The sequence below is a fragment of the Metabacillus sp. B2-18 genome, assembly GCF_021117275.1.
Lineage (GTDB): Bacteria > Bacillota > Bacilli > Bacillales > Bacillaceae > Metabacillus.
Genome location: NZ_CP088245.1, coordinates 2,921,077 through 2,978,747 on the forward strand (window position 1 = coordinate 2,921,077; position 57,671 = coordinate 2,978,747).

Below are 57,671 nucleotides of genomic sequence, written 5' to 3' on the forward strand. Positions count from 1 at the left end.
TTAAATATTATTTATGAACATAGAAAAACCCAGATTTTCATCTGGGTTTTTTAAGAAAATTTATATATAAAATGTCCGTTCGGTTTTAATTGAATGGTTATCTTACCATGGTCTTCAATCTTTCTCGTTAAAAAGAAGTGCAGGCCATTCCATTCTAATGACCATTCTATAGGAGCACTAGCACGTAGATGCATTAGCTGCATTTTGTAAATATCGTAATTATATGAAAAAGAGAATTCACCTTCAACGATTGAATACCATAAACCTTTTAGATAATTTATCGCTTCAGCTGATTGCTTTGAATTAATAATTTCGTTTACTGATCTATAATGCACTTTCTTCCCCTCGCTCTCTATTACAAGATTAGATGAATTAGAGGAGAAAAACTATGCTAAAATGTTACCAATGTTATTTTTTGATTCATTGATTGGTCTTGATTCACTTATGACGCATGGCTATTTTCGATAGATTCTTCTTGGTCACGATCCATTTCCTTGATAGGAGATTTTTTATAACGTCCAATTATCGTACTCGCGACAAAAATACAAAAGATTGAGAGAATAGCTCTCTCCCAACCAACTAAAGCTAGAGCAAATAAGATAATAATAGAGTCACATACAAAAAGAACTAAGCCTCTATTTATTCCGAATTTTTTATCAATATATAAGCCTAGTATATGAATTCCACCTAGTGAAGATCCGTTATTCAATACAAATGTCACTCCAATGCCAATTAAAAGACCGGCAATAATAGCAGCAATAATTGCATTTATCTCAAAGACAGGAATAATGATGTCAAACCATTCGCGAATTAGAGAAATTCCGGTAATTGATAATAAGCTTGAAATAGTAAACCACTTACCAAGTTCTTGAATAGAGATGATGAAGAAAGGCAGATTCACAACAAAAAACAGTGAACCCCAAGAGAAGGTTGTAAGATATGATAGAATAGTTGCAATTCCAGCAGTTCCTCCAAAGGTTAAATTATTATCTGATAATAATTTAATTCCTAAAGAGGTTAAAACTAGCCCAACTAAAACAAGAATCAGCTTTTTCGTTATATTCATAATTATCCCCCGATCATTGTTATCCAATAATAACTTATCGCAAAGACTTGACAAGGTCAATGGCTTGAAAAGTATTCCGAATCTTACGTTTTTTCCGAACAAAAAAAGATCTTATTTCTCGGGTAAAAGAAATGTACCTCCAAGAAAAAAGATCTCTTAAATCTATTAAACTATTAAAACATTGGAACTGGTGGGTCTATCGCTAGAACTGGTTGTCCATTTATTGTAAACCAAATATAATAATGATCTATTTCAATATCTAGGTGATTTTCTATTTTTTGTATAATCTCTTCTTGAACTTGAAAGCTAATTGAAGCTGTTTTATCACCTAAGGGTATATTTTTCAGCCCTAACAAATCTGCAATATATCTAGCATCCTCATATGAGACTTCAACCTGCTGATCATATTCTGATAAATAAGCAGCTTGAACAGGAGAAAATGTTAAAATTATGGCTAATGAGATCGCTGTAAATAAAGTTATCCAATATTTCATCTTTATCACCTCCTTTTAAGTTTGTAAATGAGCAAACACATCTACAATATCAGGATGATAAAAACTACCTTTGTTTTTCTTTAATTCATGAACAGCCTCTTCCTTTGTTCTAGCTTTTTGATAGGGACGATTACTAGTAATGGCATCATATGCATCAACCACTGATATAATTGAAGCTTTAATATCAATCTCGTCCTTTGATAATCCATATGGATAACCTCTTCCATCGTATCGCTCATGATGCTGTTCAACAATTTTTCCGGCATTTACTAATAACGGCAATTTTGTTTCTTCCAAAACCATACGTCCATAAATAGTATGCTTCTTCATGATATCCCACTCATCGGTAGTTAATTTCCCTGGTTTTTGTAGAATGTTTAATGGAATTATTATTTTTCCAACATCATGAAAAAAAGAAGCCATGTTTAGTTGTAATAAGTCATTTGAATTTAAGCCTATTTCTTCTCCAACCTGCATAGCAAGGTTTGCAATTCTTGCACAATGATCCCCTGTATACCCATCTTTCTCTTCTATAGAAACAGCAAGCTTAACCAATTGTCTTGATACATTACTATAGCGATGAAAAATAGGCTGTGAAGTAACATAGATAAATTCTGTAGGACCAATTGATTGGAAAACATAATGTTCAGTTATTGGTAATCTGTAAAAAGAATCGCCGGTTTTATAAGCCTTAAAACTACCATCTTCCATTTGAAGCTTCAGCTGACCATTTACGATAAATAAATACTCAAGTGCAGACCAGCCCGCTTCAGGCTCAAGTGCCCATCTAGTATCAGGTTCAAGCTGATGGTGAATAATTTCCGTTTGATCACCCGACGCAATAAGAGAAATGGTTAAACCCTTCATCTTTACTGACTCGATAAAATCAGTTTTATTTGCAAAGCAAGTCATAGAATCCTCACCTTATAATTAATTTAACTAAACTATTATAATGAATAATTTTGAAATAAAATAGATGGTTTTTATAAAATGAAGATAGTACCAATTTAGGAAGTAAAAATCCAAAGCTTAAGAAGAATTGTTCGATAACGGTTTCACCAGCAAACGAAAAAGAAGCAAGGAATCTTCTGTCCCCTGCTTCTTATACCTATTCTATTTTCTCCGGCTCAGGATAATCAACGCCAAATGTTTCAAGTGTAATTTGTTTTATTTTTTGATCTTCCACAGGCTTGTCCTGATTATCCCTTTCAACATTTACGATCTTATCGACTGCGTCCATTCCTTCTGTTACTTTACCAAATGCGGCATAATCACCATCTAGATGTGTAGCCTCAGCAACCATAATAAAAAATTGAGATCCTGCAGAATCAGGGTCTTGAGATCTCGCCATTGAAAGCACACCTCTTTCATGGTTTACCTCATTCTCAACTCCATTCGATTCAAACTCTCCTTTAATTCCATACCCAGGTCCACCAGTCCCTCGACCTTCAGGATCTCCTCCTTGAATCATAAAGCCTGGTATCACTCGATGGAAGATAAGGCCATCATAAAAACCTGATTCAGCAAGAGAAATAAAATTATTCACCGTATTTGGAGCGATATTTGGATATAACTCAACTTTAATCGTATCGTTATTCTCCATTGTAATTGTAGCAATCGGATTGTCTTCAATTTTTTGCACTGGTTGTGTAGTTTCTTCCTGTTCAGGTTGACTTTGTTCATTTGTACCACAGCCACCTATAATAAGCATGACTAAGAAAATAATACTTAATAAACTCTTGGATTTCATGACTTACTCCTTTCAAACATATATGTACTTTTCTAACCCTCATGACTTTATATCTAGACTTCATCTATGTTACGGTAAAAGTATACAGTAAAAGAATAGGTGGTGTCTAACTTGGTATATACGGAATTAAAGCATCTTTTGAAAGATTACTACCCATTTACATTGTTAACAGATTTTCAGTTACAAGAAATGACCGATAAAGCAACACAAGCGACTTTTGCTCAAAATGAATTTATTTTTCATGAACATGAAAGAGCAGATCATATTGATATCTTTTTTTTAGTATCTGGATTAGCAAAAAATATTTTACATCAAACAAATGGAAAGCAGTTATCACTTCGATACTATTATCCTGGAGATATTATTGGTTTAATGGTCATGTTCACAAGTGGTGAGTTAGAATTTTCTGTTCAAGCATTGGAAGATTGTACGGTTTTTAAGCTGAACAAGCGTCATTTCTTTGAGATCATGACACGAAATAATGATTTTTCAAAGGTGATTTGGGAAAGTATTGGTGAAAGAACAAAGTCCTTATATGATGAAATGAAAAACAAAGCAACTCATGATGATGATGAAAATGTTCACCTATTAAAAACACGTGTAAAAACACTAATGAATCAACCTATTCTCATCCAACCTCACCTTACAATGGATAGAGCAGCACAGCTTTTAGATGAGAGAAATGTTACTGGATTAATTGTGAATGATGAACAATTAAAAATGAAAGGAATCATTACAAATAAAGAAATATTAAGATATGTATCCCAGCCATCTTCCTCTAATCTCGTTTTAGACTGGATGAACAAGCAGCCTTATTATGTTGAAGCTGATGCGTTTGCTTTTGAAGCTCTTTCTTATATAAAAAATAAAGCAAATGAGTTTATTCCAGTTATTCATAATGGGAGTGCAATCGGAGTATTAACCAGTCGCTCATTCCTTAATCTTGAAAACTCCAGCTACTTAGATCTTACTTATAATGTGAAAAATTCAAGATCAATTGATTCTCTTTTACAGCAAGGATCTTTAGTAAATTCAACGTTGAAATCCTTTGTTCAAGAGCTTGTTGAAAAGGAGAGTTATGCTTATGAAGTATCTGAAGTAATTACAAATCATAATGATAATATCCATAGACAAATTATTAAACTAGCAGAAAATGAGATGAAAGCTGAGGGCTATGGAACTCCGCCAATTAACTATTGTTTTATCATTATGGGAAGTCAAGCACGACATGAACAAGGATTTCGCACAGACCAAGACAATGGTCTTATTTTAACCAATTATGATCACCTACCTAATCGTGCGAATATTGATGAGTATTTCAAAAAATTCACTCATAAGATTAATGAATATTTAAGTTTATCAGGTTTTCCTGAATGCACAGGTGGAATTATGGCAAAAGAGTCTAAATGGAGAAAATCTTTATCAGAATGGAAAAAAGAAATCCAAACATGGAAAGATGAACTTGATGCACAAGAAATTCAAAATTTCACGATGTTTTATGATTTCAGGCCTATTTTTGGTGATTTTTCTCTCGCTGAAGAAATAAGAGATTTTCTGACAAACAAAGCTAAAAAATCAAAAACCTTACAACAATTATTAATGAAGGATGCTCTTCGATTTAAGATTCCTGCACATCCTCTAGGTATTATTAATTTAAAGCAGAAGTATAAGAAAATAAATGTTAAAAAAACCGGTTTAACACAGATTATTTATTCAACAAGAATTAATGCCATTAAATACGGAATCAATGAAGTGAGTACGGTTAAACGACTTAATGAATTAAAGAAGATTCAAGCTATGCATCCGCGAGATGTTGAAAATGCAAAAACAGCACTTCACTATTTGCACTATTTTCGATTGCAACAAAACCTTAATCAGCTTGAGAACAACCAACAAGTTTCGAATGAAGTCAATGTGAATGAGCTTTCAAAAGAGGATCGAATAAAACTTAAGGAAGCACTGCAGGTTGCTCATCGCATGCAGCAAGTAACCAAGATTAGCTTTAATCGAAATCGGGTGGTGTAAAACAGATTGCCAGATGATATAAAAATATTAAAATATATATTTTGGGATCAATTATTTTTTAAACATCGCATGAACAAAATGATCCAGCTTCCAGAATACGATTATGCCGTTACTTCAATTGAACGCTTTGTAGAAAGTCAAAAAGGATTAATGAAAGAAGATTTACGCTCCTGTACATTTACAATTTTTGATTTAGAAACAACTGGTTTTTTCCCAAACATGGGTGATGAAATCATTTCTATCGGTGCGATCAAAGTCAAAAATTTTGAAATCCTGTATGATGAGGCGTTTTATACAATTATGAAACCAATCAACAAAATTCCGAAAACAGTGGAAGAACTAACAGGATTATCAGGAGAAATATTAGCTAAGGCTCAATCTTTTCCAGTTGGGATACGTAAATTTCTCGACTACTGTGAAGGAAGTATTTTGGTTGCCCACCCTGCTACATTTGATATCGAGTTTATGAAAACCGTTCTTAATCAATGGAATTTCCCAAACTTTTCAGTTGATTTTCTGGATTCCCATTTGATTGCAAATGACTTATATACAGGAGAAAGAAATTATTTAGATAATCTTGTAGAACGATTTAAAATATCCGAACGAGAACGTCATCATGCATTAAATGATGCTGTCATGACTGCAAATGTTTTTATCAAACTTCTACAGCAGTATGATCGGTCATTTATAAAAAATCCTAAACAACTATTAGATACAATCGAAGAAAACAGGATAATTAATGATGGTTTATCTTAAAGATGGCAACTAAAAAAGGTGTGACAAATTGTCACACCTTTTTGTTTATATTTTTTTGAAAATAGCAGCTTGAGACGTTATTTCTCCTGCTTGATAATTTGTAATATGAGAGAATTTGTACACGCATCCGAATCCATCAATATCGAATAATGTCATTTCCATAAAATCTTGTGGAAGTTCGTGTAAATGCTTCAAAAGAATTTCATTTTCTGTGTTGAAATGTAAATCCCCCTCCTGTAAGTAATGGACGAAAGGATTTGTTTCTAGACGTTTTTCTAATGGAATGTTATAAAAATTCATTTAAAGCACCTCACCTTTTAGTTTTCTTTGTTTTCTGTATTTTCTGATTATTTATATAATACAACAAAACTTCTCGTTTGAAAACTATTTTTTAAAAATTTTTATTATTTTTCTTGTCATATTATGACTATAGTAAAATCTTTATTTCCTACACTTTTATCTTGATCACATCCAGTTCCCTTTTCTCAAGTATACTAAACAAATGATACCAATTACCAAAGGGAATATTCGTGATAAAATGTGATGGAGGATGTGATGATTTTGAAGAAATTTAGAGGATTTTTTATTATATTACTATTATCATTGCCTATTCTTGCTAGTTTTACTACAGGCAGTACGGTTGGAGCCTATTCATCCTTTTTATCTCCAGAAGGTATTCATTTTGTTAGTTATTCCCGAGAATGGGACGAACATAAATTAGTAGAATTATATGAAGAACTTAAACAGAATAAGTACGGAGAAGAAATAAATAGGCTTCAAGAAATCAGGGTCGAAGCAGGAAGGCATTCCTCAGGAGATACAAAGGGCAGCTACCATGCGATATTAAAGACGATTATACTTTATCAAGGTGACAAGTATCTTGAACCTGCTGATTATCGCGAAACATTGTCACACGAATATGGCCATCATTTTGCTTATTATTATTTTCCTTCCCATCACCTCCCTTTTTCTAGATGGCAAAAGTTAAGAGGCATAAACGTTGGCCAGCTTCAATGGGATGCGTTTTGGAATTATGAAGAAAAAAATCATTCTTTCTATCCGCAAGAAATTATTGCAGATGATTATGTACTTTTATATGGTGCAACAAATCATGTTAGTCCAAATGATGTTTATAGTAATGAAGCTTTTTATCTGCGTACTCAGCATGAAAACCAACAACTTCCGAACGTGTTAGAAAATAAAGAACTTCTTGCTTACTTAGAAGAAGAAAGCGGAGTAGCTATTGATAAAAACCGTCTTATCCAAACCCCTTCCTTTACAATTATTGAAGATGACAAAATAAGCTTTTCTGTCACTGAAAAGTCTAATATTGCTTATAGATTAAATATTGAGCTTTTTAGTCCTTCTAACGAACAACAAACGCTAGAGCTCTATACAATTACAGATGATGAAGACAACGAGATCAATTTCTCTTTAAATGATGTTGGCTACGGTCACTTTTCAGATTATGAATCTGCCATAATATCAATTGATGTTGTCGATTTAACAACATCGATTGGATTTGAGACAAAGGAAACAACATTGAACTTTTAATATTAAAGAGAAAATGACAGATAATAAAGGGATAATAACGAGTTCCGTCTTTTATCCCAATTAATTAAATATGGTCTTATCACAGGCAGAATGTAGTGTTTTCTAAATTGAATAATGGTCCAGATTCATGAACTGGACCATTATTCTTATGTAAACAAAATTGTAATAAATTCACTTGTGTATCGTTTTCTAGTGAAAATGTGAAATATGCATTCGCAAACCAGAAATGTGTATGCTTTTGCATAGGTAGACAGCTTTAAACCATTCGCATAATCCAATAAATGTATAAAATGATATTAAAAGTGGTCGTAATTGTAATTTTCATCCATTTACGTATCGTTTTCTAGTGAAAATGTACAAAATACATTCACAAACCATAAATGTGTATGCTTTTACATAGGTGGACAGCTTTAAACTATTCTTAAAATCCAATAAATGGTAAATGGGATATCGGCAGTGGCCCTAATTGTTTTTTTCATTGTGTATCGTTTTCTAGTAATAAGCTAAAATGACCATCAAAACAGTGTTCAATTTGATGGTCACCTTGAATAATACTTTTAAAGTTTTTGAAAATTAACCGAACCCTTTAAATACATACACAATCCTTTTCCTATTTCCTCTCATATAAAACAGTTAAGCTAATCAATGTGACAAGTATAGTTGCTCCCATATCTGAAAGGATTGCAATCCATAGTGTTAGTAAGCCAGGAATGGTTAACAATAAGGCAATTAGCTTCAATCCAAGTGCAAGGGTAATATTAAGCTTAATAATGGAATTCACTTTCTTCGCTGATTTAATAGCTGAAGGTAATTTTCCAAGATGGTCCTGCATTAATACAATATCAGCTGTTTCAATCGCACTATCTGTTCCTTTTCCCATTGCAATTCCTAAGTCTGCTGTTGCAAGTGCTGGTGCATCATTAATTCCATCACCAATCATTGCAACCTTCTTGCCTTGAGATAGCTCTTTTACTTTTTCAACTTTCTCATCTGGCAACAAGCCAGCGAAATATGAAGTTAATCCAACTTTGGATGCTACTTTCTTTGCGGTGCTTTCATGATCACCAGTTAACATCACTGTCTTTTGGATTCCTGCTTCATGTAAAGCCTTCATAACGTCCGCACTTTCTTCTCTTATTTCATCTGAGATCCCCATGATTCCAAGTACATTTTCAGAAGTAGCTAATATAACTAATGTCATGCCAGATTGTTTATATTGTTGTATTTGTGCTTTTATTTCTTCCTCTATTTGCACATCTTTCATATGTGCTTCGTTACCGAGAAAGTAAGTCACACCATCAATTTTTGCAACAATGCCACTTCCTGAAACTGTTTTTATTTCTTCTGGTTCAATTAAAGTAAATCCTTCAGCTTTTCTGAGCACTGCTTTTGCAATCGGATGTGATGAGCTTTTTTCAATCGAAGCTGCAATTTGTAAAAACTTCGGATCATATTCTACATAATTCTCAACAAATGGCTGTCCCTTTGTAAGTGTACCTGTTTTATCAAAGGCCACCGTATGGATTTTACCTAATTGCTCTAAGAATACTCCGCCTTTTACAAGTATTCCATTGCGGGCATTTTTTGTAATACCAGACACAATAGCGATTGGTGAAGATAGAACTAAAGCACATGGACAACCTACAATTAATACAGCTAACCCTTGATAAAACCACTCTCCCCAGCTACCGCCAAAAACCAATGGTGGGATTAGCATAACAATGGCAGAAATGATCATAATTAATGGCGTATAATATTTGGCGAACTTATTTATAAACAATTCTGTTGGTGTTTTTGTTTCTTGAGCTTCTTCTACTAAATGAAGAATTTTTGCTAAAGACGATTCTTCATATGCTTTAGTGATTTTTATTTTTAGTACACCTTCATTGTTAATACTTCCACCATAAACCGGTTCATCTTTTTCTTTTTCAACTGGCATGCTCTCACCTGTTATGGCTGCTTCGTTTACAGAGCTTTTTCCTTCCAAAACTAAACCATCCGAAGGAATTTTTTCACCGGAACGAACTAATACAATTTGATTTGTTTTTAAGGATGAAATCTTGACTATTTTTTCTTGACCATTATCAAGTACTGTAGCTTCCTTTGGTGCAATTGCTAGCAGTTTTTCCATTGAATTTCTCGCTTTTTGCATACCCAAGCCCTCTAGGTATTCATTTAATCCAAAAAGGATTGCAACTAAGGCGCCTTCTTTCCATTCTCCAATACCTAATGCACCAATTAAGGCAATGGTCATTAACGTTTCAATATTAAATTTTAATTTAAATAGATTTTTCAATCCCTTGATAAAGGTTTGATATCCACTTAAAACGGTTGCTGCAAGAAAAAGTCCGATTGCAATATATTCATTAAAAAAGATATCGGTTAGAATCCCTGCAATATAGAAAATAGCTGATAAGGATAAAAGGACAATCCAATTTATCCCTGTAGGATGATGATGGTCATGATCATGCTGCTCATGCTCGTCAGCTTCTATATATGCCCCATCTGAAGATAAAATCCTTTTTACTTTTTCAATGTCAACATTACTTTCTAGTTTAAGCTTACCTGTGTTATAGCTTAAAGATGCTGTTTGTCCTGACGGCAATTTATTTATTTCTTCCTGTAATTCTCTAGTACAGTTTGCACATGTTAATCCTTTAACTTTATATTCTTCCATTGTGCTCAACTCCAACATAAATACTTAATGATGCTGTGCATGGTTAATTGTTTGTTGCAAGACATTCATTACGTGATTATCATCAGGCGAATAATATAATGTTGTCCCTTCCCTTCTATACTTAACCAAACGTAGATTCTTCAAAAATCTTAATTGATGTGAAACTGTTGACTGAAGCAAAGATAACTTTTCAGCAATTTCATTCACTGAGTGTTCACTTTGCGAGAGCAAGTGTAAGATTTTAATTCTGGTTGGATCACCTAATGCTTTAAACGTCTGAGAAACGATAAATAATGTTTCTTCATCTAATTGCTCTTGCGGTTCCTTTTTACCTGATTCTTCCATGATCAACACCTCTTACTCTTTAGTATATATTAAAATATGTATATATGTTCATATTATCTAACTAAATAATAAAAAAATAATTGGCTCTTGTCAATCCTAGCCAATTAATAAAAAAACGTTTACTAAGAAAATACCGGTTAATAAACTAAGCCAATGATAAAAACGATTTCCCTTCTCATTTGATGTAAGAAATAATTCAACAATCGAAATATATAACATTGTACTAATAGCTACACCTAATAAGGACCCTAAAATCATGTCATTTTCTATCATCATGAAATTTCCAAGTAATACAAATCCATAAAGACTAAATGTAAGATAAAGAAATGCAGAGACTAAATGATGAGGTTTAAGCTTTAATGCGATTGCTAGCATCATTAATGCCATCCCCTCAGGTAAGTGATGTAAAATAATGAGATGATAAAGATGTCCTTCGTGATCAACATGGTTCCCTAAAGCAAATCCAGAAGGTGCATTATGTAATGTAATGGCAATAAGAAGCAGTAAAAATGTGGACTTTGATTCACCTTTTGATGAACGGTGTACATACTGATCAATTACCACCATACAGAGAAGACCGACTCCTATTCCCATAATAATAGATATTGGTTGGTAATGTAAAAAACTATGTGGAATAAACTCAAGACATAGAATCCCCACTATCATACCGGCACTAAGAGAAAACAAGTAGTCGATCTTCCAATTTACTATTTTACTTATGATAAATGATAACACCCCACCTGTTATCAATGATAAAAACACATAAAGGCAAAATATAAAACCCACTCTATTCCCTCCATTACGTTACAGATAAAGCAATTACTTTAAGTTATGAATAGCTTTTCCTGTTTAGTACAAGAGCGGGTTAAGAGATGATTTGTGAAAGAAAGTAATCAATAACACTTTCAGAATGTAAACGTACTCCAACATATGGAGGTCTCACATAGTTGTTCATCTCATATGGCATACCTAGCCACAAATATTTTTTATCTATTATCATGAAAGGAAATGAAACAGATTTGGCTTTAAGCTGCTCTCCTTTCAAGTTATTCATTTTATCAGGAGAGATTGTTGTTAAACGAACATTGGCTTTTCGACTATTTAATATGTTATTCCACTCTTCGGATAACTCTTTGGTAGGAAGTCCAACAATTATTGAAGAAGTGGCCTTTTTCACATCCTTTATAATGGGTTCAAGTTTTTTTGCATGAATCCATATTAATTTTGAATGCTGATTTTTAATCCAGGTCCCTATTTGCTGTTGTCCTACTTTTTGATTTTTGCTTACCTGATGATCTACAAGCTGACGAATTGTTTTTCCACGAAAAACCTTTGATTGTAGAAATTGCTGATCAGCCAGATGAACGAACTTTCCTCTAGTTCTTGTCATTGCAACATTAATTAGTCGTTCACTATCCTTACCAATTAAAAGCATTCCAGGTCGTTCCTGCGGATAACTGTCGACGGTATCAAATATCATAACATCTCTTTCACTTCCTTGAAATCTGTGAACTGTTGCAGAAATAATATCCGACTCTATTCGTTCCACTGAATATACATCATTTAGCAACATGTCCATTAAAGCTGCCTGGGCACGGTACGGTGTAACATATCCAATTGACCTTGCGCCTGCTAAGAATGACTCATGGATTACTTGAAATGATAAAAGTAAATGCCAAAGGTTATATCGTGAATTTGATGTTTTTTCACGCATAGTGTACATTCCACTAAAACTACTATCCAACAATATGGAGGAACGATTTGAAAATGGTTCTCTTTCTACTATTGAATTTCTAGCCGATTTCACACTTTCGTGATCACCAACAAGATCATGATAAATGTACTTGTTGGTGAATGAAGAAATGTCCGGATGCATTCTTCTTTGTTCTTTTAAAAGAAAAAGATGAGGATGTAATGTACTACTTGGATCATTAAGCCAATCAACTACACCTGCTTTATGAAAAATATCGTTCCTTAGCCATTCATCAACAAGAGCATGTTTTGCAGAAGCGATTGGAGGGAGCTGTTTAAAATCTCCACAAATAATGACTCTGCGACCTAGAGTTGCCGCAAAAGCAATTTGAGGAATATAGGCCATACTTGCTTCATCAATTATGACAAGATCATAGTCTTTTTCATAAATACTCGGATCGTTCGCAGCCTTTGATAATGTTGTTCCTACAATATTGGCATCCTTAACAAGCTCAATTTCCTTTTGTCTTATTTTTTCTAAGACTGTCGCTAATTTACGTTCAATTTCAAGCAATTGTTCAGAATCTCTTTGACTATAGGATTGTGAAAGAGTTTGTTTCATTCCTCTTCTATGTTCATGCAAATCATTTCTTTGTTTTGCTAATTCAGGGTGCCTTTTATGAATCAGCTCCAATGTTGTTAGGTTATCGTTTGAAGTAATCGATGTTTGCGATCCATAACGAAGCAAATCACCTTCTCGAAAATGGCCCTTTTTATTAATAAAACGAGAAATTTCCATCATAAGCACATCAACTGCTTGATTACTTTGAGACAGAACTAATACTCGATCGCCTTTTACATATTTATTTCCTGCTGCCCTGCTCAATGTATAGGTTTTTCCTGTACCAGGGGGCCCCCAAACAAATGTAACAGGATTATATTTGCTCCGTAAAACAAGTTCATGAACAGCTGATTTTATTTTTTCGGTAGGGTGCTTAGGATCATTAGATGGATTCATCAATCTTTTCATTCGTGCTTTCTTCCGCTTACTTTCTTTTATTTCATCAAATCTTTCATGTAGTTGATCTAACAACTCCCATGGATCATGAAGTAAAAAGAGCTCGGAAGGTTCATGTCCAAGGGATTCCTCCAAGGATATGATTACACTTTTCCCCTCTGATGAAAGAATTTTACCGTTCACTGTTCTTTTTCCAAATTCGACTTTAATTGAAGAGCCTATTGGTACTCGAATGGGTACAGTGGTTTCAAAAAAATAAGTAAATGATCCCTCGTTTGACATCAGTTGACCATCTTTTAATGCGTATCTCGTACTTCCATATTTCTTTAGATGCATGATTTCCACACGGATTGCCTTTTGCCATGTTTTTATATAATAATTGGTAGATTTCATGTTTATAACGTCCTTATCGTTTTTCTGACAGTTTTCACCGAAACAAACTATACCATGATGGAGTTTGAAAAGCGAATATCTTTAAAATAAAAAAAGGACCAAAATTGGCCCCTTAAACACGAGTCTTATCTTATACCAACATATCCTTTGAATGGTTGGTACATGTGCATTCAGTTAAGCTGTAACCTGTAACTTGAAATCCATTTTTTTGTAAGAAGCGAACACCCATGTTCTTTTCAAGTTGGTTTCCAGCAATAAGATGTACTCTTTTATTAGGAATTTCATGGAAATATCTTCTTAAATATGCAATAGGTATAACAATTGAATCGAAGTTTTTCATCGTTGATAAATTATTATAATCTCTTACATCCACTACTTGACTAGATTGATCATGATGATCTATATCTACACAAGGTACATTCTTAATAGAAATTGACCTTTTAAAAAAACTTCCGATTAACACGATAAAAATAATACCAGCTATGAGATAAAGCATCTCCCTTCCCCCTCTAAGAAGTAAATGACAATGTTATTAACTTATATTAATATAGATGCTTTTAGATGGTTTTATCAAGTAATTGGATTTGAAATTTGATCATTTTTTTGCTAACTAGCTGTCGCTAACTGTTGCATGCATTCGCCTTACTTGTTAAGTTGATCTAAAATTGGATACAGCTCTTCAAGATGAGTGATTTCAAAGTCTGGTTGTACTTCGTTTCGTTCTTTGTTATGACGGTTAATCCAAACAGATTTCATTCCAACTCTTGATGCACCTAAAATATCTGTCATAAGATTATCTCCTACCATTATTGCGTCATCTTTTGAAAGATTCATCTTTTCTAATGCATGTTCAAAAATAGTTGGATCAGGTTTGCCTCTTCCAAAGGCACCGGAAATAATAATTTGCTCAAAGTAAGGAACTAGCTCTGGAGTAATTTCTAATTTAGTATTTTGTAAGTCTGGAGAACCGTTTGTTAACAAAAGAAGACGATAAGATTCCTTTAACTTGTCCAACACTTGAAAAGACTCATCGTAAACAAAAGGTTTTTTTCTTCTTTGTGCTGGAAATTCTTCAGCTAGCGTTGCTCCATAGTCAGGATCATCAATCCCACAAGCTTTTAAGCCTCTTGTCCATGCTTCTTTCCGATATGTGGGAACGATTTCTTTCATCTTTCGAAAATTCTCTTCATCGTCTAAAAAGTTACCCCAAAGACCCTCAAACGGATTGATCCCGATCATTTGCGTAAAATCATATGTTTCGTATGAGGAGTAAAGCTCCCTCGCTTCGTTTCGGACAGCTTCTTCAAGCTTTTCAGAATGTATTCCATATTTTTGTTCGGCTAATTGACATGTCGCAACAAATGCTTCCTTTACACTTTTTTGATCCCATAATAACGTATCATCTAAATCAAAGAAAATAGCTTTAATCATAATGTCCCCCTAGAATCTATGTATTTTCATATTTAAAAACTCTTACTATTCAAACAATAGCTTACAGAGATTTAATTAATATGTAAATAGTACCTGAGAAAATCCTTTTATGAAATATTCAAAACAGCAAAAAAACCGCTCTCACTAGTGAGCAGTTTTTCAGTTACAATTAAATTTATACGGATTGTTTCTTCATTTCATCTCGATCTTCATTAGAAATAATTTCCCTTAAAATATAAAAATAAATGCGGAACATTTCTTCAATTGCTGCTTCTATTTCTTCATTTTCACTGTTTTTTAATCTCTTTTTTAATGCATCATAAACAGATTGTTTATTGTGTCCACGCATTGCGATAATAAAGGGAAAACCGAATTTCTTTATATATTTATTATGATAAGCGATGAATTTTTTATATTCTCTAGATGTTAAAGATTTAAATCCCGATTGCTTGCTTACATGATTGTAAGGGTTTTGACCTAGAATTGTTTCAATAAAATCCGGAAGAGTTTGAAGTAGTGCAACTCTTTCTTCAATTGTATATTTTTTTACACGTTTTTTCATTGCATGATGAAGAAATTGATAAGAGGGAAAAGGTCTTAATTCGGATACCTGTTCGGCAATTGAATGCTCAAAAATCCAACGAAAAGTTGAAACAAATTCCTCACGTGTAAGCACATTCGCATCATGAATTGTCATCACTGGATATCACTCTCCATTAAAGATTTTTATCTTACTGAATTTCTTCTTTTTTGTTTACCATCTCTCTGTAACGTTGAACAGCTCTAATGATTCCTGTGTAACCAGTACACCGACAAAGGTTGCCTGATAAATGTTCAAAAACATCCTCATCTGTTGGCTGTTGATTTTGCTCTAACAAATCCTTTAGCGCTATAATCATTCCTGGAGTACAATATCCACATTGAAGTCCACCTTCTTCAAGAAATGCCTGCTGAATTGGATGAAGTGATTGATGTGATACATGTTCAATTGTTTCTATTGTTGAAAGATGTATCTGATAGGCCATGACTAAGCAAGAATTTACAACTTTTCCATTCAGTAATACGGAGCATGCTCCGCACCTTCCGATTTCACAAGATATTTTGGTGCCTGTTAATTGTAAATCTGTTCTTAAAATATCGACTAACCGATAAGTTGGCGGTACGGTTAAATGATACGGTTGACCATTTAATTCAAAAGATAGATCTATTTTATTTTCCACTTTTGCCTTTTTCATTGACGCACCTCCTACTACTTTTCGACAAAGGTTTTAATCGTTAATGCATTTAAAACTTCCTCAGAAGAAACTGGGAGATTCTTCACCCATAATCCACATGCATCATGAATAGCAGCAGTTACAGCAGGTGCAATTGCAACAGTACCAATTTCACCAACACCTCTTGGGCCAAATACATCTCCCTCCATTAAAGACTCGTCAACAAACACCTTCATTTCTTTTGGAATATCTTTAATGGTTGGAATGAGATACGAATCAAGATTTTGTGTATGATAGCGGCCATTTTCCATCACTGAATCTTCATTTATTGTAAAACCAAGACCCATAACTGCCCCGCCTTCAATCTGTCCTAAATAACCTAGTGGATTCACTACTGGCCCTGCAGCCACACAATGGTCCATTTTTGTTACCTTTACCCTACCTGTCAGTTGGTCGATTTCCACCTCAGCTGCAACTGCGGCAAAGGAGTATAAATAATGTCCCCCTATTACTGCATCTGGGGTGGTTGGAAAATGAAATTGCGTATGAAAAATGGGAAGTTTATCAGATAAATAGTTTGCTAAATCGTAATAACTGATAATAAGTTGATCAATTTTTCCTTTCCGCCAAATTCCTTTTCCCCCTAAATACAGAAGATCACGCGTCGTATCTGTGTAAGAGGCTGCCTCATCTAATATTTTATTTAAAAACGGTTCTTTTAGCTTTTGGATGCCATTCCAAATCATATTTGTTGAACGAGATGCTGTTGAGGAACCTGAAGAAGGAACGAGATCTGTGTCACCTATCACAATCTTTAAATCTTCTTTTCTACACCCTAAAGCTTCCATCATCATAATTTCGATTGAAGCCAATAATCCTTGGCCAAATTCTTCAAATCCGAAAGCAATTTCAATTTTCCCATCCTTGGTTAAAGAAATGCGAGAACCTGAAGGATCAGGTCGACCAAAGCCAAGACCCCCTCCATGCATAGTGATTGCCACGCCTCTACCTTTCACATTTAGAGGCTCTGTTTTTAAAGGCTGCGTTAATATTGGAGATTTTTTAATCATATTTAAAACACTTCTGGCTCCATCATTCTTTATATTCGTTGTCCTAGCGGCCCGGGATCATCTGCTTTTCTAAGATTTTGTTCTCTAAATACTAATGGATCAATTTGTAACAACTCAGCTAGTCTATCGATTTGTGACTCTAATGCAAAGGTAACTTGGTTCCCTCCGAATCCACGATATTCACCTGAAACTCCATTATTTGTAAACACAGAGATCCCTTCAATATCAACATATGGAATGATATAAGGACCGGTTGAATGCTCAACTGCGAAGTCTAAAACAGCTGGTCCAAGTGTTGCATATGCCCCTGTGTCTGCAACAATTCGAACAATGTGTCCTACTAGTTTTCCTTCTTCGTTCGCCCCTGTTGTCATGGTCATCTTCATAGGATGTCGTTTAATACCCGCTCTTACTGATTCCGTTCTCTTATTATGGAGCTTTACAGGTTTTTTTGTTTTAATAGCTAACAAAGCCGCATATGGTTGGATATTTAACTCATCTTTCCCACCGAATGAACCACCAATTGGACTTGATATCACTCGGATAGAACTTTCAGGTATAGATAAGATTCTAGCTAGCTGCATCCGGTCCTTAAAACCGTGTTGTGTTGCTGCATAAACCGTTAATTTACCATCATTCTCTGGAACAACAACTCCTCCCTCTGTTTCCATATATGCATGCATTTGTCTTGGTGTTTCATAGGTTTCCTCAACAATGTAAGGACATTTTTTGAGTTCATCTAAAACATATTCACTGTTCTTGTACCCTGCACGATGTAAGATATTTCCAGAAGGGTGTAATTTCATTTGTGAACTTAAAGCTTTGTCAGGACTATCAATTACCTCAAGTGGTTCATATTCAACAAGAATGAGTGAAAGTGCCTTTATAGCAATTTCCTCATTAACCGCTGCAACTGCAGCAACTGCATCACCTACGTAGCGGACAGTGTCTTCGCACAAAACTGGCTGATCAGGAAATATTAATCCAAAACGGTTCATCCCTGGAACATCTTTATATGTGATGATCGCTTCAACTCCCTCAAGTTGTTCTGCTTCAGTTGTGTTAATGGAGTGAATTTTTGCATGTGGAAATGAACTTCTTAACACTTTCCCAATTAACATATTTGGGAAGCAATAATCAGTTAAATATTTTAGCGAGCCTGTTACTTTATCATGGCCATCAGGACGGATTCTCCACTTACATTTGTACTCGTTTTTATTTAACTCCTTCATCCCTTATTCCTCCCTTAGGATGGTTTCTAATTTTTCTGAAAGAATGTTTGCTGTAACCTTCTTCCGATACGACTCTGTTACAAAGGCATCCGAATATGAGTGAAATTCTTCTAAAATTGTTTTGTATATGATTTCTCTTGTTATGTGAGATCCACTGCCGGTTAAGAGCTGTTCAAGTTTTTGGAATCTAATAGGAAAATGTGTTCCTCCTCCGACAGCTATGCGAACAAATGAAAATTCATTATGATCACACTTGCTAAAACAACAACTTACCGTTACTAAAGATGCTGTAAAGGCTTCTCTTCTTCCAACCTTTCGATAAAAGCTTTTTGTTTTATTAGCTTGAAGAGGAATTAAAATTTCAAGAAGCAAAAAAGGGTATGATTCTTTTTCTTTTAACCAGGTTGCTAAATCAATCATATATATCTGGTCTTTTAGCACTATTTTCACCTTTGCATCTAACACAAGAAGGGCTGGAATGCTGTCACCAATTCCACTTGCTACATTTCCTCCTATTGTTGCACGATTCCGAACAGCAGGTGCAGCTATGTTTCTACAAGCTTCAGTTAATAATGGACAGTGTTCTACTATCTCAGGATGCTTGATACACTCTGCAATCGTGGTAAGTGCACCGATTGCTAAAATATTCTCGTCATTTATTTTTTCATATCTAACTTTTTTTAATTGTTCAATACAGGAAAGATTAATTAGTCTTGAAGGAAAGGGAACACCTGATTCCCACTGAATTTGATGAAGCGTCCCCCCAGCTACGTACTCACCTTCAAAAAGTACTTTCAGTTTTATAGCATCTTCAACTGATATTGGATGTTCAACGACGATTTCTGATTTCAATGGAGTTGAGTGTTGTTCTACATTCATTCCATCACCTAATTTCATTAAAAATTTTTGTGAACAAAACAGATGAGAATAGCAAACGGAGGTAAAGTAGTTTGAGGTTGATTTAAAACCTAGTGCTTTCTTTGATTAGCTAAGTTGGGGACTTACTATTTGTTTATATGTCTCATACTGTTCAAGTGTATCAATATCTATTAATTGGTTATAATCTATATTTATTTTTAAACCTCTTAACATTCCCGTTTTCAGAAAGCTTCTTGCCCCTTGATCACCGTTTATTTTTAATAAAGAATCAAATCCATTCTTTTGAAATAAGATTGGTGGTTTTATGGAAACCCCATCGAAAGAGGCGATAAAATCATGTTCATTTGATGTTCGACTTATTAATTTGTCTATCAATTGTGAAGTAATAAACGGTTGGTCCGCTAAAAAAATGATAACGGCATCTGCTCCTACTTGCTTTGCTCTTTGAATACCTGTTCGAAGTGAATATGATTGACCGAGATGTGCTTGCAAGCTGATAATTTGTTCCCAATGAATAGAATTAGTAAGATAGGGTTCAATCGTTCGAAGCCAGGTTGGTTGAAAGTCTTTTGTGACAATAACTAAATGATTAAGCTTTGATTTAACAATTTCCTTTAATGCCATCGTTCCAAGGGGACCTCCCGCTAAAGGCAATGATAATTTACAAGTACCCATACGTGAGCTGTGACCTGCTGCCAAGTAAATGCCCACGATGTTTTCGTTATACATTTACACACCTCCTTGTTTTCTGTTTTATTAATTCAGCAACAATGCTAACAGCAATTTCATGTGGTCCTTCAGCCCCTATTGATAAACCAGCAGGTGAATGTACCCAATCTTGAACCTTTTTTCCTTGTAGCAACCTTTGCGCTCGATCTTTCGAGCCTAAAATTCCTAAGTATGATAGTTGTTTTTTTAGTAAGTCCTTCACTAACTCGAGATCTTTTTGAAAGTGATGTGTCATTAACACAATTGAGTCTAAGGTTGTAAACGTATAGCTAGACAAAAATTCTTCAGGAGATAAAACAACGGTTTCGGTTGCTTGAGGAAAATAATCTTTGTGACAATAGGCTGGTCTCCAATCTGCAACAATGACTCCATAGCCTGATTGTTGAGCAAGTTGTGCAAGAGGTCTAGCATCAGCTCCTGCTCCATAGATAAATAGTCTAGGTCTTGCTTGAATTTCTTGTTTAAAATGGAGATAGTCATCCTCCATTCTCATTGTTTTTGAATGCCATTTCTCTTTTTTTGGAAAAACTCCTTTCCATTGTCCAAAATACTCAGCATTTTCTGTATAAAAGAGATAGCCGCAAACATCACCTTCAAGAGATAGTTGTTTAATGTATGTGACGGATATACCGTGATTAACAAGCTCTCTTACTTTTTTTAAGTGCGACAACAATTGTGGGGTTATTGATTCTATTAACACTTCTATTGTCCCGTTACATCCAACCCCCTGTCCCCAAGACAAGTCATCTTCTGCTGTTAAATCATACGTAATCAATTCAGAGCTCTTCTTATGAAAATAATCTTTACATCTTTCTTGTAAATCTTCTTCCAAGCACCCTCCACTTAACAATCCTGTTTGAACTCCATCTTCATGAAAAAGCATAGTGGATCCAGCCTTTTTATACGAAGAGCCATCCACATTAACAATCGTTGCTAAAACCATTTCCTGTGAGGATTCTGAAATGGTGTCGAGGATTTCATAAATGTCGGTACCCATCCTGCTCCTCCCTCTCTATTAAATCATCGTATCCACTCTTGATATTCTTCGTACTAATCGCTGAATAGAAGAATTTGCTTCTTTTAGTACAGTAGATTTATCAATTGTTAGTAAACGTTGATCTTCCATCACAATTTTCCCATTAATGATCGTTGTTTCTACATCTGCTCTTGTTGCAGAGTAGACAATTCTTGAAATAGGATCAACCTCTGTTGAAGGATACGTATGAAAATCATTTAAGTCTAATATCACAACATCAGCTTTTTTGCCGACTTCTAAGCTACCAATCTCCTTTTCCATTCCCATTGCAGCTGCTCCACCCATCGTTGCCATTTTGAACACTTTTTTTGGCATCCATTGCCGTCGGACCATGGTCTGGCTTTTGAATAAGTGCAGTTAGCCTCATTTCATTGAACATATCAAGATTATTGTTACAAGGTGCACCATCAGCACCAATACTAAGAAATACTCCTTGATCATGCATCTCCGGAGTATTTGCCACTCCAGAAGCAAGCTTTAAGTTTGAGCCAGGACAATGACTTACCTTTACTCCTCTATCACGAATAATTCTTTTCTCTTGTTCATCAAGCCATATACAATGAGCTAACAATAGCCTAGAATTTGCTAAGCCAATATGATCCAAATAAACAACATTTCTCATTCCTCGCTCACGTTCAACAAGTTCTATTTCAGTTTGATTTTCTGATGCATGTGTGTGTACCAGTACTTGATACTGTTGAGAGAGATCCCGTACTTGCACTAACATCTTTTCTGAACATGAGATAACAAACCGTGGTGAAAATGCGTAATGAATACGACCATTATCAAAGAGATGCCATTTTTCTAACAAATCAACACTTTCTTGTATGGAAGAACTAGTATTCTCTAATAAAATCGATGGAACATTTGCTCCTTGATCCATCATAACTTTACCAGCTATAGCCCTAATTCCACTTTCAGCTATAGCTTGAAAAGCATAATCTGTATGCCTAACTGTTTCCATATCGATTATCGATGTTGTTCCGCTTCTAATTAATTCTCCTAAACCGAGCATTGCTGAATAGTAAATGGATTCCTCGTCATGCGCAGCTTCAAGAGGCCAGATCTTTTTGGACAGCCAGTCTAATAGCTCTAGATCATCACCTTGCCCGCGAAACAGTGTTTGACAAAGATGAATATGACTTTGAATTAATCCAGGAATAACCGTCTTCCCAGTTGCATCAATAATCTTATCCGGAGTCACATTCTCAATTTGATCCTTTATTGCAACAATTCGATCATCTCTTATTAAAAGATCACCGTGTAAAATTTCACTTTTTTCATTCATCGTTATGATTTCAGCGTTTTTAATTAAAATTTCCACTAAGTTCCGCCTCCTATGCTACCCGACAAACCCAATATCTCGTTACTAAATCTGACAATCATTAAAGTAATAACCTGGTTTTCTAGAGAAACATTCATTCTCTTCTGCTGAATTAGCTAAATTATATCCTCAATTGTAAATTATTGTTACATTTATGTGAGAAATTCTCACAGAGAGTTTTAAATAAGAGTATTTTTATTTTTCAGCTGAAATAAAAAAAGAGTTGCCTACATGATTGTAAGCAACCCTTATATTTAAACAGTAACATTTAAAATAAATTCATCTACTACCTTTGCGACTCCATCATTCATATTCGTATCTGCAACAAAATTTGCCAGATCTTTTATTTCTTGAGGAGCATTTCCCATGGCAACTCCAAGGCCTGCAAACTCAATCATGGATATATCATTATAACTGTCACCAATAGCAATAACTTCTTCCTGTTTAATGCCACATCTTTGAATTAGTTGATTTAAGCTCGTTCCCTTTGTAACACCTTTTTCAGTAAACTCCAGGAAATACGGCTTTGAGCGCATAATTGAAAAATGTTCGTCTAACTCTTCTTGTAACTTCTTTTCAACAACCTTAAGTACATCCGGCTCCGCTACCATTAATGTTTTTACTACTGGCACAGTTACTGACTGTACAAAGTCTGATACCATCTTAATAGGTAATCCGGTTAAAGTAGATTCTTTTTTCGTGAAAGGATTTTCATCCATCGTAATAATTTCATCACCTATATATGTATGAATAAATACATTTTCACGACGGCTTATATCAAACAATTGATGAACAGACTCTGCACTTAATGTACTGCTGAACATTTCTTCATTTGATGAGCAATTTATGATTTTCCCACCATTAAAAGATAGAATATAGCTTCCAAACTTATGTAGCAGCAATTCATTTGCATAGTCTCTCATTCCAAAAGTAGGACGACCTGATGCTAAAACCACCTTTACACCTTGTTCTTGCGCTTTCATTAATGCCTCTTTTGTACGAGATGATATTGTATGATCGTCACATAACAACGTATCATCCAAATCTAATACAATCATTTTATATGTCATGTTTTAAGTCCTTTCTATAGATAGATCACTATATTCATATCCTACTATAAATAGAAGCTTAAAGGAAAGAAACATTCCGGAATTCAAAATATTGCTTTATTAATTATTTAAAATTTCTATCATTCTGATCGACAAATAAAAAACTGGTTTGTGAAACGAGGCCACTGAAAAAGTCCAAGTAAAAGGTAGAAAGATTCACTTAGGTGAACTTTTCTACCTTTTTTACTTTATAATTAAAATTATAAATATAAGTGGGTGGTTTCCAATGATACAACAACAACAAACAATGATGTTTAGTCCATATGTGGCTCTATATGATATCGTCGTTCCTCAGGATAATATGTTACGAAGAATTAAGGATCTAATTGACTTTTCTTTTATTTACGAAGAATTAAAGGATAAATATTGTCTAGATAATGGGCGGAATGCGATAGATCCTATTCGCATGTTTAAATATTTGTTTTTGAAAACCATTCATGATGTTTCAGATGTTGATATTATCGAGCGTTCAAAATATGATATGTCCTTCAAATATTTTTTGGATATGGCTCCGGAGGAAGCCGTTATTGATTCAAGTTCTTTGACAAAGTTTCGTAAGCTTAGGTTAAAAGACATGAACTTATTAGACATGCTTATCAATAAGACAGTGGAGATTGCCATTGAGAAAGAGATTATTAAAAGCAAGTCCATTATTGTAGATGCCACCCATACAAAGGCGAGATATAATCAAATGACTCCAAAAGAAATACTAATGGAGCGCTCCAAAAACCTCAGAAAAGCAATTTATAAAATTAACGAGAGTATGAAGAAGAAATTCCCCGTAAAGCCAAACAATGATCTACTTGAAGATGAGATTACTTATTCCCAAGAGCTCATTGAAGTGATTGAAAAGGAAGAAAGCCTTTTAGAGTATCCAAAAGTCAAGGAACATCTTAATCTCCTGAAAGAAGCCGTTGCAGATGATATCGAACAGCTACAGTCCATGAATGATCTAGATGCCAAAGTCGGACACAAAGCAGCTGACTCATCATTCTTTGGCTATAAAACTCATCTGGCGATGAGTGAAGAGCGAATTATTACAGCCGCAACGATTACAACCGGAGAAAAAAATGATGGAAAAGAGCTACAGACACTTGTTGAGAAAAGTATAGATGCAGGAATGGAAATTGAAACGGTTATTGGGGATACTGCGTATTCTGAGAAAGACAACATTCAATATAGTAAGGAAAATGGAATTAAACTGGTCTCAAAATTAAATCCTTCCATAACTCAGGGTACCCGAAAAAAAGAGGATGAATTTGAATTCAATAAGGATGCGGGCATGTATGTCTGCAAGGCAGGGCATATGGCTGTACGGAAAGCTAGGCAAGGTAAAAAAGGAGTAGGCAAAAACCAAGTTGATACCTACTATTTTAATGTTGAAAAATGCAAGAGATGTCCTTTCAGAGAAGGGTGCTACAAAGAGGGAGCCAAAAGTAAAACATATTCTGTTTCCCTTAAGTCTGATCAACATTCATCCCAAGCACAATTCCAGAAAAGTGTATATTTTAAGGAAAAGTCTAAAGAGCGTTATAAAATTGAAGCGAAAAATAGTGAATTAAAACACAGACACGGGTATAATGTGGCAAAATCCTCGGGTCTAATTAGCATGGAGTTGCAAGGCGCCATGGCTATATTTACGGTAAACATTAAAAGAATTCTAAAGCTACTAGGGGAAAATTAGAGAAAATATGTGGCTAATGCAAAGAAAGAGCCGACTTTAATTCCTAAAAAAGGAAAAAAAGTCGGCTCTTTTTAAACTCACATGAATAATCTTTAAAATCGTCAGATTTTCAGTGGCCTCTGTGAAACAAACCAGTTTTTGTTAAGCGATTAAACCTTCGATGCATCATCCTTTGAAGCAACTACTTGAACCTCTATTGTTCCAGACTGTTTATTCACAAATGTTTTAATCATAACTGGGAAGTCTTTGTTATTCATAAATTTAAAATCTGGACCTCCCCAGGACACTGTTGCATCCTTCCCGGTAGGAACATACCCAACAGATCTTGAGTGTGAGTTAACTTCTAAAACTTCCAATCCTGCATTTGCAACTGCATTATATAAAGTAGAGGAAGTTTGACAAATTCCCCCACCGATTCCTTCAACAAATTCTTTATCTACAATTTCTTTTGCTTTTTGATAACCTTTTGCTGCAGTACGTTCACCAACAACTAAATTAAAATAAAAGCGATCGCCTGGACCCAATACAATTTGATTAATCTCATTTGCTGATAAAAATATATTTTGTGAGCGACCTGTTACGTTAGGATTAAAAGATGTTTTATAATGGCCAATAACTACTTCGTCAATATTTTTTACAGTTTCTGCTGATACATTCGGCGACATCACTTCTATAGGTAGATCTAATGTTTTATCAAGCGCATGAACATTCAATAACATATCAACTAATTTTTCTTCATCTAATAGAACACGACTTGTTCCTTCTGTTAAACCACCGTTGCTCGTATACTTCACTGGTATCATCGGTTGATCAAGACTCTCAGCTAAATCATTCGCAATAAGCCTTACTTCTTCCTCATAAGCTTCCGACTTTTGATTTAGTGAAGGTGAAAAGGAATATAATATTTTTTGTGTTTCAGGATGTAGCAATTGAACTTGAAATTCCACTTGTTTCTCTGCTAATTGAAAACTATTCATTGCCAAGCTCTTCACTGGTAAAGGTTCATCTTTTTCATTGCCATTAACTACATTCGAACTACAACCCGTCATCATGAACAAGAAAATCAACGTTGAAACATATTTCTTACGCATAACTCTCCCACATTTCCCATTAAATTTTCTTTACCACTTATTTTATTCACTCATATATATTTTGTATTTAATGAAAATATCCTAATTTTTGTTAAAAATTTCCTGAACATTATATATGAAGTGAATTAATATTCTTCTCATTAGTAAGACGTTTAATTAAGGGAAAATGTTTCATATTTTTTCCAAATTCTTTCTTGTTTAATACAGAAAAGGCCAATTCAACAATAGTTCCCGTTTTGCAAAGTGAGTGGCTACATAAAAAAAGCGGGATAGTTTGTTGAATTAACCTTTTGAATGATTTATATAATTTCAGTAACCCAATTAAATGGATCCTGCTTCGTACCTTTTTGTATGCCAGTTAATGTATCATAAAGTTTTTTAGATAATTCACCAGTTTCTCCGTTATTAATTACAATTTTATTATCGTCATATAAGAATTCACCAATTGGAGAAATAACAGCTGCAGTACCAGTACCAAAAGCCTCTTCTAATTGTCCATCTTTATATGCCTGATACACTTCTTCCATTGATATTTTTCGCTCAGAAACAGGGGTTTCCCATGATTTTAGTAATTCTAGGATTGATTTTCTTGTTACTCCCTCTAAAATACTGCCATTCACTTCAGGTGTAACAACTTCCCCATTAATTTTAAAGAAAATATTCATACTTCCTACTTCTTCTATATATTTCTTCTCAACTCCATCTAACCATAAAACTTGTGAGTAGCCCTTTTGCGCAGCCTCTTCTTGGGCTCTTAGGCTTGAAGCGTAGTTACCGCCGGTTTTAGCTTTCCCTGTTCCACCTTCAACAGCACGAACGTAATGGTTCTCAACGTATATTTTTACCGGATGAATTCCTTCTTTATAATACGAACCTACAGGAGAAAGAATAATCATAAATCGGTAAAACTTCGATGGAGCTACCCCTAAGTAATACTCTGTTGGGATAATAAATGGTCTAATATAAAGAGAAGTTCCTTCTGCAGTAGGAATCCAATCCTTTTCAATCGAAACAAGCTGTTTTAGGGCCTCAATGACAAACTCGCCATCAATTCGAGGAATACAAAGTCGATCATTTGATAAATTAAGTCTTTCCATATTTTTCTCAGGTCTGAACAATAATACTTTATCTTCTTTCGTACGATATGCCTTTAACCCTTCAAATACTGTTTGCCCGTAGTGGAAGACCATCGAAGCTGGGCTAAGTGTAATTGGTTCATACGGAACAATTTTAGGGTCATGCCATCCTTTTGCCGGGCTATAATCCATTACAAACATATGATCAGTAAAAACGCGGCCAAACTCCAACTGATCTGATTTGGGCTTTTCTTTTCGTGTTGCACTAAGTGTTACATCAATTTTTGTTTTTGTCATCATTTTAAACTCTCCCAATCAACAAAATTTAAAGAAGTTATCTTTTCCTAGAAATAACCTCTGATCATATTAGAAAAGGTATCTAATCAAACTTTCTATATTTCACTATTTTATAACTTTCATGGAGCAGTTAACAACTGTTTTTCGACAAAAGATTCAAAATAATCAATAAAAATATTATTTCAGCCCAATATTAAAGTTATTTTTCTATAGAAAAATTTTTATTCGAGGCATATGATCTATGAAAAAAGAGCGGGAAGCCCCCCACTCTTTTCTATAAAATATCCTATTCCACATCTTCTATTGTTATTAAAGTTCTTTTATTGTTGTTAAAAAACTTGGGTCCTTCACAATTTGTATTTTTGAGAATCTACAAAATATTCGCATTCTTTATTGAGGTAATAACCTTTTTTAACTTTTCTACATCCTGAACAAGAGCAATCCTTACATAACCTTCACCAGTTGGTCCAAATGCATGTCCAGGTGTTACAACAACATGTGCTTTGTCAATTAGTTCATAAGTAAACTCCGTCGAACTGAACCCCTTAGGAACTTCAGCCCAAATAAACATACCTGCATCAGGCTTTGTTATGGTCCAACCTAACTCATTTAAACCTTCAATCAAAGTATCACGGCGTTCTTGGTACACCTTTCTACTTTCTTCACAAAAGTGAGCACCCTCTTCCAGAGCACGGATTGCAGCCTTTTGAATAGGTAAAAACACACCATAATCCAAATTGCTTTTTAATTGATTCATAGCTTGTACCACATCTTTATTACCGGCGAGAAAGCCAATTCGAGTACCTGCCATATTATAGTTTTTAGAGAATGAAGACATTTCAACTCCAATGTCTTTTGCTCCTTCGATCGAAAGAAAACTTACTGGCTTCTTTCCTTCAAAATAAAGCTCAGAGTAAGCAAAATCATGTAGAACTAGTATATTGAATTTTTTAGCAAATGCAACAGCTTTTTCAAAAAATTCTATATCAGCTAATGCGGGAACCGGATTACCAGGAAAATTCAAGATCATCAATTTCGCTTTTTCAGCCACCTCAGAAGGAATAATTGATAAATCTGGTAAAAAATTCTTTTCCTTTTTCAACGGCATAAAATAAGGAGTTGCCCCTGCCATCGCAATTCCAGCAGCGTATGCAGTATAACCTGGATCCGGTACTAAAATCACATCTCCTGGATTTGCAAAAACCATCGGAAAATGAACAAGTCCGTCCTGAGATCCCATTAATAATAGTATCTCTTCAATTGAATCCAACTCCACTTTATAGTTTCTATTATAAAAAGAAGAAACTGCTCTATTAAACTCATTAGTTCCAGATAAAGAATAGCCATATTGATCTGCTTTCAACACTTCTTCAGATAAAGAATTGGTAATAAAAGATGGTGGAGCCAAATCCGGGCTACCAATACTTAAATCAATAATCGGTGCACCTTCACTTATTTTTCTCTGTTTATATTGAGCAAGCTCACTAAAAATAGAAGGCTTAAAAAAGCTCATTTTATTTGATAATGTAATTGTCATTTTATCCCCCACTTATTTCGCAAGTTCTCATTTTTCTGAAAATAAGTGTATCATAACTAAACGTTATACGGGAATAATGAAGTTTTAGATTTTTGGAAATAGTTGAATTTTAATAGTTTTTCTAAAAATGGACAGTTAAGCTTAAAATGAATCATTCGAGTTTTTTCCTGTTGTTTATACTTTCATCATACATTTGTATATCCCCATAGAAAAAAGAATGCTGTTTGTTGAGCATCCTAAATTAAATGATTACATTTTTTCTTACTTAAAGCCACTTCTTTGAAAATGTGAGTTTAATTGACCGCGAATCATTTTTTTCTTTAGATCGGCATCAGTTTCTTTCTTTTTGTAGTCTCTACGGATTTCATCGGTTTGAACGCCTTCCTCCACTTTTTCAGCAATGTCCATTAATTTCTCAATATCAGAAAAAGAATATTTACGAAATCCAGTTGATGTACGATCTGGAAAAATTAATTTTCTTTCCTCATAATAACGGATTCTTCTTTCTGATAACCCGGTCAATTCACACACAGTACCCATTGATATCACTTTTTTATCACGATATGATTTCGTCTTATCCAAAGAAACGCCCCCGGTTTTGTATGTTATTTTCCGATCTCTTCATTACTTTACCAATAGAAAGCGTTTTCCAACAAGAATAATTTACAGAATTTTATAAAAAATCACACAGAAAAAGACATCACAAATCTAGATGTCTTTTTCGATAGATCGGGAATTAGAATTAACATTTATAGTAATATCTGCTTTTTCACAGTAACTTTTGTTACACCAGCATTCCCAATCTTCCATCTTGTCGTTTTCTAAAAACACTTCACACTGAAAGCAATATAAGCCACTTTTTCAGTGTTTTTTGTATTATTCAGGCTCCCCGATTTCAAAGCTGCTATTAATAAGGTCCTTTGCCTGTTCGAGCGATATATTAAAATCTTCCGCTACTTTTTTAATAATATTTTCTCTTAATTCTATTACTGTCATATGATCAACCTTCTTCCGAATAATCTCTTTAAATCAATATTATCAGAAAATTCATGCATTAAAAGGTATTTGTGAGAAAATCTTACACATTATTTAAGACAACCCTTTACCCACCAATAGGATGGTAGGTTTTCCAACATACTAGCTTTTTGTCTTTTTGACAAGAAGTACAATATATAAAATAATTGAGACACTAACTGAAATAGCTGATGTTTGGTAAATTGTATGATAACCATAAACATGACCAATTTGCCCAAACAAGAGTGCACCAATTCCAACACCAAGATCAAAGGATGAAAAAAAAGTTGCATTTGCCATCCCTCTCCTATTTTTAGGTGCTTTTTCAATTGACCATGCTTGAAGTGCCGGTTGAACAGAACCAAATCCAATTCCATACAATACTGCAGCTGTTAATAAAATGGTTGTGCTTGGGAGCCATGACAACAAGATCATTGCGATCATAATGAATATAGCTCCAGGAATAAAAACAGCCTGATGACCTTTACGATCATATATTTTTCCTGCGAACGTTCTTGATGCCATTAGTGCAATAGCAAATACAAGGAAATACCATTGAATCCCTAATATCCCCTTTTGTTCAGCATATAAAGGTAAGAAAGATGCAATTCCTCCAAATGTTACAGTAATAAAAAACAAAAGCATAGCTGGCTGAAGTGCACTTTTTTCATAAAAATCCCATTTATCTTTCTTTGTTGTTTGCTGTGACTTTTCCACCTGTTTATACTGTATTCGTGAAGACAGAATTAATGCTACAATCCCTAAGAAAGCACAAATAAGAAATAATTGTTTAAATGTTATCATTCCTGCCAAACTGAGGCCTAGAGAAGGACCAAAAGCCAAAGCGATATTACCTGATAAACCATAATAACCCATACCTTCTCCACGTCGCTTAGGAGGGATAATATCACTAGCAATTGTGCCAGATGCTGTAGTTGAAAAACCCCAGCCAATACCTTGAATAACTCTCATAAAAAATAAAAAAGCAATAGTAGGCAGAAATCCGAACGAGCCTGCAGAAATGATAAAAATAATTAAACCGGTTAAATAAACAAACTTTCTTCCTTTTGATTCCAAAGTGTGACCAGCATATGATCTTACAAGTAATGCAGAAAATGTAAAAATTCCAACAACAACTCCTATTAACTGATCATTTCCGCCAAGCTCCTTAACAAAAAGAGGAATAGTTGGTAAAGTCATCTGAAACCCGAGAAAGATGAAAAAGTTTGATAAACAAATCAATACAAAATCCCGTGTCCAAATCTTTTCTTTATGTAATGCAATTCCGTTTGTATTAAATTGTTGATCCAAAAAAGCCCTCCTTTTCTCATTTCTCAAATGAAATTTTAACTAAGTTAACTTATATCCTACTCTTCAAGGTTATTCTTAACTAACTTTTATTTCAACTCATACGATTCTCTCCTCAAACGTTGCTTCAAGGAATGCATACCGTTCTTACTATTCTATTTGAGAATAAAGTTAATTATTTTAAAAATAATAAAAAGATACTTTTGTATAGATTTATAACGATTACTGCTTTAAGCTTTTCCTTATGAATTAAGCCTTGAGGAAAATAAAAACTTTTTAAAAGATAGGAGCTTATATGAAATTTGGCAGCCATGTTAGTATTCGGAATGGGTATTTTGCTGCAGCTAAATATATGGATAGCATTGGTGGCAAAGCATTTCAATATTTCCCTAAAAATCCAAGAAGTTTAACTGTGAAGGAATTTAATCGGCAAGACGCAAACCTCTGTCATGAATTTTGTGTTGAAAACAATCTTGTCTCAATTGCTCACACCCCTTATCCAACAAGCTTAACACCTTCAATAGATAAAAAAGACCTAACAATTGATTCTCTTCTTAATGACTTAGAAATTGCTGATTGTTGTGGCTCAATTGGAGTCGTTGTTCATTTTGGAAGTCAAATTAGTAAAACTGACCCACTCGCCAGTTATCAATTAATGATTGAGATGCTTAATCTTATTCTAAGGAAGTGGAACGGACAAACTCTTATTTTACTCGAGAATAACGCAGGGAAATCAGGAGCACTAGGCACAACATTAGAGGAACTTGTCCAGGTTCGGAATTTAACCGATTATCCTGAAAAAATTGGATTTTGTTTAGATACCTGTCATGCTTATGCAAGTGGACTTTGGTCCGGAAAGAATCAAGAAGAATTGTGGGGCAAAGCATCAGAATTGGGCTATATAAATTCCCTAAAAGCAGTCCATCTAAATAATTCTAAGTATGAACTTGGCTCCGGTAAAGATCGCCATGCGAATATATTTAAAAATGGATACATTGAAAAAGAGTGCTTTAAAAATCTATTTCAGTTACCTAATCTTTCAGATATTCCCTTTGTTCTAGAGACCCCTTCAGATGAAGGAATTACTCATCAAGAAGAAATATCAATGTTATATCAATTCATTCAGACTTAAATAGCTAGACCTTTTTATTATTTGAGCAAACTATTTTTCAATTCTCGTCCTATCATCTATACTTTTTTACGTGAAATACATAAAAGGAGCATTCCTGTTAGAAGGATTTTCGGGGACTTGAACAAAAAAGAGCCCTCTTGGTATGATACGGGGTGTCAAAATCTGCAGAAATTGACCCCTAATTTGTTAACCAAGGAGGACTCCATAATGGATTTTAAACAAAACCATAAAATAAATCAAGTCACTGAAAAAACACTCGTTGTCGGAATCGACATTGCGAAGCGAAAACATTTCGCCTGCTTTGTAGATGATCGTGGGAGAGTGCTCCAAAAATCATTTTCTGTATTACAGTCTAATGATGGTTTCCAGCATTTTTATCATCGTATTCTAACTGCGATGAAAGAACACGAAAAAACAGAAGTCATCGTAGGGATTGAACCTACTGGCCATTACTGGCTTAATTTAGCCTATTTCCTTGATGAACGAGGCATTCCCCTCGCAATGGCTAATCCTTTGCACGTCAAGCGTTCAAAAGAGTTGGACGACAATTTACCAACCAAACATGACCGCAAGGATGCACTGGTGATCGCTCGTCTCATAAAAGATGGACGCTTTAGTTATCCACGTATTTTGAAAGACATTGAGGCGGAACTTCGTGTTGGGTCAACATTTAGAGGTAAGTTGACAGAGGAATTTGGTGCTGTCAAAAATATGATGATTCGCTGGTTAGATCGATATTTTCCAGAATTCACTCAGGTGTTTCCGTCATTCGGGAAAATGGCTCTGGCAGTACTTGAATGTACTCCATTTCCAAGTGATCTATTTCAAAAGCAGCCAGATGAAGTCTTATCGCTTTACCGACAGGTTGAGGGGCTAAAATCTCCCCAACGACCAAAAGCAATACAACTTATTGAAGTCAGTTCTAACTCCATCGGAGTAACAGAAGGACGTGAGATGGCCCGTATTGAAATTGCCACGCTCGTTCGCCGTTACAACCAGTTGGAACAAGAAATTGAAAGCATTACACAGCAATTAGTTACGCTTGTACAAACGTCTGTAGAGTACGAATGGCTCTCAACGGTTCAAGGACTCGGCGATACCACAATCGTTGATTTGTTGGCCGAAATCGGTAGCTTTTCACACTATGAAGATCCACGCCAAATCATTAAACTTGCGGGATTAACTTTACGTGAAAACTCTTCCGGCCAGCACAAAGGGCAAAAACATATCTCCAAACGGGGAAGAAGAAAGCTTCGTGCCCTCCTTTTCCGAGTGATGATGCCAATGGTTCGCCATAATGAAGCCTTTCGAAAGCTGCATGAATATTACACTAACCGTAAGGTTAACCCGTTACGGAAGAAGCAATCTATTGTGGTTCTATGCGGAAAACTAATAAAAGTCTTACATGGAATAAGTACAAAGCACAAAGCTTTTGACGCACAGCGAATGATGAAGGATATTCCTAGTCTCGCAGAGGCTATGTAAAGTTCTACATCCCCTAATAGACCTAGACAACAGGATGACACGGAGAAGCTGGCACTATTTTTCCCATCCGACCTCGAGTCCCTAAAGGAGCTTCGCTAGCCTCTGCCTTATGACTAGACCGAACGAAGGAATGTAGGCACATAGATGCCCAGAGACATGGGAGGGTACGTCATCATAAGCTACGCAGAGATCCATTGTGCATCGCATAATTCCAGAGCACTACTTACCATCATTATCCAGTAGTGACCGCGTAGCGTACCCATACATTGGAATAGTTTCACAAAATATGAAAAATTTATTAGGATGCGTGTCGATAAATATTTTTTTGACACTCCGCCAACGGGTCAAACCGTTGATAAATCAACATTTATAGAGGGAGGATATTTAATCATGACAGAAAAAACTATGACAAAAGAAACTATTCTTGAAGCATTTCGCTCACGTCATGCAACAAAAGAATTTGATCCAAATAAAACAATATCAGAAGATGATTTTCGCTATATACTGGAAACTGCGAGGCTATCCCCAAGCTCAGTTGGATATGAACCTTGGAAATTTCTTGTTGTACAAAACCCAGAGTTAAGAGAGAAGTTAAGAGAAGTTTCATGGGGGGCACAAGGACAGCTCCCAACTGCGAGCCATTTTGTAATTATCCTTGCAAGAACAATAAAAGATACAAAATACGATTCAGATTATGTGAAAAATCAGATGCTAAACGTAAAAAAATTCCCACTAGAATTGTTTGATCAAATTAAAGAGCGCTATAAAAACTTTCAGGAACATGATCTCAAGCTACTAGAAAATGATCGAACAATGTTTGACTGGGCAAGTAAACAAACGTATATTGCATTGGCAAATATGATGACGGCAGCAGCTTTAATAGGGATTGATTCATGCCCAATCGAAGGATTTGATTTTGATAAAGTCCAAAAAATATTAGAAGAGGAAGAGTTATTAGAAGATGGTCATCTAGCTGTTTCCGTAATGGTTTCGTTCGGATATCGCGCAAAAGATCCTCGACCAAAAACAAGAAAAGCGATGGAAGATATTGTTCAATTTATTGATTAATTTGTAAAGTAGAACATCTTGTTTATTAGGTACTTTTAATAAATAGACAAATTAATCTAGTAATTAGCCCTATCAAAAAAGATATGTCTTCATACACTATAGCATTCCATTAAAAGGAGTGCTAATGATGTCAAACATCAATGAAATGAAAAAGCAATATGAAGGTAAGATGGTACGTTTTAAAAATAAAGAAAATCAATGGGTTGTTGGAAGAGTAGCAAATATTGATGACAACGGGATTGAAATAGAAGAATATCATTCCCCTGAAAATCAAAGTGAATATGGATATGGATTTTTTGCTCCAAGACCTTTTTACGGTCCACGTCCATTCAGAAGAAGGCCTTTTGTAAGATATCCTTATGGCGGATTTACTGCTCTTACTTTACTTCCTTTCTTATTGTGGTAATTAAGTAACCAAGAAAAAAGGATCATTCCATTTAGAGATTGGTCCTTTTCTTGGTTCTTTTTAGGAGTAAGTTTTAACTAGCAAATTCTTCCTCTATATTCCGACACTCATGTATTAAAATGTCAAGTTATGCGCTTTCCCAAGAAATAATCAACCCTATAAGCTTGCATTTCTTAAAATATTTATCATCATCTCAGCATTAGGATATCCTGAATCTTGATATTGTTTTATAACCATTTCAACATCATAATCAACCCGCTCAATCGATGTACTAATTCCACTTTCATTTACCTTAAGCAAGCCATAGGAAGCTTTTGTTAAACCATCAAATGGAAGACCAGTACTGCCTATATTCATAACTACTCTACCGTTTATGTATCGTATATATGGTTTATGAATGTGACCATAAACATAAATATGTGAATCAACTTTAGACATTAGTTTTTCTTTTATGTATTCTTCTTCCGCCTCAGGTGATACAATATCAAATAAACTGCTTGGTGTTGCATGAAATGCATGTATTTTAACCCCATTTTCTTCTATTGCAAGAGAATGTGGGAGTGTATTTAAATAGTCAATATCTGCTGATTGCAATCGTTCAAAAGTCCAGTCTCTCTCTCTATTCATCATCTCAAGAGCTTGAGCAGCTACTTCTCCTTCATTAACTCCCCGAACAACCCATTCATCTGCATTTCCCTTTATGACCTTTGTATGTAAATTACGTACTAAAGATAATGATTTCTCCGGTTCAGGTCCACGATAACAAATGTCCCCTAATACATATACTTTATCAATTTCCTTCTTTTTTATATCCCGTAAGACAGCTTCAAGAGCAACCGCATTTCCGTGAATATCTGAAATAAATGCTATTTTCATATATAGAACCTCTCTTATAACATTGTTATGTAAATCATATCATGTTCACATCGATCATGTATATGCTCCTGATTTACTCTATACAGGTTAATCTAGTTTATTCTAAGTATGAATGTGTTGAAAAGGATTATCTTACTCAACATGATTGAAAATGTTAAAATTTACTAATTTATTTTATCAATGTCAAGGAGGAAAGTTAATACATTTTACAGAATTGTCACTTAAAAGATTTTTTTATGAATATGAATCAATTTGTTACCGTTTAATTTTTAGGGATGTGGGAGGGGGATTTATGATAGATCAATGTTCAACTATTAAGAATTCAATGTTAGATGGAATTTTTCCATATAATGATAAGTTAGCTCCATTATATATACGAAACTCTTTATTTACTCTTATTCCAAAAGGTACAGAGCATATATATGTTATTGGAATTGGCTCAAATCAAATTAGCGGTGATAGTCTAGGTCCCTTTGTTGGAACTCTTTTGAATGAAAAATTCCCAGACCATTTAACAGTCTTAGGAAACCTGCAATTCCCATTGGATGCATTAACGTTAGAAAAAGAGTACGGAAGCATCTCTCTGCCTAATAATAGCTTTATAATTGCTATTGACAGTGTACTTGGTTCGAGAAAAATCGTAAATTCCATTGTTATTCGAAAAGGGGCATTACGACCAGGAGAGGGACTAGGGAAAATACTCCCTTCTATTGGAGATTGCAGTATTATGGGTGTTATTCAAGAAAAAGATTCCTCCCTGCATTCTTCGTTGTTTCATACAAACTTACACCTTATCTATACGATGACAACAACAATTGCTAAAGGAATTTCTCTTGCGGTCAGACAATATTTCAAATATCCTTCAAATTATCCTATAATATTCTAATTTTATTATGTAAGACCAAAAACAGAGACAAACATCTTGCTTCTGTTTTTGGTTTTAGCATTTCAATATTAACGAAGAACATTTTCCTTTTTTTCAATTTTTTCTACAATAGCTTCTGTTAATTCTTGTGTAATTTCCGATAAACTTTTCTTCAATTTAGAATTTATCATTTTTGCCATTTTTCCTTCAGGTGTGATATCAAGATACCCCAACATCATTGTTTTATTTGCTGAGATTTCCTCCGCTTCAAAGTAACCATTTCCAATGATCTTCTCATTTATACCCGTTAAGTTAAACATGACTTTTTTGGGCTCATTCCAGCCGGTAATATCGACTTTTAAATGAATTTTTTTCTTTATTACACCTAAATCTGTTTTGAATTTCCAAGTTGATTCTGAATCGTTTATTATTTCATGTTCAATATAACCCGGTACTAGTGGTGCCCAATGGTCCATCACACTAACAAACTCCCAAATGGCATTAATAGGCTGATCTACTTCTACCTTATATAAATCACTTGGCATCTCTTTTTTCTCCCTTCTTTTTAAAAAACTAACTTGTTAACTTCTTTTATCATTTACTTATTCAATAAGGGCTGTACATTATGCAAAACAAAAAAAGAGACATCCATTGTCTCTTCTTAAGGCTTTAAAATAATTTTCAAACATTTCTCTTTATGACTATTAAAAATCCTGTAAGCATGCTCTGCCTTATCTAAAGGTAAAGTGTGTGTAATAACATCATTGATAGAAATCTGCTTACTTTGAACAAGTTCATACAAAAACGGCATGATATGTATAACAGAGGCTAACCCCATTTTCAGGGTAATATTTCTTGCAAATAAGTCTCCTAAAGGAAATTGATTATATCTTAATCCGTATATTCCAATTAATTGAATGACACCTCCAGTACGAACGAGCTGGCTCGCAAGTTCGATCGCACCAAGAGCACCACCCTGTAAACGAAGAGCTGTTTCCACCATCTCTGCTGGAGTCATTTTACCACTCATTCCAACGCAGTCAATTACAACATCAGCACCACCCTTTGTTATTTCTTTTATATGCTGCTCAATGTCTTTATGTTGCTGAAAATTAAACACTTCTGTATGATTCCATTTTTTTGAATGTTCAAGTCGATATGGAACATAGTCTAATGCAATAACACGTTTAGCTCCTCTAAACCATGCAAGCTTTTGAGCGAGAAGACCAATAGGACCACAACCTAATATAATGACTGTATCTCCTTTTTTTACACCTGCTTGATTAATACCCCAATAAGCAGATGAAAGAGCATCTGTTAACAACAATAGTTCTTCATCTGAAACAGAGTTATTTTTCGGCACTTTAAAGGTACCGAAATTAGCAAAAGGAACACGTACATATTCCGCCTGACTCCCACTATAATCTCCATACAATCTTGAACAGCCATAACACCCACCGATCTCTCCTTCAGGGTTTGATTTTAAACATTGACTTTCCAGTTGATTTTGACAGTTGATACATTCACCACATGCTATATTATAAGGAATTGCTACCTTGTCACCTTTTTTAACCTTATGAACCGCTGAGCCGATTTCTTCAACAATTCCAACAGCTTCATGTCCAATAATATAATCTTTCCCCATACTTGGGATCATTCCATGATAAAAGTGTCGATCAGAGCCACAGATGGAGGTATGTGTGACTCTCACGATAATGTCATCTTTTTGTTTAATCACTGGATTTGGCATTTCTTTTACTTTAACATCCATAAATCCTTGGTAAGTGACTGCCTTCATTCTTTGTCCTCCATCAGTTTTAATCAGACACCTTCAATAAATAATCGATTAGTGCTTGTTGCTGCTCTTTTGTAAATCCTGTTGAGGAATCAACCCAGAACTCATGGCCTTTTCCACTTATATGAGCAGTTTTTAAATTGTGATTTTCATTATTTGTCTTAATGACCTTTTTCCTTAACGAGGAATCAATCATTGCTAACAAACTATTGCGAGGATCAGGTTTTTTATTACTCAAAATAGTACCAGGTACACCAACTTCATTCACAAGGTCTTTACCAACTGCAACTCCACCATCATGCAGATAAGGTGCACTCCAGTTTAAACCAATTAAGCTAGTTGTTTTATAAGCACCATTTGTTCCACCTTGCGCCCACCCAAGTCTTAGTTGCTCATTTTGTTCTTTTGTCAACGGGATTTCCATCACAACTGGATTTTCAGGTAATGGCACTGGAGTACTAGGATCATATATGGAAGGTAAGCTAAAATAATTCTCCGCTGCTTGAAATCCTTTAGCTCTAGAAGTATCTGTTTTGATCTCTTCAACTGGTATTAATTTATTATTTGTTAAATAATTACCTCCGTGGCATGTTATACATCCTGCTTTTACAAAAACCCTTCTTCCCTCTTCTACTTTTTTTTCATCAGATTTTATATTTGTTTTAGGAGGATGCAAAGAATTCATAAAAGCAGACATTGCATTTTGTTGCTCCCAGGCTTTATAACCATCAGAACTGGAAAATAAGCCAACACTTGTTACAAAAGAAGGTCTTGGATAAGTGGGTGCTGGTATTAAAGTGTTTACTCCATCAGCTCCGGTGTTGGATCAACTTTTGCAAAAAACTCTGAAGGTTTTTCCCCTGACTCGGGGTCATATCGATACTTTTTCCTAGCTGCGTTTTGTAAAATAGTACCCAAGTAAAGCTCTTTATCTATATTTAAGATTTCGTTACTTATTGTTGTTTGAGAGAGTGTATCCATGTTTTGAGCATGTGCATTGTTTATAGCTGCGCTTAATCCTTTAAACGGACCAATTTGACCTTGTCCACTCCAGCCATATGGATGATCACCTTTAGTATAAACATCTAGAATTTGTACTGGGTTATTTTTAAAGTCAATGGTTGTATCATTACTTCCTTTTGGCCACTTCATGACTTCTCTATCAACAAATTCTTCCAGTTCTTTCATATCAGGAAGTCCTACCATTTCCCCCTTTGTATTTTCGACAGTCCGATCGTCCGTTAAAACAAATTTTTTTATACTTTCCATCTCTGTATGTGAAAAATACGATGCTGAATTAGTTGCCATGGCTACGAGTAAACCTATATCTAAATCACTATTTGTCATTCCATGTACAACTTCTTTTTCTTCGTTTAAAGTTGCATGACAAACTGCACAACTAATCCCCGCTCTAATATTTCCTTTTTCATATACGAATTTAACACCAAGAGGAGTGAAAGCTCCTTTTGGTACATCAAGTCCTGTTTCAATTAACTCTCCCTTTTCAATCGTACGATCACCTATTTTTACTGTTTCAGCAGCCTCCACTAATAAATTATCAGTGCCTTTTCCATTTAACTTTACTATCGCCTTTCCTACATTTATTAGAGTAAATGTTCCATCAAACATCCCCATAATATCTGAAAAAAATACTTCATTACCAAATGTTTCTTCATAAAACAGCTTTTTCCCTAGTTCAATAAGCTCTTCAGAACTCTCATCCTGTATGTAAGAAACATTTTTCACATCGATAAGTTTATCTGATTCTTTATTGTGAACAATTTCATCAGGAGGGAGATAGGCATATTGGAATCCTACTATCGAAAAATATGTAACAACACCTATTAATCCAATGATAAATACAGATAATATGAGGAAAGCTTTTCGCAAAATAATTCTCCTTTTCTTCATATGTTTGTACTTAATATTTATCTAAATAGGTTTGTTATTCATTGTAAAAATCGATAGATGTGTTAAAAAATGGAAGTTAATAATGTAGCTAAGGAGCAATGCTTTATTAGTGCTATAGCCATTAAAGATTATATTTAGAGGATATAAAAAGGATAGAGGAATTTTTGCTCCTTACTCAAGAGAGATTAAAGCCACCTAAGTGCAATTGTTAAGTGACAGCATTCAGCTCCCCCAACTGCAGAGGAAAGTTTCATATTAATTCCATCTGGATTAAAAGTAGTATTAACTTTTGATTTAATGCCAGTTGATTGAATTAATTTATCCACTTCTTGTTTATTCGATTGTTGAGCTGCAGACATCACTTTTGTAGCAAAATCTTTTGAATCAGCCAACTTGTTTAAAACTAAACTAGCTTCTTTCATTAACTTTTGCATAGACTTTGCTGATTGCTCTAACAATGTCGGGTCTACTTCTGGGTATTGTCTTATTGAAGAAGGATAAATAGCAAAGGAAGGAATTGTATGAATCTGTCTTGCAGCCTTTGAGTAAGGCGGACAATAACACATTGGATAACAGTATAATTGTGTCATTACTAACAGCTCCTTTTAATAAAATCGCACATAAATAATATACGGTATTTACAATATTGCGTGATTATAATTCTAAATATTGTAGTAATGCTAGAATGCAAAATGCAACAAAAACTGGTAAAAATGACATCAGAAAACGAGAAATCCTTTTTTGAACAAACAACCTGTCATATATCTCTAAACGACGAGATTTTTCCATTTACACAACCTCCCTTTCTTTATAAATTAAATCGTTCATTTATGATCTAAATCTTGTATTTCACTAAAAAAATTAGACTAATACAACTTTTATTATATATTATCCCTACCCCCAAAAAATGTGTGGATTTTGTTATTTCTGTTTTTAAATGAAACAATTATTTAAAAAACATAAAAAACCCTAAAAAATTAGGGTTTTGTTGTAGGAAGTAATACGTTCACCTCAGTGCCTTCATTAACGACACTCTTAAATGAAATCTTCCCTTTATGAAACTCAACAATTCTATAACTAACTGTCAGACCAAGACCAGTCCCTTTTTCTTTCATAGAATAAAATGGTTCACCAAGATGCTGCAACCGATCTTCATCAATGCCACAGCCATTATCTTTAAAGGTAACATCAATATTCTGATTGTTAACCTTTCCAACTTTAACTGTAACATAATTTGCTGATGCTTCAATTGAATTTTTTATTATATTTATAAAGAGTTGTTTTAATTGATTTGGCTCACAATCAATTAAAGGAATGGAAGTATTAACCTCAACATCCAATGTAACACCATATAAATTTGCTTCAGATTTTAGTAATTGCTGAACATCTTCTAAGAGATGATTTATATTCACCTTTTGAAACTGTATTTTTTGAGGTTTAGCAAGTACTAATAATTCGCTTGATATGACGTTAATCCGTTCTAGTTCATCAAGCATTATATTATAATAATGTTTATTTTCATTAGAATCTGCCTGAAGCATTTGAACGAAGCCTTTTAAAGATGTTAAAGGATTACGTATCTCATGAGCAACACTCGCCGCTAACTCTCCTACTACAGATAACTTTTCTGATTTTAGAAGCAATAATTCTGTTTCTTTTTGTTTTGTAATGTCAACTGCATAGCCGATAACCCCTACAGTTTTTTCATTTATAATCATTGGCACAGAGGTACATCTTAAAACTTTAACTGAACGATCTTTTTGGATCATTTCAATTTCCTCGTTAATCCATGGTGTATTGTGATAAATAACGCTTTTAAATGCCTCTCTAACTCTAGAATGGTCTTTATTTGCTATTAGAGTCAAAACGGATTTATTGATAAATTTCCCTTTATCAAAACCAGTAAAACGAACAAAATGTTCATTTACATCAGTAAGCTTGCCATCTAGGTTGATCATATAAACAAGTTCAGGGTTAAATTCAAACAGTGATTTATATCGTTGTTCACTTTCAGCAAGCTTCTTTTCAGCCTCTACCTTTTCTGTTACATCTCTTCCCATAACAACTAATTCTTTTCGTGCACCATTTTCATAAAAACTAGGAATCTTTATCGTATCAAAGGTTTTTGTCGAGCCATCAGGCATTGGTATTATTTCAATACATCTACTTGGTTTTCCTTCTAGCCAAGCCTGTTCATCTGAAGTTTCACAATACCTAAGTGCATCAGCATAAAATTCCGTATACTCTGCAAGCTCGGAATCTTTTTTCCCAATATAATCTATGTTTTCAATCTGAAAAAGCCTTAAAGCAAAATCATTTGCCCGTGTCCACCGGCCTTCTCCATCCTTAAAATTAACAAAGTCAACCATCGAATTAATTAACAATGATAGCTTTGTCTTTTCTTGTTTTTCCGTTATATAGGCTTCTCTTTTTAAAACCAAATAGTATATGAAAATACTTGTTATTAAAACAAAAATAAAGCCCTTGATATTTTGAAATACTAATAAAGCTTCTTTTGATATATTTATAGTAACCAAAACATTGTCAGTAACTAAAATCCATATAAAACTAAACAAAACATAACCAATAAGAATTTTGTATTTTTTCAAGATTTACTTCTCCTTATTTGAAGGATACATAAATTTTATTGTACTAAAGATTAAAAGAGCAGTCCAATAGGAATAAATGCCAAAAGACCTAAAGTACGAGACTTTAGGTCTTAAAAATAAGAATCTATTTGAAAATTAAGCTAATACTGTACTACCCATTAAATACAGATCTACTTCACGTGCTGCTTCACGACCTTCGTTAATAGCCCAAACAATTAAGCTTTGACCACGACGAGCATCACCAGCGGCAAATACACCATCAATATTTGTACGGAAATCACCATATTTAGCAGCAACCACATTTCTAGCTGTTTGATCAACACCAAACTGCTTTAGAACTGGTTGTTCAGCTCCTTCAAAACCAATCGCAATGAACACTAATTGAGCAGGCCATACTTTTTCTGATCCTGGTACTTCTTCAAAGTAATAACGACCTTCTTCATCTTTTAGTTTTTCCATTTGAATAGTATGAAGTTCTTTAAGATTTCCATTTTCATCTGAAACAAGCTTTGTAGTTTGGATGCAATACTGACGAGGATCTTCACCAAACTTAGCTTCTGCTTCTTCATAAGCATATTCCATTGTGAAAACATGAGGAGCTTCTGGCCACATATTTTCTTTTGTACGTGACATTGGTAATTTCGGATGCTTACCAAACTGAACTACGCTATTACAATTTTGACGGATAGCTGAGGCAACACAGTCAGCACCTGTGTCTCCTCCACCAATTACGATGACATCTTTGCCTTCAGCATTGATAAACTGGCCATCTTCAAAGTTTGTGTTAAGATAGCTTTTTGTTACATCAGTAAGATAATCCATTGCAAAGTGGACACCGTTTGCTTCACGACCCTCAATCTTCAAATCACGCTGCTTCTGAGCACCAACACAAAGAATAACTGCATCATGCTGCTCACGTAACTGTTCAGACGTGATATCTTTTCCAACTTCAGTATTCGTGACAAAAGTAATACCTTCTTGAGTTAATAAGTTCACACGTCGTTCAACAATACCCTTATCAAGTTTCATGTTAGGAATACCATATGTTAGCAATCCACCTGGGCGATCTGCACGTTCATAAACAGTCACTGTATGACCAGCTTGGTTTAATTGATCTGCAGCTGCTAAACCAGCAGGACCTGAACCAACAATTGCAATCTTTTTACCTGTACATTTTTCTGGAACACGCGGAGTGATCCAACCATTTTCAAAGCCTTTATCAATAATCGCTTTTTCAATGTTCTTAATTGTAACGGCAGGATCTGAGATTGCTACGTTACATGACCCTTCACAAGGTGCAGGACATACTCTTCCTGTAAATTCAGGGAAGTTATTTGTTTTCAATAAACGTTCTAATGCTTCCTTCCATCTTCCACGATAGACTAAGTCATTCCACTCAGGAATTAAGTTATGAATTGGACATCCTGAAGTGAAACCATTAATCTCAGTACCAATATGACAGAAAGGAGTAGCGCAATCCATGCAGCGCGCCCCTTGTCTGCTTAACTTTTCCTCAGAGAAAGGAGCTGAATACTCTTTCCAGTCATTTAAACGTGTGAGAGGGTCGCGCTCAGCTGCCTCTTCACGTTTAAACTCTAAAAATCCTGTTGCTTTCCCCATCTTCCTCTCCCCTTTCTACTGTACTACTGCTTTGGAACGTGACGCTTTTGTCGCCGAACCTTTTTTCTCAGATTTTGCATTTGCTTCAAACGCACTCATAATTGCTTCTTCATTTGTTAGTCCAGCAGCCATTTGCTCAGCAATACGATTCATCATACGCTTGTAATCTTTTGGAATAACTTTCACAAATTTCGCTACTGTTTCAGTCCAATGATCTAGAACAAATTTCGCTTTCGGACTTCCTGTATAGTCATAATGATTTTGAATCATTTCTTTTAAGAAGTTTATTTCTTGGTCATCTACTAAACTCTCAAATTCAATCATTTCATCATTGCAAGTTGCTTTGAACTCATTCTTATTATCAGCAAGTACGTATGCAATACCACCAGACATACCTGCACCAAAGTTTTTACCAACTTCACCAAGAATCACAACACGGCCACCAGTCATATATTCACAGCCATGGTCTCCTACACCTTCAACAACAACATTTACTCCACTGTTACGAACACCGAAGCGTTCACCAGCGTGACCGTTAATATATGCTTCACCGCTTGTTGCACCATAGAATGGTACGTTTCCGATGATCACATTATCAGCAGCAACAATGCTTGAATCCTCTGAAGGTTTAACAATAATTTTACCACCAGATAAACCTTTTCCTAGGTAGTCATTGGCATCACCAGTTAAATGCATTGTCACACCTTTAGGAACAAATGCACCAAAGCTTTGACCAGCAGAGCCAGTGAAACGAAGGGTAATTGTATCCTCTGGTAATCCTTCTTCACCATAACGTTTTGAAATCTCACTACCAACAATTGTACCTGTAACACGGTTAATATTTTTAATAGTAAATGAAGCATCAATTGGCGTACCAGATTCGATTGCTTTTTCTACTTTAGGTAAAATTTCAACCATATCCAGTGATTGTTCAATTTTATGGTTTTGTTTAATCTTTGCAGTACGAGTACCTTCAGGTTGGAATAATAGTGTTGAAAGATCTAGATGTTTTGCTTTCCAGTGAGCTTTTGCACGATCACTTACTTCTAAAACATCCGTGCTTCCAACCATTTCATCCATTGTTCTGAAGCCAAGCTCAGCCATAATTTCACGTACTTCTTGAGCCACAAAACGCATGTAGTTCACAATATGATCTGGATCTCCAGTGAATTTATCACGAAGCTCAGGATTTTGTGTTGCAACCCCTACTGGACAAGTATCTAAATGACAAACGCGCATCATAATACAACCCATAACAACAAGTGGAGCTGTGGCAAAGCCATACTCTTCTGCACCTAAGATAGCTGCTAGAGCTACATCGCGACCAGTCATTAATTTTCCATCTGTTTCTAATACAACGCGATCACGAAGACCGTTAAGCATTAATGTTTGGTGAGCTTCCGCTAGTCCAAGCTCCCATGGAAGACCTGTATGTTTAATACTTGTTTTTGGAGAAGCACCAGTACCACCATCATAACCACTAATAACAATAACATCAGCAGCACCTTTAGCAACACCTGCTGCAATTGTACCAACACCAGCTTTAGCAACAAGTTTTACACTGATACGTGCATCTCGATTTGAGTTTTTCAAATCATGAATAAGCTGTGCTAGATCCTCAATTGAATAAATATCATGGTGAGGCGGTGGTGAGATTAATCCCACACCAGGTGTTGAACCACGAACATCGGCAACCCATGGGTAAACTTTGTTACCAGGTAATTGTCCACCTTCACCAGGCTTCGCACCTTGTGCCATTTTAATTTGCAGTTCATCAGCATTTACTAAATAGTGACTCTTAACACCAAAACGTCCAGATGCAATTTGTTTCACAGCACTGCGTCGAAGATCACCGTTTGCATCAGCAGTAAAACGGTTTGAATCTTCTCCACCCTCACCACTGTTACTCTTACCGCCAAGACGGTTCATAGCGATCGCAAGTGTTTCATGTGCTTCTTTACTTAATGAACCAAATGACATCGCACCAGTTTTAAAACGTTTAACGATTGAGTCAACTGATTCAACTTCATCAATTGAAATGGATTGTTTCTTGCTGTTAAATGAGAATAGATTACGTAAGAAACCAATTCTCTCTTCATTTGCAGCTTCAGAATATTGTTTAAACAGGCTGTAATCATTTTTACGACAAGCCCACTGTAACGTATGAATTGTCTTAGGATTGAATGCATGGTGCTCCCCATTTTTTCTCCATTGGAAGTCACTACCAGAATCCAATACCTTGTCAACCTTTTCAGAAAAAGCATCTTTATGACGTAATACAGCTTCTTTTGCAATTGTATCTAGATCAATTCCACCAAGTTGTGTCGCTGTACCAGTGAAGAATCGATCAACAACCTCCTGGCTGATTCCAACTGCTTCAAAAATTTGTGCTCCACGGTAACTTTGTACAGTAGAAATCCCCATCTTAGACATTACTTTTACAACACCTTCAGTAACACCTTTGATGTATTTTGCTACAACTTCATCATAGCTGTATGAAAGACTACCATCTAAAACAGCTTCTTTATAAGTTGCAAATGCTAAATAAGGATTAATTGCGTCTACTCCGTAACCAATTAAAGCCGCGAAATGATGAACTTCTCTTGCTTCACCAGACTCAATGACAAGACTCGCCTTTGTACGTGTTCCTTGACGTACTAAATGTTGGTGAATTGCACCTACTGCTAAAAGAGCTGGAATAGCAACCTTCACAGAGTTCATGGCACGATCTGATATAATAATGATATTTACACCATCAGCAATTGCCTGATCTGCTTCTGCACATAACTCATTCACTGCCGCATCAAGATTATCCGTAAACAATGCTTGAAGTGTTTTACTCTTAAAACCAGAGTGTAAGTTTAAACGTAATTGTGCTAATTGATCGTTTGAAAGTACAGGTGAATCTAATTGAATTCTACGTGCGTTTTCTTTCGTAGGATGAAGAATATTTCCTTCAGTACCTAATAACGTCATTGTTGAAGTAACAATTTGTTCCCTAATTGCATCAATTGGCGGGTTCGTTACTTGAGCAAATAATTGCTTAAAGTAGTTAAATAAAGATTGTGGGCGATCTGACAATACCGCAAGTGGAGTGTCATTCCCCATTGAACCTAGTGGGTCTTTTCCTTCTGTAATGATAGGAAGTAAATATTTTTGGATATCTTCGTACGTATAACCAAAAGCTTGTTGACGCTCAGGAATATCTGTTACAACTTCTTCTTCTAGATCTGCCGCTTGGTTTTCAAGCTTAATAAGCTGTTCAGTTAACCACTCTTGATACGGCTCTTCTTGTGCCATCTCTTCTTTAATTTCTTCATCAGAAATGATACGCCCTTGCTCTAAGTCGATTAACAACATTTTCCCTGGGCTTAAGCGGTCTTTGTATAAAACATCTTTTTCATCTACTTCAATAACACCTACTTCAGATGAGAAGATGATGTAGTCGTCTTTTGTTACATAATATCGTGCTGGACGAAGACCATTACGATCTAAAATCGCACCAATTTGTTTACCATTTGTAAACGAGATTGCGGTTGGACCATCCCATGGTTCCATTAAGCAGCTATGATATTCATAGAACGCTCTTTTTTCAGGACTCATATGAGGATTCTCAGTCCAAGGTTCTGGAATCATCATCATCGCAGCATGAGCTGGCTTGCGACCTGCTAAAACAAAGAATTCAAAAGCGTTATCTAAAATAGACGAGTCACTACCGTCTACATCTAGAATTGGTAGTACTTTATTTAAATCTTCACCAAATGCTTCTGACACGAATTGTTGTTCTCTTGCTTTCATCCAATTCATGTTTCCACGAAGTGTATTAATTTCTCCATTATGAATTAGGTAGCGATTTGGATGTGCTCTTTCCCAGCTTGGGAATGTGTTTGTACTAAAGCGTGAGTGAACCAAAGAGAATGCAGAAACGAAATCTTCATCCTGTAGATCAAGATAAAATGCATCAACTTGTTCAGGAGTTAATAGTCCTTTGTAGACAATTGTGCTGCTTGAAAGACTAGTAAAATAGAAACGTAGTTCACGTTCTCTTGCCCAGTTTTCAGCTTGTTTACGAATCACATATAATTTACGTTCAAACGTAATATTATCTTGGATTGATTCATCTGCTCCAATAAACACTTGACGAACAACTGGGCAGCTTAATTTTGCTACTGGTCCAATTTCTTCTGCGTTTACTGGTACATCTCTCCAACCTAATAAAGTTTGACCTTCAGCTTCAATAAATTTGTTTAATTGTTCTTCAATCTGTTGACGTTCTGAATCATCATTTGAGAAAAACATCATTCCGACACCGTAGCGTCCACTTTCAGGAAGGGTCATTTCCTGACAAGCCTTTTTGAAGTATGCATCAGGAATTTGTACCATTAATCCGGCACCATCTCCTGTTAATGGGTCACTGCCTTGTCCACCCCTGTGGTCTAATTGACAAAGCATACTTAGTCCTTTTTTTACAATATCATGTGTAGCATGGCCTTTAATATGAGCGTATAAACCGATACCGCATGCATCATGTTCAAATTCAGGACGGTAGAGACCTTGTGCTTTAGGTATTTGATTGTAAGTCATGTATATCTCCCCCCGTTAGATAATCTTACACCCGAGAATTTTCAGATAATTACATTATATCTTCCATAATTGATATTAACAATATATAATTTAGATTAAAACAATCTCAATTTGATATAAATAGTTTGGAGGCCTATAAATGGAATTACGACAATTACGTTATTTTATGGAAGTAGCTGAGCGTGAGCATGTATCTGAAGCTGCTCAATATTTACATGTTGCTCAATCTGCGATAAGTAGACAAATTGCTAATCTTGAAGCGGAATTAGGTGTTACCTTATTTGAAAGAGAAGGTCGGAATGTCAAGCTTACACCGATCGGAAAGGTGTTTCTTACTCATACAAAAACTGCAATGAAAGCAATTGATTATGCGAAAAAACAAATCGATGAGTACTTAGACCCTGAGAGAGGAACAATTAAGATTGGATTTCCAACAAGTCTCGCAAGTCACTTGTTGCCAACCGTTATATCAGCATTTAAGGATAAACATCCAAATGTTGCCTTTCATTTACGTCAAGGCTCTTATAAATTTTTAATTGATTCTGTTGTAAATCGTGAAATTGATTTAGCATTTTTAGGGCCAGTCCCTCAAAATAATCCTGAAGTTGAAGGAACAATTTTATTTACAGAGAGCATTTCTGCTTTAATACCATCATCACACCATCTAGCATCAAAAAGCAGTATTCTGCTCAATGAGTTAAGAAATGACTCTTTTGTTCTTTTCCCTAGAGGCTTTGTACTACAAGAAATAGTGGTGGAAGCTTGTAAGCAAGCAGGATTTGTTCCAAACATTTCTTCTGTAGGAGAAGATTTGGACGCTATCAAAGGTTTAGTTTCAGCAGGAATGGGTGTTACTTTGTTGCCAGAAAGTACATTTCATGAGTCCATCCCCCGCTTTACAGTAAAAATACCAATTGAACTTCCGATAGTTAGACGTTCAGTTGGTATTATTGTTTCTAAGAAAAGAGATCTTGCCCCTTCCGAAAAAGTGTTTTATAAATTTGTAAAAGACTTTTTCTCGATGCTAGAGCAATATCAATAAATCCATCCTGAGTTGACTCTAGAATTTGCTAGGTCAACTCTTGCTTTATCATAACATTTATTAGTATGTATTGAATTAGAAATTAATGGGATTTCAATCGATTATCTCGTTAGCTTGTTCCTAGTTTCTTCTATTATATATATGAATCAAACGCTTTCATTTTTAGGGTTTTGAGCAAAAGAGGCATTTACTTCTTAGGAATGATATCTATGGTTTAGAGGAACATAAGAAAACAAAATAAAAAAGGAGGATGTTGTTTATGAAAAAAGAACAATACCTATCTAATGCCCCAAAACAAGAGAAATTCACATTACAAACGGATGGTACTTTTCCTAATAAGAAAAATATTGATGGTGATTCGGTTATGGAACATAAAAACCAAGAAGTAGCTAATTCGTTAATTGCTGAAAAAGAAATTGGTCAACAACAGGAAAATCTTTAAACCTTATGCAAAGAGGCTCACAATGTGAACCTCTTTTCTGTTCATTCATCCTTTATGGTTCATAAAAAAATCAGGATAGTCTGTTATGATTCCATCCACTTTTGCATCTAGTAGTGGTTTAATTGTTTTTTTATCTCTAACTGTGTATGGCATAGTCCTCATGTTATAAGAGTGAATTTTTTTTACTAATTTATTCGTAACAAGAGCTTTATTTGGGTTTATAAATTGCACTAATGAAGACCAATCTTTTAATTGTACATTTGACACTCCTTGTACTCGATATTTAACAAGTAAGCCGAGAGGAACATGTGCTATCTTAGTATGAAATTTTTCTAACCATTCAAAATCAAAAGATTGGACAATAACCTCTTCATTTTCAAATTTTCCCTTCCTAAAAATATTAAGTTCTTCAGCCAATTTCACATGAAGATCATCATATAAACCTGGATTTTTCACTTCAATTAACAAACCTATTTTCCCTTTGAATGTTAGCAATACTTCTTCTAAACTTGGAACTTTTTGTCCAGAAAATTTCTTATGATACCAAGAACCAGCATCTAGTTTTCTTAATTCCTCATATGTAAATTCTTTAACTTCACCAGTTCCATTTGTTGTCCTATCAACGGTGGGGTCATGAATAACAACCACTTTACCATCTTTTGTCATCTGCAGATCAAGTTCAATATAATCTGCTTCTAGCTCTACTGCCTTATTAAAAGCTGCCATGGTGTTTTCAGGAGCATGCCCTGAAGCACCTCGATGTGCAACAACTTTGAAGTTACCTTTTATATCATGATGTTTTCTTTTTAAAAATTGAATGCTCTCTCTAAATTTATGTATCATATTCACATTTCCAAGCCCCTTTGCTTGTTCATATTAGAACATCGCTCACAACAAATTCAAATCTTTGAAAGAAAAGGAAAATTCAAGTAAAGTACAATTAAGAATATTGTTAGGAGGTAAAAATTGTGAATGATGTTATTAACACCTTAACAAGTCACCGTTCTTTTCGTCAATATGAAGAAAAACTGGTAGAACAAGAACATCTAAATGCGATTCTTTCCTCTGCTCAAGCAGCTCCAAATTGGATTAATGGGCAGCAGGTTTCTGTAATTGTTATTAAAGATAAAAAGAAAAAGCAAGAGCTTTCTGTTTTATGTGGTAATCAAAAACATATCGATCAGGCACCAGTCTTTTTAGTTTTTTGTGCGGATTTTTACCGAGCGAAAATAGCAAGTGAAATGGAAAATGTTCCTTTTGAAGTAGTAAATGATGCTGATTCTTTATTAGTTGGAGCAACAGATGTTGGGATCGCACTAAGTAATGCAATAACTGCTTCTGAATCATTAGGTTTAGGAACTGTTCCAATAGGTGGGATACGCCGAAGACCACTGGAAGTAATTGAATTATTACAATTACCTGAATACGTTATACCGATATCAGGATTGTGTATTGGTTATCCTTCAGAGGCCCCCGGTTTAAACCCTAGATTACCTAAAGATGCATTTATTCATAATGAGTCCTATAATGAAAACCAACAAAAATATATAGAAGAGTACAACAAGATGTTTAAACAGCATCAACTCAATAAAACAAATGGTCAAAGAGACACTTCGTGGACTGAAAGAATATCGAACTTTTATAAAGGCCCACATTATAATAATAATTACCCTGACGTACCCAAAATGCTTAAAAAGCAGGGATTTACTTGTAAAGATTTATCATAAACCACTTAACTGACAATATTTTCCTTGTCAGTTTTTTATTTATTAATCTAACATGCAATTTAGTTAACATTTCAATAAAAAATGATTTAATGAACGAAAAAAGGTTTTAATCGTACTTAAACCGGGTATAGAGAAATAGTATGTGTTTCTAAGCATCCTTTACTAACTGTGGAGGTGATACATTTTGACTGATGCTATGAAAAATGACAGGAAAAATGAAATTTTAGAATTAACACTTGAGGCAATGAAATCTAATATTAGTAAAGAAGAATTCAAACAATTTTTGAAACAAAAAGCAAAAGAGAAAAACCGTACTTGATTTTCGGTACATATGCTAAAAGGGACAGATTTTTCATTTCTTCTTGAAAAATTTGTCCCTTTTATTTAACAACTTATTTTATCTTCTTAAACTCCTCAATAAACTGCTCAGGATTCGATCGCATTTGAAATGAATACATACCTCTTGTTGTATGTAAGTAAAGAAATCCTATTTCACTAGAAATGATACGATACGAAATATCTAATACATCTTTTAATAAGAAAGTTTCAAAAGAGGTCGAGATCTCACTTGTAGACAATGTGATTTTATGTTGCTCTTCTTTATGACATATACTATTTTCTTCAATATTTCTCGTGACTGTAATATAGGGTAAATTGGCGATTACTTTCACATTGTCCCTCCTTTTGAACTTATTCTTCCTTACTATAAAGATGATCAGAGATATTTTCAACAAATGGAGTCACTTGTCCTGCAGAATAGATAAATAATTCGTGCATCGCTCTTGTGCAGGCTGTATAGAATAGATTTCTTACATCTTCTTCATAATATTGTTCTTTAGAAGCATTGAACAAAATAACAGCATCAAATTCTATTCCTTTTGCAAGATATGCTGGAATGATAATAATCCCTTTTTGGAACTCATTGCTTTTTTTATCGATTAGCTGTACATTCATATGCTGTTTAAGTTCTTGGTAAGCCTGCTGTGACTCCTCTGCAGTTTTGCAAATAATTGCAATCGTTTGATAGTTCTGCAATGTTTTAACTTTATTTTTTATGCTAGCAACAACTTCTGAGAGCTCTGTTTTTTCAATAATAACTGGTTTTGGTCCCTGTCGATTAAAAGGGTCAATTTCATTTTCATTATTAAGAATTTCACGAGTAAATTCAATAATTGGTTTGGTTGAGCGATAACTACGGTTTAAAATAATTTTTTCAATTGACTCTCCCTGAAACAAGTTCATTAATGCTTCAATACCTGATTTGGAATGATGTGAATAGATTGCTTGGTTAGTATCACCTAACACTGTATATCTTGCGTTTGGGAAAAGCTGCTTAATAAATGCAAATTGAAATGCAGAGTAATCCTGTGCCTCATCAATAAACACATATTTCACACTCGTATTCACTTGAAAACCTGTTATTTTTTCCTTTACATATAAATATGGAGTTGCATCTTCATAAGGCAGTCTATCTTGATTAATCTGGGAAATAGTAAAAGAACAAACATCTTTCCACTCTTCTTCTGAGAGGCTTTCATTTTTTCCAACGGTTAAATGGGAAGGCAGTTTAAATAGCTGTCGATATATTTCCTTTATATTTAAAAATAAGTGAGATTTGATTTCTTTTCGGATAGAATGAAAGTGTCGCTTAACAACATATTTACGCCGCATCTTTTCCTCTCGCTCGTAATCATCAAATGTATCTTCAGTAAAATTCCTTTGTTTCGTTAATTTTTCATAGAAAATTTGGTATTCTTCTTTACTTAAAAACTGAATTTCTTCTTCAACCCATGACTTTTCCCTTTCACTTTTTTCCATCTTCTTCAACTGACTTAATAGCCACTCTGAAACAAGCTTCACCCTATTTGAAAGGGAAAGTGCTCCGCTTAACGAATAAAAATACGATGAAATCTCATCAGAACGAAAAATAATGTTTCCTCTAAACGTAATGTTATGAAATAATAACCCTTCTTCACTCAAATAATTCAAATACTGATCAATTACTTTCATAAAATCATAAGATGATTTATAAACAGAAGACATTTTTCTAACTGGATACAATTGTTCATCCTTTGCCGTTAACATGTATTCCATTAAAGTGAAAGGATCTTCCACCTCATACTGATTACGAAGTGAATGTTGTAAATATTGCTGAAATGTTGTTTGCTGCATATTTTCTTCACCAAGTTCAGGTAAAACATTACGAATATAGCTATTAAACATAAAGTTTGGAGAAAACAACAAAATTTCTTCTGCTTGTAAAGTCTCACGATGTTTATATAGTAAGTAAGCCATGCGCTGAAGTGCAGCTGACGTCTTACCACTTCCTGCAGCTCCTTGGACAAATAGTAGCTTCCCTTTTTCATTTCGTATTACCTTATTTTGTTCTTGTTGGATGGTAGCTACAATGCTTTTCATTTGGGTGTTTGATTGATCCCCAAGCACTTCCTGCAATAGTTCATCGCCAATTGTAATTCCAGTATCAAACATACTTTTTATGCTGCCGTTTTTGATAATAAACTGACGTTTTAATTTAAGCTCTCCACTAACAACACCACCCGGAGCAGTGAATTCTGCAGAACCTAAAGAATAGTCATAATATAAACTAGAAATTGGTGCACGCCAATCATAGATAAGAAACTCGTCTGTACTCGGATCAAGGTAAGATGCAATTCCTAAGTAAATACTTTCAACCTCCCGCTCCCCTTCTTCCACAAAGTCAATTCTTGCAAAATATGGTGCTTCGATAAGCCGTTTTAAGTTTTTTTCGTCTTGATCCAGATTTTTATGTCGATGCTCTCGTTCAGCTAAAAATTCAGCTTGTTGTTTTATACTTGTTGCTGTTTCACCTGCTTCTACAGCATCATCAAAGTTCACCGTAACATCTTCCCAGAAACTCTTTCTTATTTCGATAATATCTGTTTTCACCGTTGACGTTTGTTTCTGTAGACCCATTAAATCATTTTTTAATTTATGTAGTACATCATTTATTCTAATTTGTTCATCTTGAAGATTTTTATCAAAAGTATCCATTAAATCCCGCCTTTATAGACTATTCTATTGAAACTAACCACTTTTTTTGTTCTCCTATCTTTACATTCTAGACGTATCGTGAAAATCCTACATATTGGAAAGCTTATGTTACTTTTAATAAATTCATTAAAACTTTACAGAATATTTGCTGTCTGTTCATTTTTCATTGCTAAGCTAATAGTAAGAAAAGAAGGAGGGATCTCTTATGACTAAACATAAAATGATCATTCTTTACTGTGTTATTAGCTTACTACTTGTGTCAACCACAGTTTATTCAGCAACAACCTTAACATCAAGCGATGATACGATTGAAATTCATTTACTTGGGCTGAATGATTTTCACGGTCAATTAAACACTCACCACAATATATTAGGCCAAAAAGTTGGTGGAGCAGAGTATGTATCAGCTTATATCAATAAATTTAGAAAGCAATATGAAAACACATTCCTTGTTCACTCAGGCGATATGGTCGGAGGAAGTCCCCCACTATCTGCACTATTCCATGATGAGCCTACAATAGAGTTTTTAAACTACCTAAATGTTGATATAGGAACTCTTGGAAACCATGAATTTGATGAAGGAGTCCAAGAAATGCTTAGATTAGTTGAAGGAAATAATGATCGATCTTTTCCAGGATCTACTGCTACTTATATTTCTGCCAACGTAATAGATAACAAATCAAATTCACCCCTTCTTCCCCCATACACGATAAAAGAGATTAATGGTGTAAAATTAGGTTTTATAGGTGCAGTGACTACTGAAACAAATAACTTTGTTATTCCAGAAAACCGTCAAGAAATTACGATTTCAGATGAAGTTGCGTCAATAAATCTCGCAACAGAAAACCTCATCGATCAAGGTGTTCATTCTATTATTGTACTAGCACATATTTCTGCTAAATCCAATTTAAAAGGCGGAAACCCTCAGTTAGATATGATCAAAATGGCTCCTCTCCTACATGATGAAGTGGATGTAATATTTGCCGGTCACAGTCATGGATACGCCAACACTGTTGTTGATAACAAGTTAATTGTCCAGGGCTATGCCTATGGAAAAGCCATTTCAGATGTAAAAATTAAGGTCAATCCACAAAACGGTCAGATTGTTAACAAAGAAGCTGACATTCATTTAACCTTCCATTCTCTTATTAACCCAGACCAGACGGTAGTAAACATGTTGACTCATTACGAGAAAAAGCTTTCTAGACAAACAAAAGAAATCATTTCATCTATCCCTCGTGATCTTTCTAGAAAAAAGAATTCAAAAGGACAATC

Annotated in this window: 50 protein-coding genes and 2 pseudogenes (1 of these 52 running past the window's edge); 14 read left to right on the plus strand and 38 right to left on the minus strand. The window is 34.8% G+C overall.

Annotated features, from left to right (window positions below; translation table 11 throughout):
- Nucleotides 1-50: 50 nt before the first annotated feature.
- From LPC09_RS14745 to LPC09_RS14765, 5 genes are all read right to left on the minus strand, one after another.
- On the minus strand, nt 51-335 hold the full coding sequence (locus tag LPC09_RS14745; RefSeq protein WP_098794759.1) for a hypothetical protein: 285 nt from the start codon (nt 333-335) through the stop codon (nt 51-53).
- 107 nt (nt 336-442) lie between these two features.
- Nucleotides 443-1,066 carry a YitT family protein gene (locus tag LPC09_RS14750; protein WP_231307668.1) on the minus strand — a complete coding sequence of 208 codons (624 nt, stop codon included), beginning with the start codon at nt 1,064-1,066 and terminating at the stop codon, nt 443-445.
- A gap of 173 nt (nt 1,067-1,239) precedes the next feature.
- Nucleotides 1,240-1,560: an 8-amino-7-oxononanoate synthase gene (locus LPC09_RS14755; protein WP_098796643.1), complete on the minus strand. Its 321-nt coding sequence runs from the start codon at nt 1,558-1,560 to the stop codon at nt 1,240-1,242.
- A gap of 15 nt (nt 1,561-1,575) precedes the next feature.
- On the minus strand, nt 1,576-2,472 hold the full coding sequence (locus LPC09_RS14760; protein WP_231307669.1) for an HD-GYP domain-containing protein: 897 nt from the start codon (nt 2,470-2,472) through the stop codon (nt 1,576-1,578).
- Nucleotides 2,473-2,668: 196 nt separating this feature from the next.
- Nucleotides 2,669-3,310, minus strand: a complete 642-nt coding sequence (locus LPC09_RS14765) for a peptidylprolyl isomerase (RefSeq protein ID WP_098796646.1) — start codon at nt 3,308-3,310, stop codon at nt 2,669-2,671.
- A gap of 111 nt (nt 3,311-3,421) precedes the next feature.
- Between LPC09_RS14765 and LPC09_RS14770 the strand changes: the two genes are divergently transcribed.
- A complete protein-coding gene (locus LPC09_RS14770) occupies nt 3,422-5,335 on the plus strand; it encodes a DUF294 nucleotidyltransferase-like domain-containing protein (RefSeq protein WP_231307670.1) in 1,914 nt (637 codons plus the stop codon).
- Between the two features lie 6 nt (nt 5,336-5,341).
- Nucleotides 5,342-6,091 carry a 3'-5' exonuclease gene (locus LPC09_RS14775; protein WP_098796649.1) on the plus strand — a complete coding sequence of 250 codons (750 nt, stop codon included), beginning with the start codon at nt 5,342-5,344 and terminating at the stop codon, nt 6,089-6,091.
- A gap of 45 nt (nt 6,092-6,136) precedes the next feature.
- Here LPC09_RS14775 and LPC09_RS14780 read toward each other — a convergent pair whose 3' ends face one another.
- Nucleotides 6,137-6,391, minus strand: coding sequence for a hypothetical protein (locus tag LPC09_RS14780; RefSeq protein WP_098796652.1), 255 nt, complete (start codon nt 6,389-6,391; stop codon nt 6,137-6,139).
- A 261-nt stretch (nt 6,392-6,652) separates the two neighbouring features.
- On the opposite strand from LPC09_RS14780, the gene LPC09_RS14785 reads away from it, so the two are divergent.
- Nucleotides 6,653-7,645 (plus strand): hypothetical protein, encoded by a 993-nt coding sequence (locus LPC09_RS14785; RefSeq protein WP_141549668.1) that lies wholly within the window; start codon nt 6,653-6,655, stop codon nt 7,643-7,645.
- A gap of 610 nt (nt 7,646-8,255) precedes the next feature.
- On the opposite strand, the gene LPC09_RS14790 is transcribed toward LPC09_RS14785, so the two are convergent.
- From LPC09_RS14790 to LPC09_RS14855, 14 genes and pseudogenes are all read right to left on the minus strand, one after another.
- Nucleotides 8,256-10,322, minus strand: coding sequence for a heavy metal translocating P-type ATPase (locus LPC09_RS14790; RefSeq protein ID WP_098796658.1), 2,067 nt, complete (start codon nt 10,320-10,322; stop codon nt 8,256-8,258).
- 24 nt (nt 10,323-10,346) lie between these two features.
- On the minus strand, nt 10,347-10,667 hold the full coding sequence (locus LPC09_RS14795; protein ID WP_098796661.1) for an ArsR/SmtB family transcription factor: 321 nt from the start codon (nt 10,665-10,667) through the stop codon (nt 10,347-10,349).
- A 96-nt stretch (nt 10,668-10,763) separates the two neighbouring features.
- Entirely contained in the window at nt 10,764-11,453 is a 690-nt protein-coding gene (locus LPC09_RS14800) for a ZIP family metal transporter (RefSeq protein ID WP_231307671.1), read from the minus strand.
- A gap of 79 nt (nt 11,454-11,532) precedes the next feature.
- Complete coding sequence (locus LPC09_RS14805) at nt 11,533-13,770, minus strand: AAA domain-containing protein (protein ID WP_231307672.1); 2,238 nt, start codon at nt 13,768-13,770, stop codon at nt 11,533-11,535.
- Nucleotides 13,771-13,900: 130 nt separating this feature from the next.
- Nucleotides 13,901-14,266: a hypothetical protein gene (locus tag LPC09_RS14810; protein ID WP_098796671.1), complete on the minus strand. Its 366-nt coding sequence runs from the start codon at nt 14,264-14,266 to the stop codon at nt 13,901-13,903.
- A 146-nt stretch (nt 14,267-14,412) separates the two neighbouring features.
- A complete protein-coding gene (locus tag LPC09_RS14815; RefSeq protein WP_231307673.1) occupies nt 14,413-15,201 on the minus strand; it encodes an HAD family hydrolase in 789 nt (262 codons plus the stop codon).
- A gap of 175 nt (nt 15,202-15,376) precedes the next feature.
- Complete coding sequence (gene uraD, locus LPC09_RS14820; RefSeq protein WP_231309764.1) at nt 15,377-15,898, minus strand: 2-oxo-4-hydroxy-4-carboxy-5-ureidoimidazoline decarboxylase; 522 nt, start codon at nt 15,896-15,898, stop codon at nt 15,377-15,379.
- Between the two features lie 34 nt (nt 15,899-15,932).
- Nucleotides 15,933-16,436, minus strand: a complete 504-nt coding sequence (locus LPC09_RS14825) for a (2Fe-2S)-binding protein (protein ID WP_098796677.1) — start codon at nt 16,434-16,436, stop codon at nt 15,933-15,935.
- Between the two features lie 14 nt (nt 16,437-16,450).
- Nucleotides 16,451-18,717: pseudogene (pucD, locus tag LPC09_RS14830) on the minus strand (xanthine dehydrogenase subunit D).
- Between the two features lie 3 nt (nt 18,718-18,720).
- On the minus strand, nt 18,721-19,596 hold the full coding sequence (locus LPC09_RS14835; RefSeq protein ID WP_176551037.1) for an FAD binding domain-containing protein: 876 nt from the start codon (nt 19,594-19,596) through the stop codon (nt 18,721-18,723).
- Nucleotides 19,597-19,701: 105 nt separating this feature from the next.
- Entirely contained in the window at nt 19,702-20,325 is a 624-nt protein-coding gene (locus tag LPC09_RS14840; protein ID WP_098796683.1) for a nucleotidyltransferase family protein, read from the minus strand.
- Nucleotides 20,318-21,322 (minus strand): XdhC family protein, encoded by a 1,005-nt coding sequence (locus LPC09_RS14845; RefSeq protein WP_098796684.1) that lies wholly within the window; start codon nt 21,320-21,322, stop codon nt 20,318-20,320. The genes LPC09_RS14840 and LPC09_RS14845 overlap by 8 nt, the downstream gene beginning before the upstream one ends.
- Before the next feature lie 18 nt (nt 21,323-21,340).
- Nucleotides 21,341-22,649, minus strand: a pseudogene (locus LPC09_RS14850) (5'-deoxyadenosine deaminase).
- Between the two features lie 290 nt (nt 22,650-22,939).
- Nucleotides 22,940-23,755, minus strand: a complete 816-nt coding sequence (locus LPC09_RS14855) for a Cof-type HAD-IIB family hydrolase (protein WP_098796685.1) — start codon at nt 23,753-23,755, stop codon at nt 22,940-22,942.
- Nucleotides 23,756-24,020: 265 nt separating this feature from the next.
- Between LPC09_RS14855 and LPC09_RS14860 the strand changes: the two genes are divergently transcribed.
- Entirely contained in the window at nt 24,021-25,478 is a 1,458-nt protein-coding gene (locus tag LPC09_RS14860; protein WP_231307674.1) for an IS1182 family transposase, read from the plus strand.
- A gap of 149 nt (nt 25,479-25,627) precedes the next feature.
- Here LPC09_RS14860 and LPC09_RS14865 read toward each other — a convergent pair whose 3' ends face one another.
- From LPC09_RS14865 to LPC09_RS14885, 5 genes are all read right to left on the minus strand, one after another.
- Complete coding sequence (locus tag LPC09_RS14865) at nt 25,628-26,569, minus strand: VanW family protein (RefSeq protein ID WP_098798985.1); 942 nt, start codon at nt 26,567-26,569, stop codon at nt 25,628-25,630.
- 299 nt (nt 26,570-26,868) lie between these two features.
- On the minus strand, nt 26,869-27,942 hold the full coding sequence (locus LPC09_RS14870) for a branched-chain amino acid aminotransferase (RefSeq protein ID WP_231309765.1): 1,074 nt from the start codon (nt 27,940-27,942) through the stop codon (nt 26,869-26,871).
- Nucleotides 27,943-28,312: 370 nt separating this feature from the next.
- Nucleotides 28,313-29,479, minus strand: coding sequence for an LL-diaminopimelate aminotransferase (locus LPC09_RS14875; RefSeq protein WP_098798986.1), 1,167 nt, complete (start codon nt 29,477-29,479; stop codon nt 28,313-28,315).
- A gap of 261 nt (nt 29,480-29,740) precedes the next feature.
- Nucleotides 29,741-30,019, minus strand: a complete 279-nt coding sequence (locus LPC09_RS14880) for a MerR family transcriptional regulator (RefSeq protein WP_098799007.1) — start codon at nt 30,017-30,019, stop codon at nt 29,741-29,743.
- Nucleotides 30,020-30,616: 597 nt separating this feature from the next.
- On the minus strand, nt 30,617-31,804 hold the full coding sequence (locus LPC09_RS14885) for an MFS transporter (protein WP_231307675.1): 1,188 nt from the start codon (nt 31,802-31,804) through the stop codon (nt 30,617-30,619).
- A 292-nt stretch (nt 31,805-32,096) separates the two neighbouring features.
- Between LPC09_RS14885 and LPC09_RS14890 the strand changes: the two genes are divergently transcribed.
- The 4 genes from LPC09_RS14890 to LPC09_RS14905 all read left to right on the plus strand — a co-directional run bounded on the left by LPC09_RS14890 (nt 32,097) and on the right by LPC09_RS14905 (nt 35,892).
- Entirely contained in the window at nt 32,097-32,933 is an 837-nt protein-coding gene (locus LPC09_RS14890; protein WP_098798987.1) for a deoxyribonuclease IV, read from the plus strand.
- 207 nt (nt 32,934-33,140) lie between these two features.
- Nucleotides 33,141-34,418, plus strand: a complete 1,278-nt coding sequence (locus tag LPC09_RS14895; RefSeq protein ID WP_098799709.1) for an IS110 family RNA-guided transposase — start codon at nt 33,141-33,143, stop codon at nt 34,416-34,418.
- Between the two features lie 390 nt (nt 34,419-34,808).
- Entirely contained in the window at nt 34,809-35,486 is a 678-nt protein-coding gene (locus LPC09_RS14900) for an NAD(P)H-dependent oxidoreductase (protein ID WP_098798988.1), read from the plus strand.
- 127 nt (nt 35,487-35,613) lie between these two features.
- Nucleotides 35,614-35,892, plus strand: coding sequence for a hypothetical protein (locus tag LPC09_RS14905; RefSeq protein ID WP_098798989.1), 279 nt, complete (start codon nt 35,614-35,616; stop codon nt 35,890-35,892).
- Between the two features lie 156 nt (nt 35,893-36,048).
- Here the strand turns inward: LPC09_RS14905 and LPC09_RS14910 are convergent, their stop codons facing one another.
- Complete coding sequence (locus LPC09_RS14910; RefSeq protein ID WP_098798990.1) at nt 36,049-36,768, minus strand: metallophosphoesterase family protein; 720 nt, start codon at nt 36,766-36,768, stop codon at nt 36,049-36,051.
- Between the two features lie 292 nt (nt 36,769-37,060).
- Between LPC09_RS14910 and yyaC the strand changes: the two genes are divergently transcribed.
- Nucleotides 37,061-37,654 carry a spore protease YyaC gene (gene yyaC / locus LPC09_RS14915; RefSeq protein WP_231307676.1) on the plus strand — a complete coding sequence of 198 codons (594 nt, stop codon included), beginning with the start codon at nt 37,061-37,063 and terminating at the stop codon, nt 37,652-37,654.
- 68 nt (nt 37,655-37,722) lie between these two features.
- Here the strand turns inward: yyaC and LPC09_RS14920 are convergent, their stop codons facing one another.
- The 9 genes from LPC09_RS14920 to gltB form a co-directional block, all read right to left on the minus strand.
- Nucleotides 37,723-38,178, minus strand: a complete 456-nt coding sequence (locus tag LPC09_RS14920) for an SRPBCC family protein (RefSeq protein WP_098798991.1) — start codon at nt 38,176-38,178, stop codon at nt 37,723-37,725.
- Between the two features lie 116 nt (nt 38,179-38,294).
- A complete protein-coding gene (locus tag LPC09_RS14925) occupies nt 38,295-39,431 on the minus strand; it encodes an alcohol dehydrogenase catalytic domain-containing protein (protein ID WP_098798992.1) in 1,137 nt (378 codons plus the stop codon).
- A 19-nt stretch (nt 39,432-39,450) separates the two neighbouring features.
- Nucleotides 39,451-40,125: a hypothetical protein gene (locus LPC09_RS14930; protein WP_098798993.1), complete on the minus strand. Its 675-nt coding sequence runs from the start codon at nt 40,123-40,125 to the stop codon at nt 39,451-39,453.
- Between the two features lie 104 nt (nt 40,126-40,229).
- Entirely contained in the window at nt 40,230-41,318 is a 1,089-nt protein-coding gene (locus LPC09_RS14935) for a hypothetical protein (protein WP_098798994.1), read from the minus strand.
- 206 nt (nt 41,319-41,524) lie between these two features.
- Nucleotides 41,525-41,929 (minus strand): YuzC family spore coat inner layer protein, encoded by a 405-nt coding sequence (locus tag LPC09_RS14940; RefSeq protein WP_098798995.1) that lies wholly within the window; start codon nt 41,927-41,929, stop codon nt 41,525-41,527.
- Nucleotides 41,930-41,993: 64 nt separating this feature from the next.
- Nucleotides 41,994-42,128: a hypothetical protein gene (locus LPC09_RS27400; protein ID WP_255301671.1), complete on the minus strand. Its 135-nt coding sequence runs from the start codon at nt 42,126-42,128 to the stop codon at nt 41,994-41,996.
- A 188-nt stretch (nt 42,129-42,316) separates the two neighbouring features.
- The gene (locus LPC09_RS14945; protein WP_098798996.1) at nt 42,317-43,948 is read right to left on the minus strand and encodes a PAS domain-containing sensor histidine kinase; all 1,632 of its coding nucleotides are present in this window, start codon (nt 43,946-43,948) and stop codon (nt 42,317-42,319) included.
- 135 nt (nt 43,949-44,083) lie between these two features.
- Nucleotides 44,084-45,568, minus strand: a complete 1,485-nt coding sequence (gene gltD / locus LPC09_RS14950) for a glutamate synthase small subunit (protein WP_231307677.1) — start codon at nt 45,566-45,568, stop codon at nt 44,084-44,086.
- Nucleotides 45,569-45,583: 15 nt separating this feature from the next.
- Nucleotides 45,584-50,152: a glutamate synthase large subunit gene (gene gltB / locus LPC09_RS14955; protein ID WP_098798998.1), complete on the minus strand. Its 4,569-nt coding sequence runs from the start codon at nt 50,150-50,152 to the stop codon at nt 45,584-45,586.
- Nucleotides 50,153-50,291: 139 nt separating this feature from the next.
- Between gltB and LPC09_RS14960 the strand changes: the two genes are divergently transcribed.
- Both LPC09_RS14960 and LPC09_RS14965 read left to right on the plus strand, forming a co-directional pair.
- Nucleotides 50,292-51,194, plus strand: coding sequence for a glutamate biosynthesis transcriptional regulator GltC (locus LPC09_RS14960; protein WP_098798999.1), 903 nt, complete (start codon nt 50,292-50,294; stop codon nt 51,192-51,194).
- A 259-nt stretch (nt 51,195-51,453) separates the two neighbouring features.
- Nucleotides 51,454-51,636, plus strand: coding sequence for a hypothetical protein (locus LPC09_RS14965; RefSeq protein ID WP_098799000.1), 183 nt, complete (start codon nt 51,454-51,456; stop codon nt 51,634-51,636).
- A gap of 45 nt (nt 51,637-51,681) precedes the next feature.
- On the opposite strand, the gene LPC09_RS14970 is transcribed toward LPC09_RS14965, so the two are convergent.
- Nucleotides 51,682-52,479 carry a glycerophosphodiester phosphodiesterase gene (locus LPC09_RS14970; protein ID WP_231309766.1) on the minus strand — a complete coding sequence of 266 codons (798 nt, stop codon included), beginning with the start codon at nt 52,477-52,479 and terminating at the stop codon, nt 51,682-51,684.
- A gap of 125 nt (nt 52,480-52,604) precedes the next feature.
- Between LPC09_RS14970 and LPC09_RS14975 the strand changes: the two genes are divergently transcribed.
- Entirely contained in the window at nt 52,605-53,363 is a 759-nt protein-coding gene (locus LPC09_RS14975; protein ID WP_098799002.1) for an NADPH-dependent oxidoreductase, read from the plus strand.
- Between the two features lie 184 nt (nt 53,364-53,547).
- Complete coding sequence (gene sinI / locus LPC09_RS14980; protein ID WP_231307678.1) at nt 53,548-53,682, plus strand: DNA-binding anti-repressor SinI; 135 nt, start codon at nt 53,548-53,550, stop codon at nt 53,680-53,682.
- Between the two features lie 73 nt (nt 53,683-53,755).
- Here the strand turns inward: sinI and LPC09_RS14985 are convergent, their stop codons facing one another.
- Both LPC09_RS14985 and helD read right to left on the minus strand, forming a co-directional pair.
- Entirely contained in the window at nt 53,756-54,034 is a 279-nt protein-coding gene (locus tag LPC09_RS14985; RefSeq protein ID WP_098799003.1) for a hypothetical protein, read from the minus strand.
- 19 nt (nt 54,035-54,053) lie between these two features.
- Nucleotides 54,054-56,396 carry an RNA polymerase recycling motor HelD gene (gene helD, locus LPC09_RS14990; protein WP_098799004.1) on the minus strand — a complete coding sequence of 781 codons (2,343 nt, stop codon included), beginning with the start codon at nt 56,394-56,396 and terminating at the stop codon, nt 54,054-54,056.
- A 205-nt stretch (nt 56,397-56,601) separates the two neighbouring features.
- Here helD and LPC09_RS14995 point away from each other — a divergent pair, with 205 nt between their 5' ends.
- A protein-coding gene (locus LPC09_RS14995) for a bifunctional metallophosphatase/5'-nucleotidase (RefSeq protein WP_231307679.1) crosses the window boundary here: on the plus strand, nt 56,602-57,671 show its 5' portion. It continues 454 nt past the right edge of the window; the window shows 1,070 of its 1,524 coding nt (coding positions 1-1,070); the start codon lies at nt 56,602-56,604; its stop codon lies off the right edge, out of view.

Excerpts from the sequence above, each read along its gene's own strand:
- LPC09_RS14825 (WP_098796677.1), bottom strand. The coding sequence starts at position 16,436 with ATGAAAAAGGCAAAAGTGGAAAATAAAATAGATCTATCTTTTGAATTA.
- gltB (WP_098798998.1), bottom strand. The coding sequence starts at position 50,152 with ATGACTTACAATCAAATACCTAAAGCACAAGGTCTCTACCGTCCTGAA.
- LPC09_RS14970 (WP_231309766.1), bottom strand. The coding sequence starts at position 52,479 with ATGATACATAAATTTAGAGAGAGCATTCAATTTTTAAAAAGAAAACAT.
- LPC09_RS14790 (WP_098796658.1), bottom strand. The coding sequence starts at position 10,322 with ATGGAAGAATATAAAGTTAAAGGATTAACATGTGCAAACTGTACTAGA.
- LPC09_RS27400 (WP_255301671.1), bottom strand. The coding sequence starts at position 42,128 with ATGGAAAAATCTCGTCGTTTAGAGATATATGACAGGTTGTTTGTTCAA.
- LPC09_RS14960 (WP_098798999.1), top strand. The coding sequence starts at position 50,292 with ATGGAATTACGACAATTACGTTATTTTATGGAAGTAGCTGAGCGTGAG.
- LPC09_RS14865 (WP_098798985.1), bottom strand. The coding sequence starts at position 26,569 with ATGCGTAAGAAATATGTTTCAACGTTGATTTTCTTGTTCATGATGACG.
- LPC09_RS14875 (WP_098798986.1), bottom strand. The coding sequence starts at position 29,479 with ATGACAATTACATTATCAAATAAAATGAGCTTTTTTAAGCCTTCTATT.
- LPC09_RS14765 (WP_098796646.1), bottom strand. The coding sequence starts at position 3,310 with ATGAAATCCAAGAGTTTATTAAGTATTATTTTCTTAGTCATGCTTATT.
- LPC09_RS14840 (WP_098796683.1), bottom strand. The coding sequence starts at position 20,325 with ATGTATAACGAAAACATCGTGGGCATTTACTTGGCAGCAGGTCACAGC.
- LPC09_RS14815 (WP_231307673.1), bottom strand. The coding sequence starts at position 15,201 with ATGATTAAAGCTATTTTCTTTGATTTAGATGATACGTTATTATGGGAT.
- LPC09_RS14810 (WP_098796671.1), bottom strand. The coding sequence starts at position 14,266 with ATGCTTTATCTCATAGCTGGTATTATTTTTATCGTGTTAATCGGAAGT.
- uraD (WP_231309764.1), bottom strand. The coding sequence starts at position 15,898 with ATGACAATTCATGATGCGAATGTGCTTACACGTGAGGAATTTGTTTCA.
- LPC09_RS14750 (WP_231307668.1), bottom strand. The coding sequence starts at position 1,066 with ATGAATATAACGAAAAAGCTGATTCTTGTTTTAGTTGGGCTAGTTTTA.
- LPC09_RS14890 (WP_098798987.1), top strand. The coding sequence starts at position 32,097 with ATGAAATTTGGCAGCCATGTTAGTATTCGGAATGGGTATTTTGCTGCA.
- LPC09_RS14895 (WP_098799709.1), top strand. The coding sequence starts at position 33,141 with ATGGATTTTAAACAAAACCATAAAATAAATCAAGTCACTGAAAAAACA.
- LPC09_RS14860 (WP_231307674.1), top strand. The coding sequence starts at position 24,021 with ATGATACAACAACAACAAACAATGATGTTTAGTCCATATGTGGCTCTA.
- LPC09_RS14910 (WP_098798990.1), bottom strand. The coding sequence starts at position 36,768 with ATGAAAATAGCATTTATTTCAGATATTCACGGAAATGCGGTTGCTCTT.
- LPC09_RS14755 (WP_098796643.1), bottom strand. The coding sequence starts at position 1,560 with ATGAAATATTGGATAACTTTATTTACAGCGATCTCATTAGCCATAATT.
- helD (WP_098799004.1), bottom strand. The coding sequence starts at position 56,396 with ATGGATACTTTTGATAAAAATCTTCAAGATGAACAAATTAGAATAAAT.
- LPC09_RS14930 (WP_098798993.1), bottom strand. The coding sequence starts at position 40,125 with ATGTCTGCTTTTATGAATTCTTTGCATCCTCCTAAAACAAATATAAAA.
- LPC09_RS14920 (WP_098798991.1), bottom strand. The coding sequence starts at position 38,178 with ATGCCAAGTGATTTATATAAGGTAGAAGTAGATCAGCCTATTAATGCC.
- LPC09_RS14805 (WP_231307672.1), bottom strand. The coding sequence starts at position 13,770 with ATGAAATCTACCAATTATTATATAAAAACATGGCAAAAGGCAATCCGT.
- LPC09_RS14925 (WP_098798992.1), bottom strand. The coding sequence starts at position 39,431 with ATGAAGGCAGTCACTTACCAAGGATTTATGGATGTTAAAGTAAAAGAA.
- LPC09_RS14900 (WP_098798988.1), top strand. The coding sequence starts at position 34,809 with ATGACAGAAAAAACTATGACAAAAGAAACTATTCTTGAAGCATTTCGC.
- LPC09_RS14795 (WP_098796661.1), bottom strand. The coding sequence starts at position 10,667 with ATGGAAGAATCAGGTAAAAAGGAACCGCAAGAGCAATTAGATGAAGAA.
- LPC09_RS14870 (WP_231309765.1), bottom strand. The coding sequence starts at position 27,942 with ATGACAAAAACAAAAATTGATGTAACACTTAGTGCAACACGAAAAGAA.
- LPC09_RS14905 (WP_098798989.1), top strand. The coding sequence starts at position 35,614 with ATGTCAAACATCAATGAAATGAAAAAGCAATATGAAGGTAAGATGGTA.
- LPC09_RS14965 (WP_098799000.1), top strand. The coding sequence starts at position 51,454 with ATGAAAAAAGAACAATACCTATCTAATGCCCCAAAACAAGAGAAATTC.
- LPC09_RS14835 (WP_176551037.1), bottom strand. The coding sequence starts at position 19,596 with ATGAATGTAGAACAACACTCAACTCCATTGAAATCAGAAATCGTCGTT.
- LPC09_RS14760 (WP_231307669.1), bottom strand. The coding sequence starts at position 2,472 with ATGACTTGCTTTGCAAATAAAACTGATTTTATCGAGTCAGTAAAGATG.
- LPC09_RS14780 (WP_098796652.1), bottom strand. The coding sequence starts at position 6,391 with ATGAATTTTTATAACATTCCATTAGAAAAACGTCTAGAAACAAATCCT.
- gltD (WP_231307677.1), bottom strand. The coding sequence starts at position 45,568 with ATGGGGAAAGCAACAGGATTTTTAGAGTTTAAACGTGAAGAGGCAGCT.
- LPC09_RS14880 (WP_098799007.1), bottom strand. The coding sequence starts at position 30,019 with ATGGGTACTGTGTGTGAATTGACCGGGTTATCAGAAAGAAGAATCCGT.
- LPC09_RS14845 (WP_098796684.1), bottom strand. The coding sequence starts at position 21,322 with ATGGGTACCGACATTTATGAAATCCTCGACACCATTTCAGAATCCTCA.
- yyaC (WP_231307676.1), top strand. The coding sequence starts at position 37,061 with ATGATAGATCAATGTTCAACTATTAAGAATTCAATGTTAGATGGAATT.
- LPC09_RS14940 (WP_098798995.1), bottom strand. The coding sequence starts at position 41,929 with ATGACACAATTATACTGTTATCCAATGTGTTATTGTCCGCCTTACTCA.
- LPC09_RS14855 (WP_098796685.1), bottom strand. The coding sequence starts at position 23,755 with ATGACATATAAAATGATTGTATTAGATTTGGATGATACGTTGTTATGT.